60 protein-coding genes, 2 tRNA genes and 1 pseudogene (1 of these 63 only partly in view) are annotated in these 54,312 nt (G+C 64.7%); 6 read left to right on the top strand and 57 right to left on the bottom strand.

Annotated features, from left to right (window positions below; translation table 11 throughout):
• From ACFQNJ_RS10300 to ACFQNJ_RS10220, 17 genes and pseudogenes are all read right to left on the bottom strand, one after another.
• Positions 1-2,241, bottom strand: partial view of a tape measure protein gene (locus ACFQNJ_RS10300; protein ID WP_382256793.1) — the 5' portion only. It extends 1,797 nt beyond the left edge of the window; only the first 2,241 of its 4,038 coding nucleotides appear in the window; its start codon is at positions 2,239-2,241; the stop codon falls past the left edge of the window.
• Between the two features lies 1 nt (position 2,242).
• A complete protein-coding gene (locus ACFQNJ_RS10295) occupies positions 2,243-2,887 on the bottom strand; it encodes a DUF6441 family protein (protein ID WP_382256791.1) in 645 nt (214 codons plus the stop codon).
• Complete coding sequence (locus tag ACFQNJ_RS10290) at positions 2,862-3,071, bottom strand: hypothetical protein (RefSeq protein WP_382257212.1); 210 nt, start codon at positions 3,069-3,071, stop codon at positions 2,862-2,864. Before ACFQNJ_RS10290 ends, ACFQNJ_RS10295 begins: the two co-directional genes overlap by 26 nt.
• Positions 3,068-3,466, bottom strand: a complete 399-nt coding sequence (locus ACFQNJ_RS10285) for a hypothetical protein (protein ID WP_382256788.1) — start codon at positions 3,464-3,466, stop codon at positions 3,068-3,070. The genes ACFQNJ_RS10290 and ACFQNJ_RS10285 overlap by 4 nt, the downstream gene beginning before the upstream one ends.
• An 11-nt stretch (positions 3,467-3,477) precedes the next feature.
• Positions 3,478-4,230: a phage tail tube protein gene (locus ACFQNJ_RS10280; protein ID WP_054286366.1), complete on the bottom strand. Its 753-nt coding sequence runs from the start codon at positions 4,228-4,230 to the stop codon at positions 3,478-3,480.
• The gene (locus ACFQNJ_RS10275; RefSeq protein ID WP_382256786.1) at positions 4,227-4,448 is read right to left on the bottom strand and encodes a DUF7210 family protein; all 222 of its coding nucleotides are present in this window, start codon (positions 4,446-4,448) and stop codon (positions 4,227-4,229) included. The genes ACFQNJ_RS10280 and ACFQNJ_RS10275 overlap by 4 nt, the downstream gene beginning before the upstream one ends.
• A gap of 5 nt (positions 4,449-4,453) precedes the next feature.
• On the bottom strand, positions 4,454-4,900 hold the full coding sequence (locus tag ACFQNJ_RS10270) for a hypothetical protein (protein WP_382256784.1): 447 nt from the start codon (positions 4,898-4,900) through the stop codon (positions 4,454-4,456).
• Between the two features lie 4 nt (positions 4,901-4,904).
• Positions 4,905-5,207, bottom strand: coding sequence for a hypothetical protein (locus ACFQNJ_RS10265; protein ID WP_382256781.1), 303 nt, complete (start codon positions 5,205-5,207; stop codon positions 4,905-4,907).
• Positions 5,207-6,212, bottom strand: a pseudogene (locus ACFQNJ_RS10260) (major capsid protein). Before ACFQNJ_RS10260 ends, ACFQNJ_RS10265 begins: the two are co-directional and overlap by 1 nt.
• Positions 6,213-6,214: 2 nt before the next feature.
• Positions 6,215-6,592 (bottom strand): head decoration protein, encoded by a 378-nt coding sequence (locus tag ACFQNJ_RS10255; RefSeq protein ID WP_004629291.1) that lies wholly within the window; start codon positions 6,590-6,592, stop codon positions 6,215-6,217.
• Position 6,593: 1 nt separating this feature from the next.
• Positions 6,594-7,835, bottom strand: coding sequence for a S49 family peptidase (locus tag ACFQNJ_RS10250; protein WP_382256777.1), 1,242 nt, complete (start codon positions 7,833-7,835; stop codon positions 6,594-6,596).
• Between the two features lie 42 nt (positions 7,836-7,877).
• A complete protein-coding gene (locus tag ACFQNJ_RS10245) occupies positions 7,878-9,383 on the bottom strand; it encodes a phage portal protein (protein WP_382256775.1) in 1,506 nt (501 codons plus the stop codon).
• A 1-nt stretch (position 9,384) separates the two neighbouring features.
• Positions 9,385-9,606 carry a phage head-tail joining protein gene (locus ACFQNJ_RS10240; protein WP_024541994.1) on the bottom strand — a complete coding sequence of 74 codons (222 nt, stop codon included), beginning with the start codon at positions 9,604-9,606 and terminating at the stop codon, positions 9,385-9,387.
• Positions 9,606-9,998: a hypothetical protein gene (locus tag ACFQNJ_RS10235; RefSeq protein ID WP_382256772.1), complete on the bottom strand. Its 393-nt coding sequence runs from the start codon at positions 9,996-9,998 to the stop codon at positions 9,606-9,608. Before ACFQNJ_RS10235 ends, ACFQNJ_RS10240 begins: the two co-directional genes overlap by 1 nt.
• On the bottom strand, positions 9,998-10,489 hold the full coding sequence (locus ACFQNJ_RS10230; RefSeq protein ID WP_382256770.1) for a hypothetical protein: 492 nt from the start codon (positions 10,487-10,489) through the stop codon (positions 9,998-10,000). Before ACFQNJ_RS10230 ends, ACFQNJ_RS10235 begins: the two co-directional genes overlap by 1 nt.
• Before the next feature lie 30 nt (positions 10,490-10,519).
• Positions 10,520-12,478 carry a phage terminase large subunit family protein gene (locus ACFQNJ_RS10225; protein ID WP_382256768.1) on the bottom strand — a complete coding sequence of 653 codons (1,959 nt, stop codon included), beginning with the start codon at positions 12,476-12,478 and terminating at the stop codon, positions 10,520-10,522.
• Positions 12,478-13,044: a hypothetical protein gene (locus ACFQNJ_RS10220; RefSeq protein ID WP_024973193.1), complete on the bottom strand. Its 567-nt coding sequence runs from the start codon at positions 13,042-13,044 to the stop codon at positions 12,478-12,480. Before ACFQNJ_RS10220 ends, ACFQNJ_RS10225 begins: the two co-directional genes overlap by 1 nt.
• 106 nt (positions 13,045-13,150) lie before the next feature.
• Between ACFQNJ_RS10220 and ACFQNJ_RS10215 the strand changes: the two genes are divergently transcribed.
• Positions 13,151-13,357, top strand: coding sequence for a DUF6900 domain-containing protein (locus tag ACFQNJ_RS10215; RefSeq protein WP_382256765.1), 207 nt, complete (start codon positions 13,151-13,153; stop codon positions 13,355-13,357).
• A gap of 95 nt (positions 13,358-13,452) precedes the next feature.
• Complete coding sequence (locus ACFQNJ_RS10210) at positions 13,453-14,016, top strand: DUF3489 domain-containing protein (protein WP_382256763.1); 564 nt, start codon at positions 13,453-13,455, stop codon at positions 14,014-14,016.
• Positions 14,017-14,022: 6 nt separating this feature from the next.
• Here the strand turns inward: ACFQNJ_RS10210 and ACFQNJ_RS10205 are convergent, their stop codons facing one another.
• On the bottom strand, positions 14,023-14,646 hold the full coding sequence (locus ACFQNJ_RS10205; RefSeq protein ID WP_382256761.1) for an HNH endonuclease: 624 nt from the start codon (positions 14,644-14,646) through the stop codon (positions 14,023-14,025).
• A 90-nt stretch (positions 14,647-14,736) separates the two neighbouring features.
• Here ACFQNJ_RS10205 and ACFQNJ_RS10200 point away from each other — a divergent pair, with 90 nt between their 5' ends.
• Positions 14,737-15,102, top strand: a complete 366-nt coding sequence (locus ACFQNJ_RS10200) for a hypothetical protein (protein ID WP_382256758.1) — start codon at positions 14,737-14,739, stop codon at positions 15,100-15,102.
• Here the strand turns inward: ACFQNJ_RS10200 and ACFQNJ_RS10195 are convergent.
• The 22 genes from ACFQNJ_RS10195 to ACFQNJ_RS10090 all read right to left on the bottom strand — a co-directional run bounded on the left by ACFQNJ_RS10195 (position 15,066) and on the right by ACFQNJ_RS10090 (position 31,559).
• On the bottom strand, positions 15,066-16,328 hold the full coding sequence (locus tag ACFQNJ_RS10195; RefSeq protein WP_382256755.1) for a site-specific DNA-methyltransferase: 1,263 nt from the start codon (positions 16,326-16,328) through the stop codon (positions 15,066-15,068). The genes ACFQNJ_RS10200 and ACFQNJ_RS10195 overlap by 37 nt on opposite strands.
• Positions 16,325-17,740: a site-specific DNA-methyltransferase gene (locus ACFQNJ_RS10190; RefSeq protein WP_382256752.1), complete on the bottom strand. Its 1,416-nt coding sequence runs from the start codon at positions 17,738-17,740 to the stop codon at positions 16,325-16,327. Before ACFQNJ_RS10190 ends, ACFQNJ_RS10195 begins: the two co-directional genes overlap by 4 nt.
• 373 nt (positions 17,741-18,113) lie before the next feature.
• Positions 18,114-18,512 carry a DUF6362 family protein gene (locus tag ACFQNJ_RS10185; RefSeq protein ID WP_124982724.1) on the bottom strand — a complete coding sequence of 133 codons (399 nt, stop codon included), beginning with the start codon at positions 18,510-18,512 and terminating at the stop codon, positions 18,114-18,116.
• A complete protein-coding gene (locus ACFQNJ_RS10180; RefSeq protein ID WP_382256749.1) occupies positions 18,505-18,708 on the bottom strand; it encodes a hypothetical protein in 204 nt (67 codons plus the stop codon). Before ACFQNJ_RS10180 ends, ACFQNJ_RS10185 begins: the two co-directional genes overlap by 8 nt.
• A 1-nt stretch (position 18,709) precedes the next feature.
• Entirely contained in the window at positions 18,710-19,186 is a 477-nt protein-coding gene (locus ACFQNJ_RS10175; RefSeq protein ID WP_382256746.1) for a crossover junction endodeoxyribonuclease RuvC, read from the bottom strand.
• Positions 19,187-19,326: 140 nt separating this feature from the next.
• Positions 19,327-21,609, bottom strand: a complete 2,283-nt coding sequence (locus ACFQNJ_RS10170) for a phage/plasmid primase, P4 family (RefSeq protein ID WP_382256744.1) — start codon at positions 21,607-21,609, stop codon at positions 19,327-19,329.
• Positions 21,602-21,829, bottom strand: coding sequence for a helix-turn-helix domain-containing protein (locus ACFQNJ_RS10165; protein ID WP_009518749.1), 228 nt, complete (start codon positions 21,827-21,829; stop codon positions 21,602-21,604). Before ACFQNJ_RS10165 ends, ACFQNJ_RS10170 begins: the two co-directional genes overlap by 8 nt.
• Positions 21,826-22,560 (bottom strand): hypothetical protein, encoded by a 735-nt coding sequence (locus tag ACFQNJ_RS10160; RefSeq protein WP_382256741.1) that lies wholly within the window; start codon positions 22,558-22,560, stop codon positions 21,826-21,828. Before ACFQNJ_RS10160 ends, ACFQNJ_RS10165 begins: the two co-directional genes overlap by 4 nt.
• Positions 22,557-23,039, bottom strand: a complete 483-nt coding sequence (locus ACFQNJ_RS10155) for a DUF6511 domain-containing protein (protein ID WP_042426985.1) — start codon at positions 23,037-23,039, stop codon at positions 22,557-22,559. Before ACFQNJ_RS10155 ends, ACFQNJ_RS10160 begins: the two co-directional genes overlap by 4 nt.
• 9 nt (positions 23,040-23,048) lie before the next feature.
• Positions 23,049-23,690, bottom strand: coding sequence for a hypothetical protein (locus tag ACFQNJ_RS10150; protein ID WP_382256738.1), 642 nt, complete (start codon positions 23,688-23,690; stop codon positions 23,049-23,051).
• Positions 23,691-23,695: 5 nt separating this feature from the next.
• On the bottom strand, positions 23,696-24,550 hold the full coding sequence (locus tag ACFQNJ_RS10145) for an ATP-binding protein (RefSeq protein WP_382256736.1): 855 nt from the start codon (positions 24,548-24,550) through the stop codon (positions 23,696-23,698).
• Positions 24,550-25,308 (bottom strand): BRO-N domain-containing protein, encoded by a 759-nt coding sequence (locus ACFQNJ_RS10140; protein WP_382257209.1) that lies wholly within the window; start codon positions 25,306-25,308, stop codon positions 24,550-24,552. Before ACFQNJ_RS10140 ends, ACFQNJ_RS10145 begins: the two co-directional genes overlap by 1 nt.
• 2 nt (positions 25,309-25,310) lie before the next feature.
• On the bottom strand, positions 25,311-25,592 hold the full coding sequence (locus ACFQNJ_RS10135) for a hypothetical protein (RefSeq protein WP_382256733.1): 282 nt from the start codon (positions 25,590-25,592) through the stop codon (positions 25,311-25,313).
• 2 nt (positions 25,593-25,594) lie between these two features.
• Entirely contained in the window at positions 25,595-26,074 is a 480-nt protein-coding gene (locus ACFQNJ_RS10130; RefSeq protein WP_382256731.1) for a hypothetical protein, read from the bottom strand.
• Positions 26,075-26,085: 11 nt separating this feature from the next.
• Positions 26,086-26,361, bottom strand: a complete 276-nt coding sequence (locus ACFQNJ_RS10125; protein ID WP_382256729.1) for a helix-turn-helix transcriptional regulator — start codon at positions 26,359-26,361, stop codon at positions 26,086-26,088.
• Between the two features lie 174 nt (positions 26,362-26,535).
• Positions 26,536-27,000, bottom strand: coding sequence for a hypothetical protein (locus ACFQNJ_RS10120; protein WP_382256726.1), 465 nt, complete (start codon positions 26,998-27,000; stop codon positions 26,536-26,538).
• The gene (locus ACFQNJ_RS10115) at positions 26,997-28,418 is read right to left on the bottom strand and encodes a recombinase family protein (protein ID WP_382256724.1); all 1,422 of its coding nucleotides are present in this window, start codon (positions 28,416-28,418) and stop codon (positions 26,997-26,999) included. The genes ACFQNJ_RS10120 and ACFQNJ_RS10115 overlap by 4 nt, the downstream gene beginning before the upstream one ends.
• On the bottom strand, positions 28,415-28,885 hold the full coding sequence (locus tag ACFQNJ_RS10110) for a DUF2924 domain-containing protein (protein ID WP_382256722.1): 471 nt from the start codon (positions 28,883-28,885) through the stop codon (positions 28,415-28,417). The genes ACFQNJ_RS10115 and ACFQNJ_RS10110 overlap by 4 nt, the downstream gene beginning before the upstream one ends.
• Positions 28,882-29,097 carry a hypothetical protein gene (locus ACFQNJ_RS10105; RefSeq protein WP_382256720.1) on the bottom strand — a complete coding sequence of 72 codons (216 nt, stop codon included), beginning with the start codon at positions 29,095-29,097 and terminating at the stop codon, positions 28,882-28,884. The genes ACFQNJ_RS10110 and ACFQNJ_RS10105 overlap by 4 nt, the downstream gene beginning before the upstream one ends.
• Before the next feature lie 105 nt (positions 29,098-29,202).
• Complete coding sequence (locus ACFQNJ_RS10100; RefSeq protein WP_382256718.1) at positions 29,203-30,282, bottom strand: hypothetical protein; 1,080 nt, start codon at positions 30,280-30,282, stop codon at positions 29,203-29,205.
• A gap of 2 nt (positions 30,283-30,284) precedes the next feature.
• The gene (locus ACFQNJ_RS10095) at positions 30,285-31,214 is read right to left on the bottom strand and encodes an ImmA/IrrE family metallo-endopeptidase (protein ID WP_382256715.1); all 930 of its coding nucleotides are present in this window, start codon (positions 31,212-31,214) and stop codon (positions 30,285-30,287) included.
• Positions 31,215-31,217: 3 nt separating this feature from the next.
• On the bottom strand, positions 31,218-31,559 hold the full coding sequence (locus ACFQNJ_RS10090) for a helix-turn-helix domain-containing protein (RefSeq protein WP_009518765.1): 342 nt from the start codon (positions 31,557-31,559) through the stop codon (positions 31,218-31,220).
• A 236-nt stretch (positions 31,560-31,795) separates the two neighbouring features.
• Here ACFQNJ_RS10090 and ACFQNJ_RS10085 point away from each other — a divergent pair, with 236 nt between their 5' ends.
• The 3 genes from ACFQNJ_RS10085 to ACFQNJ_RS10075 all read left to right on the top strand — a co-directional run bounded on the left by ACFQNJ_RS10085 (position 31,796) and on the right by ACFQNJ_RS10075 (position 34,305).
• Positions 31,796-33,031 carry a hypothetical protein gene (locus ACFQNJ_RS10085; protein WP_382256712.1) on the top strand — a complete coding sequence of 412 codons (1,236 nt, stop codon included), beginning with the start codon at positions 31,796-31,798 and terminating at the stop codon, positions 33,029-33,031.
• Between the two features lie 4 nt (positions 33,032-33,035).
• Entirely contained in the window at positions 33,036-34,001 is a 966-nt protein-coding gene (locus ACFQNJ_RS10080; RefSeq protein WP_382256709.1) for a hypothetical protein, read from the top strand.
• A gap of 73 nt (positions 34,002-34,074) precedes the next feature.
• Positions 34,075-34,305: a DUF2188 domain-containing protein gene (locus tag ACFQNJ_RS10075; RefSeq protein ID WP_020228533.1), complete on the top strand. Its 231-nt coding sequence runs from the start codon at positions 34,075-34,077 to the stop codon at positions 34,303-34,305.
• A gap of 294 nt (positions 34,306-34,599) precedes the next feature.
• Here ACFQNJ_RS10075 and ACFQNJ_RS10070 read toward each other — a convergent pair.
• From ACFQNJ_RS10070 to ACFQNJ_RS09990, 17 genes are all read right to left on the bottom strand, one after another.
• A tRNA-Phe gene (locus tag ACFQNJ_RS10070) sits at positions 34,600-34,675 on the bottom strand.
• Between the two features lie 33 nt (positions 34,676-34,708).
• Positions 34,709-35,407, bottom strand: coding sequence for a response regulator (locus ACFQNJ_RS10065; protein WP_374641987.1), 699 nt, complete (start codon positions 35,405-35,407; stop codon positions 34,709-34,711).
• A 39-nt stretch (positions 35,408-35,446) separates the two neighbouring features.
• Positions 35,447-37,693 (bottom strand): sensor histidine kinase, encoded by a 2,247-nt coding sequence (locus ACFQNJ_RS10060; RefSeq protein WP_382256704.1) that lies wholly within the window; start codon positions 37,691-37,693, stop codon positions 35,447-35,449.
• Positions 37,694-37,716: 23 nt separating this feature from the next.
• The gene (locus tag ACFQNJ_RS10055) at positions 37,717-38,382 is read right to left on the bottom strand and encodes a DUF4390 domain-containing protein (RefSeq protein WP_382256701.1); all 666 of its coding nucleotides are present in this window, start codon (positions 38,380-38,382) and stop codon (positions 37,717-37,719) included.
• Positions 38,383-38,392: 10 nt separating this feature from the next.
• Positions 38,393-39,790 carry a 16S rRNA (cytosine(967)-C(5))-methyltransferase RsmB gene (gene rsmB / locus ACFQNJ_RS10050; RefSeq protein ID WP_382256698.1) on the bottom strand — a complete coding sequence of 466 codons (1,398 nt, stop codon included), beginning with the start codon at positions 39,788-39,790 and terminating at the stop codon, positions 38,393-38,395.
• Positions 39,790-40,857: a M48 family metalloprotease gene (locus ACFQNJ_RS10045; RefSeq protein WP_382256695.1), complete on the bottom strand. Its 1,068-nt coding sequence runs from the start codon at positions 40,855-40,857 to the stop codon at positions 39,790-39,792. Before ACFQNJ_RS10045 ends, rsmB begins: the two co-directional genes overlap by 1 nt.
• A gap of 31 nt (positions 40,858-40,888) precedes the next feature.
• The gene (locus tag ACFQNJ_RS10040; protein ID WP_374641996.1) at positions 40,889-41,482 is read right to left on the bottom strand and encodes a LemA family protein; all 594 of its coding nucleotides are present in this window, start codon (positions 41,480-41,482) and stop codon (positions 40,889-40,891) included.
• Positions 41,483-41,674: 192 nt separating this feature from the next.
• Complete coding sequence (rpoC, locus tag ACFQNJ_RS10035; protein ID WP_374641998.1) at positions 41,675-45,898, bottom strand: DNA-directed RNA polymerase subunit beta'; 4,224 nt, start codon at positions 45,896-45,898, stop codon at positions 41,675-41,677.
• Between the two features lie 26 nt (positions 45,899-45,924).
• Entirely contained in the window at positions 45,925-50,049 is a 4,125-nt protein-coding gene (gene rpoB, locus ACFQNJ_RS10030; protein WP_382256692.1) for a DNA-directed RNA polymerase subunit beta, read from the bottom strand.
• 305 nt (positions 50,050-50,354) lie between these two features.
• A complete protein-coding gene (gene rplL / locus ACFQNJ_RS10025; protein ID WP_374642002.1) occupies positions 50,355-50,732 on the bottom strand; it encodes a 50S ribosomal protein L7/L12 in 378 nt (125 codons plus the stop codon).
• Between the two features lie 45 nt (positions 50,733-50,777).
• A complete protein-coding gene (gene rplJ / locus ACFQNJ_RS10020) occupies positions 50,778-51,284 on the bottom strand; it encodes a 50S ribosomal protein L10 (RefSeq protein WP_374642004.1) in 507 nt (168 codons plus the stop codon).
• A 247-nt stretch (positions 51,285-51,531) separates the two neighbouring features.
• Positions 51,532-52,227 carry a 50S ribosomal protein L1 gene (gene rplA / locus ACFQNJ_RS10015; protein ID WP_374642005.1) on the bottom strand — a complete coding sequence of 232 codons (696 nt, stop codon included), beginning with the start codon at positions 52,225-52,227 and terminating at the stop codon, positions 51,532-51,534.
• A gap of 1 nt (position 52,228) precedes the next feature.
• Positions 52,229-52,660, bottom strand: coding sequence for a 50S ribosomal protein L11 (gene rplK / locus ACFQNJ_RS10010; protein ID WP_009516208.1), 432 nt, complete (start codon positions 52,658-52,660; stop codon positions 52,229-52,231).
• A gap of 113 nt (positions 52,661-52,773) precedes the next feature.
• Entirely contained in the window at positions 52,774-53,343 is a 570-nt protein-coding gene (nusG, locus tag ACFQNJ_RS10005; protein ID WP_374642008.1) for a transcription termination/antitermination protein NusG, read from the bottom strand.
• Positions 53,343-53,726 (bottom strand): preprotein translocase subunit SecE, encoded by a 384-nt coding sequence (gene secE / locus ACFQNJ_RS10000; RefSeq protein WP_374642010.1) that lies wholly within the window; start codon positions 53,724-53,726, stop codon positions 53,343-53,345. Before secE ends, nusG begins: the two co-directional genes overlap by 1 nt.
• 147 nt (positions 53,727-53,873) lie before the next feature.
• Positions 53,874-53,949 (bottom strand) — tRNA-Trp (locus ACFQNJ_RS09995).
• Positions 53,950-53,977: 28 nt separating this feature from the next.
• Positions 53,978-54,312 (bottom strand): EF-Tu C-terminal domain-related protein (locus ACFQNJ_RS09990; RefSeq protein WP_465262224.1); only part of this gene is annotated, 335 nt, incomplete at its 5' end.

The following is a 54,312-nucleotide window of genomic DNA, read 5'->3' as shown; positions in this document are numbered from 1 at the left end:
CTCGGACTGTTTGCGCGCTTCCTCACCACGCTTGGCCTCGTTGGTCTGGCTGGTGGCCACCTGCGCGGCCATGTCCATCGCCTTCTGCGCGAGCTGGCGAGCAAGCTCCAACTCGCCGTTGGCCAGCGCGCGACGCGCCTGTTCCTGCATCTCGGCGATCTGGCGCTTGCGATCCTCGGTGGCCTCGTACTCCGTCATACCCTGACGGCGGATGTCGCGGATGCGCTCCTCCGTGGACATCGACAACTGGCGCTTGGCTTCCTCGATGCGCTGCACTTCCGCCAGATGCCGGTTGGCTTCAGCATTGAGAGCGTCGATGTGCTGGCGGTACTCCGTGAGCGCCTGCCCCAGGGTCTGGCGCTTGGTGGCGAGGATGTCGTTCTCGACACGCTGCACGTTGGCACGGCGCTCCTCCTCGGTCTGGCCTTGCCGGGCTGCGGCCTGCTTGCGCGCCTGCGTTTCCTGATCGATCAGACCGAGCGTCTCGGTCGTGGCCTGACGGCGCAGGGTCGCCTGCTGTGTCAGCGCCTCGGTAAGCAGCTGAGTGGACTTGGTGATCTTGGCGGTTTCGGACTGCTGGGTACGCTCCAGTTCCGCCTTCTCCTGGTCGTAGCGGTTCTTCACCGCTTGCACCTGCTGCGCGAGGCTCGCCTCGACGATGGTGGTCAGCCCCTTGTAGGCTTCGGCCATCTTGGCGGTGGCGTCGTTGACCACACCTTGGGCCTTGCCGACGGCCTGTTCGACCTCGCCGAGCCGGGACTTGAGCTTTTCCAGCGCGGCGTGCACCGCCTCGATGCCACGCCCGACCGCTTCCTGCGTGCCCTGGCGCACGGCTTCGAGCCGCTTGGCGATTTCCTCGGCAGCGGTCGCAGCGGTGTTCATCGCGCCTTTGGCTGCGTTCGCACCTTCGGTGGCGTCGGCGTACATCTCGGCGAAGATGCGATTCATCTCCGCGAGCCGCTGTTCGTGGCGCTTGGTGGCTTCAGCGATGGTGTCGGACGTGAAGATGGCGGCGAACACCTCCCACTGGAAGCGCAGGTGCTCGATGCCCTTCATCAGCACCTCGACCATGAAAATGCCCGCCTTGCGGACGATCTCGAACTTTTCCGACAGCCACGTCCCGATCTCCCAGCCGATGATGGCCGCGCCCAGCACCCCGAACGCCACGCGAAGCTTGCCCACCGTAGCGATGGCATTGGACAACGATAGGTTGGCCGTTGCCCACGCGGCCGCCGTGGTGCTGGCCGCTGTCACCGCCGCCGCACCTGCCGTCTGCCACGCGATGATCAGCGCCGGAATTAGGCGGTAGACCAGCACCGCGAGGCCGACCTCGGCAATGCGGCCCAGCCACTTCATCACCGTGTCCAGGTTCTCCGACAACCACGTCAGGGCCTCGGCGAGCTTCTTGGTGAAGCCGGTCGATTCATCGAGCTTGCTGACCCACTGCCCGAAGGCGTTCGACAGACGCGTGAAGGCCTGGCTAACGGTCATCGGCAGTTGCGCATACTCGGCGGCCAGCTTGTCCTTCTGGCTCATCAGCGCGTTGACCACCACGTCGGCGGTCAGGCGGCCTTCCTCGGCGAGCTTGCGCAGCCGTCCGATGGGCACGTTCAGGCCATCGGCCAGTGCCTTGGCCAGACGCGGGCTGTTTTCGACGACAGAGTTGAATTCCTCGCCGCGCAGCACGCCCGAGGCCAGGGCCTGCCCGAACTGCAGCAGGGACGACTGCGCCTCGGTGGCAGATGCACCTGAGATACGCAGTGCTTGCGAGATGCTTTCGGTGAGCGAGAGGGCATCCTGCTGCTCTCCGCCCAGCATCCGCACAGCCTGTTGCAGCTTGCCGTAAAGCGTGGCGGTCTCCTGGATCGGCACGCCGATGCGCTGCGAGATGGCGAACAGTTCCTTCTGCGCGACCGTGTACTCGCGGCTGCCAGCGGTGGCGAGCTTGAGCCGCGCAGACATCATGTTCCAGGCGTCGGCGATCTGGACGATCTCCTGCACCTTGCCACTGGCCCAGTTGATGGTGAGGAAAGCCAGCAACTGCGTCTTGGCCTTGGCGACCTGATCGCCAAATGCGCTCATTCCGGCCTTGACCTCGGCCATCCCGGCGGCAGCTTTATCGCCTGCGGTCTTGGCGTTCGAGCCAAACTCGCCAAGACTGCGCTCGGCCGAATTGATGGCGCGTTTGAGCCCCTCGTCAGCGCCTTCGAGCGCAACAAGGATGGAAATGCGGTTTGCCATTTCAGTCCACCAGCCGCAACTGCTTCTCGATCCGTGCGGAGAGGCGCGGAATCCGACCGGCGACGATGCGTTCGACGTTCAGGCGCTTCTTGAGCTGCACCCGGGGCACCAGCACGGCGATGGGTACATCCGCGCCACGTTTGAGCCGCTTGATGCCCTCGGCCTTGCGGTAGCGGCGCTTGAAGCCCGACAGTGGCCGGTCGTATTCCTTGATGTTCTCGGCCATCAGCACGATGTTCCCCTTGGCGTTCTTGATGAAGTAGGCGTTCCCACCGCGCATCAACTCGGCGATCTGCGCCTTGAAGCGTTTGCGACCGACACGACCGTGCAGTGGGATCAGCATCCGGCCTCCAATGACGCCGCCACGCTCGTGGATGCCCGACCACGGGATGCGCGAGCCGACGTAGAGCGCAGGCAGCCGGTTCTTATCCTTGTCGAGCACCTTGGCAGTGAAGCCCTTGACGAAGGACTTCTTGACCACCGTCATATGGCCCGCGACGTGGCTGCGCACGTCCTGCTTGAGTTCGGCGGCCTCACTGGCGATGCCGCGCGCGACTACCTTCTGGACCTTCTCGCGGAACTCGCCGCCCCAGCGGCGCAACTGCGCCTGCGCGGCCTTGCTATCGATGCGAACCGAGATGCGCATGGTTTTGGAGCCTATCGAGGGTCTGGTCGAGGTGACGCGAGTCGCCGCGTGCGCCGATGGCGATCAGCGAGAGCAGCCGGGCATCGCGTGCGGCGTCCTCACGCGCAGTGGCGGCGGCGAAGCCGCGCACCTGCGCCAGGGTGTAGTCGAGGATGTCGGGCAACCGGTGGCCGTGCTCGATCAGGTGCTGGACGGTGTCGAACCAGCCGTGGTCACTGCCACCGCCGCGCTCGTCTGCGCGATCAACCCGTCGAGCCGAGGCATCACCGTCCGGGTAAAAAAATCGGCGTTGACCTCAAGCACTTTGGCCGCCAACAGGATGGCCTGGTCGGCATCGAGTGCGTCGACCCACGCGCGCGGCTTGCCGACGGCGATGGACACTGCCGTCAGCAGGTCGTCGCCGTGCTCGCCGAACAGTGCCAGCCAGTCGATACCATCGCCGCCGATCTGCTGCATCACCGGCGTGATCGCGCGCAGGAAGGCGGGCATCTGGCCGACCTTGAGTGGCTTGATGGCCAACGGCTCACCGTCTATGACCAGCTCCACTGCTTGTGGGATGAGAGTTTCCAGATCGCTCATGGCAGTCCTCATCACAGTTGCACGATGCGGCCGAACTGGCCCAGCACCGCGTCATAGGGCTTGGTGGTGTCGGCCAGGAGCGATCCTTCCAGTTCGAACTTGTTGTACTCGTCCGAGATGAAGGAGATTTCCTTCAAGGGATCGAAGGCCACGCGGTACAGCTCGACCAGCACCTTGGCGTTGCCCTGCGCGGTGTTGATGCCTTCCAGGCGCAGGTAGCGCTCGGGCAGCGCCTGCGTGAAGATGCCGATCTCGGTGGCGACGCCGTAGCTGTAGGCGGCCTTGAACGGTGCGGTGAAGCCGGTGATATCCAGAAACTGGAGGGCACCGAAATCGGTGTCGGCGGTGTAGTGCGTGCCTGCGGTCAGCGTCGCGGGCGTGCCCGCCGAGTCGGTCACCACCAGCGCCGACACCTTGGGATGGGCGAAGAAGTAGCGGTCGCCGACCACCGGAGCAGCGCCGCCGATGGTTTCGGCGGTCACAGTGCCTGTGCTGCCGGTGACGTGGTTGCCGTACAGCGCCAGCGCGAGGTTTTCCTTGGTGAACTCCTCGATGGTGAGGTTCACGGTGGCCGACTTTTGCTTGACCATCCGGTGGTCGAGCGAGCGCTGGCCGGTCTGGCTCTCGTAATGCTCCAGCACGTCGGTCTTGAGCGAGAGCTTGAGCTCGGCGACGTTGCCGGGCGAGCGCACTTCGATGGGCAGGCCGGATTCGTCGCGCTTGCCGAGGAAGACGCGGCCCTGAAAACTGGCGTAGGTGCTCATGATTTTGATTCCTTGCGTTGGGTGGTGATGGGGCGAACGGGTTCGATGGAGGTGCCGTCGCCTTCCGGCTGCGGTACGGGAGCGGACTGGCGGTCGTGGCGGGCGATGCTGTTGGCGATGAGCCAGTCGGCCGTACCGCCATCCACATCGAGCCGGTCGCCTGCCTTGTGGGCTTGGCCCGCGTGGGTGTGCGGCTGAGTCAGAACGATGGAAGTCATGGGTGTCATCCCTTGGTTGAAAGGTCGGTGTCGAGCGTCCGGTAGGTGATGGCGTAGCGCGCGGGGATCGTGGCGGCCACTGCATCGGCGTCCTCGACGTCCCACTCGCATTCCTGCTCGCGCAGCCCTAAGGCAAGGCCGCCCAGATTCCGGTCGGCCAGCAGCGCGGCGTGGGCGGCGGTGATCAGCCGGTCGGCTTCGGTTTCCGGAATGGCGGGTGGTACCGCGCGGGCCAGTGCGACCAGGCGCACCGTGAGCTCGCGCGTGACACGGTCGTTGGCGCGCTCGGTGATCGATTCGGACTCGGGGAACACCACCAGCGCCGGGCATTGCTCCCGGCTGATGGCCACCGTGGGCGAGCGGTGCAAGGTCGCCCCAAGCGACTCCACCGGCGTGCGGACAGCCGCCATCACCGCGAGCAGGATCTGTTCGCGGATCGAGTTGCCGGACACGGCACTACACCCGGGTGAGCTGTGCGCGCATCTCCGAGCCGTCGCCCACGGCCCGGGTGCTACGCACCTGATAGATCACGCCATCGATCTCGACCGCCTCGCGCGGAACCAACCCCAGGAACACCGAGGCCGGATACGACATCTGATAGTCGGTGGCCGAGGCCAGGCCGTCGAACACGGTGTCGTCCGGAGCGGCGAAGCCAACCGGGTGGCGCTGCGCTGTCGTGCCGTCCGAAGGACGCCAGAGGCAGTCCTTCAAGAGCCCGGCATTGGCGGCCGATTCGTAGATCTGATCGACGAGACTCATCACGCCACCGTCAACTTCACCAGCACACCCGGACGATGGCACATCGGCAGCGGGTTGGACTGCGTGTGCAGATCGGTGCCCCGGTCGAACTTGCGCGGCTCCTGCTTGGCGTACAGCGGCTGGCCGACCGTGTTGACGGTTTCGTTGAAATCCGCCGGTGCGAAGTAGGTGCCGAAGGTGTCGATGGTGCCCAGCGGGAAGGCATGAGCCTCGCCAGCGGCGATGAAACGGCGTGCGGTTCCGCTGGCATCGGTGGCCTGACCCCGGTACTCCTCGAAGGTGATACCGCCGTAGGTGAAGCCGCGACGCACGTCGTTGATGAGGATTGCCCCGTTCTGCCAGTTCTCGAAGGCCTTCTCGACCTTGGCGTGGCCGGTGAGCGCGGCGAAGAACTCCGGCGAGCACAGGCAATGGACACCATTCATGAACTCGCCTTTGAGGTTCTCCTCGATGGTTGCCAGCACCGTGGTGCACTTGGCTTTCACATTGGTGCCCGCCGTGCCCAGCTCGAAGGCCACCAGCCTGCTGGGTGATATCGAAGGCATCGAACAGGTCGTAGAGAACCGAGCCGTCCGCGTCGAGGATCACGCCCTTGAGCGCACCCATGCGCAGGTGCTCCAGCGTGATCGCATGCTTGTTGCGCATCGTCTCCAGATGGCGCGCGATCACGCCTGCCACCGTCTCGGTTTCGGTTTCCGAGCCGAAGGCACGGATGCCTTGGACTTCCTCCGGCAGCACCACGTCGTCGTGCGGGATGTGCGGCACCACGAAGGAGCGCAGCTTGCGTTTTCCACGCACGCCAACCGTGCCGGGTGAACCCGGTGGCAGCGTAGGCAGCAAGTTGAGCACGCCGTTCATTTCCTCGACGACGATCTGGCGCTGCCGTACCGGCTTGGACGGCATCAGGTTCAGTTCTTCCAGACGCCCGTAGCGGTTGGGCAGGATGTTGATGGCGGCGGTCAGCGCCGTCATCGAGAAGGCGGGATTGCTGAAGGGGTTGTTCATGGTCAGGCTCCTTGGCGAACGAGCACGCCCAGCGCCTTAAGCTGCGCAATGGCGGTGAGTTTTTCGGCGGTGGTGATGGCGTCGGGCCACGCGAGCGCATGGTGGGCGACGATGGCGTGGCGCGCGACGACGAGACCGTCGTCACGGTCGATCAAGGTGGCGTCGCAGGCCTGTAGCAGCACGCCAGCGGCGACCTGCGTGCCGTCTTCTGCGGACGGATCGAGCTGTTTGAACTTGGCCGTTGCGGTGACGATGCCGACCACCGTGCCCAGCGGCAGGTTCTGGCCCGAAGCGACCGTGACGCGGTCGCGCGAGTAAAGGTTGGGGGCTTCGTACTTGAGCAGGTCGCCCAGGTTCAGAGGTTCGGCGAGAGCGGGCATCTCAGATCTCCTTCTTGGTGGATTGCGCTGCGATCTGCTTGGCGGCGTCGATCAGCGGATTGCTGGCCACAGGGCGCGCGGCATCGGGGGCGATGCGGCTGGTGATTTCGGGACTGGCTTCGGCCTGCGCCGCAAGCAGTTGGCTGCGCACCTTGGCGGGCGAGGACTGGGCTTCGAGGAAGCCCGCAATCAGGTCGGTGCGCCCGGCCAGCGTGCAGGTCTGGGCGATTTCGACGGCGTCGGCCACGCTCAGCGCGGTGGCGGTGGGGGCGGCGGACGGTTGAGGAGGACTGCCAGCAGGATCAGCAAGAGGCCGATCAGGAGCAGCGGGGTCGGTTCGATCATTCATGGAAGACTCCATCTGGTGGTTGCGAAGAAAACCCGCTTGGCTGGCCGGAGCCACCTGAGTCGGGAGTGGGGAAAGCGATTGCGTGAGTTGCGTGAGCGCGTCGTCGAGGCTGCCGACGGCATCGGCAAGACCGGTGGCAACGGCGTCCGGTCCGAAGAACAGGCCCGCTTCGGTGGCGCGCACGGCGTCCGCATCGAGGCCGCGATGTCGAGCGACCGTCTCGACGAACAGCTCGTAGACGCGATCCACCTCGGCCTTGAGAACCGCGTGCGCGGCGTCGGAGAGCGGCTCGTGCGGGTTGAGGTCGTTCTTGCGCTCGCCCGCGAACACGGCGGTGTAACGAACACCGTCTTTGGCGTCCTTGACGGATTGATCGATGTGCATGGCGATGACGCCAATCGAGCCGACACCGCCGGTGCGCGCGACGAACACGCGGGTGGCGGCGGACGCCAGCGCATAGGCCGCCGAGAACGCCATGTCGTTGGCCACGGCCCAGACGGGCTTCACTTGCGACGCCACGCGGATACGGTCGGCCAGATCGAACACGCCGCCCGACTCGCCACCCGGCGAGTCGATGTCGAGCAGGATCGCAGCGACCTCGGGGCTGGTGAGCGCGGCGTCCAGTTGCGCGGCGATACCGGTGTAGCTGGCGAGACCCGATTCGGCCTCGAGGCCCGAGGTTCGGCGCACCAGCGTGCCGTGGATCGGGATGACGGCAACCTTGCCGCTCGGAGGCCCAGGCGCGCGGGCCGCAGGCGTGTAACCCACGGGCGCGGCGAGGTCGGCGAGGCCGATGCGCGCACCGAGCACGGAGAGGATGATGTCGAGTTTCGGCCGATGAATCGCCAGCGGCACGCCGAACAGGCGCGCAGCCAGATGAGGTAGCAAAGTCATGGGAATCCTTCGGGAAATCGGTCAGGCAGCAAATCAGGGAAGCTATGGGCCGCCGGTGGTGTCAGGCGCGTTGGCGCTGCGGTTGGGTTCCGCGCTGCCGCCGTCCTTTGACGTGTAGCGAGGGTCGGAGTCGAAGATCAGTCCAAGGTCGTCGGCGCGCTGGTTGTCGGCGGCGATCTCGCGGTCGACGTCTTCGGCGTCGTAGCCGTTTGCCGAGATGGCTTCCGAGCGGCTCATCAGGCCCGCGCGGATAGCCAGCAACATCGCCTTGAATTCCTTCTCGGGATCGACCCACTGCCAGCCCTGGGGAATCCACTTCACCGAGATGTACTGGCGACGACGGGCTGGCCCGCCTCGAGCGAAGCCCGGGGCATCCAGGGCCCCGGCGAGCACCGCCTGCTTCATCCAGGCCGCCCACACAGGACGGCACATCTGATGCACCAGCACCCCGTGCTGCACCATCTCGCAGCGACGCCGGAACTCCAGCATCCCGGCGCGGATGGACGAGTAGTTCACGCCGGTCAGATCGCCGGTCAACTGCTCGTAGGTGATACCAATGGCGGCGGCAACCGCGCGGAACTGGGTGCGCAGGAATTCGGAGTACGAACCGCCAACATCAGCCGGATCGGAGAACTTGATGTCCTCGCCCGGCTCCAGGATCTGCAGCGTGCCTGGCTCCAGTCCGGCAAGCGCAATCCCGTCGGCGTCCGATGCGCCTTCGCCCATCAGGTTGTCCTCGGGGTTGGCGCGCGTGACGAAACCCGCGAACATCGCGGCGGTCTTCTTGCGCACCAGCTCAGCGTCGTCGTACTGGTCGAGCTCGTTGAGCTTGACCAGGGCCCGCGACAGCCAGGGCTCGCCCCGGATCTGGCCTGGGCGCAGCACGCGGAACAGGTGAATGATCTCCTTGGCATCGATGCGCACCGTGTCCATCCCGCCCTGGCCCGACATCGGGGCCAAACGCCCGTCCTCCGGGTGCGAGCGGTACAGGTGGTAGGCAACGCGCCGCCCAAGGTTGTCGAACTCGATGCCGGAGCGCACGACGTTGCCGGACGGCAGATCGGTGTTCAGGTTGATGGGCAGGTGCTCGGGCTCCAGCAACTGGAGCTGCAGGGGCACCGACAGGCCATCCTCCGGACGGCGTGGCCGCAGTCGGATCAGGCATTCGCCACCTTCGAGCATCGCCCGACACGCCAGGGCCTGCAGGCCATAGAAGTCGGTCTGTCCGGCCGCGTCGGCTTCCTCGACCCAATCGCGCCACAGTGCCTGCACCTCGGCCTTGAACCGTTCGTCGCCAGACAGGCTTTGCGGCTTGATGCCGGTGCCGACCGCATTGGCTACGAAAGCTTCGATACCGGCCTGCGCCCAGGCATTGCGCCGAACGAGGTCCCGGCTCTTACCGCGCAGTTCGGCGTTAGTCGCCAGCATCGCGGCGACCGCACCCGGATTGCCGGGCATCCAAGCCAGCGAGCGACGGCCACGACCTGCGGCTTCGTGTACCGGCGAGGCACCGAACAACCGGCGCACGGTTTGGGAGAACCACGCCATATCAGAACCCCTTGCGCGTGGTGACGCGGATCTGTCGTGGCGCACCGGGCAGCAGCCCGGTCTCAGCCGCCTGCTGAAGCAGGCCCCGCCTGACTTCGCGGATGGCGGCCATCAATTCGTCGACAGAGCGGTACTCGACCGTCTTGTCGGCAAAGGTCACCCGCCGTTCGCCCTTTGCGAGTGCGGATTCCAGGGCCTGGAGCTGGGTTTCTGTGTAGGCCATCAGCGGTACACCACGAGATTGATTTCGGAGGAGTCGTCGAACGACGTTGCTGTCGTCGCGCAGGAGATGTCGACGTACTGGGCCGTTTTCAGGTCGGAGCTGGCGCGAACGACGGCCACACGCTGCTGGCCGCTGTTGCTGCTGCTGCGTGCGAGCGCCGTCCAGCAGTAGTTCGCATCCGGCATCGCCAGCGCAAAATGCACGCGGTAGCGGCCCGCCGCTGTACGCACGACGCTGGCCACGTTGTGCGCGCTGCCGATCACGACCTGACCGCCCACGTAGCCAAAGCTCACCCACACCCGAGCAAGTCCAGGGTGCGTGTCGTCGATCTTGGTCTTGACCTCGAAGCCGATGCGCGCAGCCAGGGCGGCGATGCTGGACGCGAGGCTCATCAGGTCAGCGCCCCGTCGAAGATCACGACGAAGTCCGTGTCGGTATTGCCGACATCGGCGGCCGCAACCGCGCCAATGTTGGTGCGCGCCTGAAGTTGCTCGGCAACGGTCAGGGTTTGCGCCGCGTCGTACCGCACCCGCAGATTGACGGCAGCGAGGAGCGCGTCCAGGCCCGTAGTGCCGTTCTGCAGCAACTGCTGGATCTCCACCAGGGTGTCGTAGGCGGCGTCTGCTCCACCGAGGATGTCGGCCTTGAGCGCGTCGAGCAGCGACACGATCTTGTTCGACGAGTAGGTGGTGGAGGTGGCGATCTGGTTGTCGTCGATGGCGGTTGCGGAGAGCACCGCCGCCTTCAGTTCGTTGATCGCCGAGACCAGACTCGACTTGTCGGTGGTGGACAGGCTGGCTAGGTTTCCCGCCGTCGCCCGGACGTCGTTGAACTCCTGGGCGACCCGGATGACCAGGCTCTCGATACGGGTGGCAAGACTCATGTGTTCTCCTTGGTTTGAAGGCGACGGCCATCAGCGAAGCCAACGGCTTCGGATGACGCGTCGACCGGTATTGCGGGTTCCAGAAGCAGCGAGGCCACCGCTGGGGGTGGCCTCGTTCAATTCGATGTCGTGGATGGGCGGTGGCGCATCAGGTGGGGGCGCTACCCCAAGTTGCCGCTCCAACTCCCGCCAGTGGCGTTCCTCGAAGCGGTCCAGTCCCGCCGCCGATGCAGCCGCGCGGGCGTAGACGTAGCAGTCGAGCGCCTCGTTGCGCTCTCGCATCTTTTGCCATTCGCGCACCGGGAATCCGTTGCGGTCGCGGCGCGTGATCAGTTGCTCGGCGCAGAGCTGCTGGATGAACTCGGCGTCGATCTTCGGCAGATGGACGAACCCGGCAGGAAACACCGGGGTCAAGCCGTCCTCGCCGACGTCCGCGCTCTTGCGCAGGTTGTTGTAGAACTCCAGCTTGGCGATGCCGCCCGCCACCGTGAACACCTTGATGCCCCGGCGCAGCTTCTTGCCGCCCTGCGAGACATCGATGGCCGTGGGCGTGCCGATCAGGGCCGCGCCGCGCGGCACACCCTTGACCGCCATCACGCGCGCATCGTGGCAGGCACGCACGAAGGCGTAGGCTTCCTGCGTGGCAAAGCCGGTGTCCAGCGCGAAGCGCGCCAGTGACATCGTCACGCCCGAGGCGTGTGTCCAGTTTTCGGCCAGCATCCCGGCGAGGGCTTTCCACACCGCATCTCGGGCTGTATCGCCCATCAAGACCCGGTGCTCGATGAGCCAGGACTCCTTGCCGCGCCCGAAGGCCCAGATCGAGGCCTCGATGCGGTCCTTCTGGACGTCGGCCGCGCCCACCAGCAGCAGGCCGCCCAGCGGCACGCTGCCAATGCGGTAATCCTCGCGGCGCTCGACCAGCCGTTGCCAATCGGGCGCTTCGCCTTCCTCAACCCAGGTCTCGCCCAGCTCGGTGTTCTTGAAAGTCTTGATCGCGGCGGCCGATCCCGACTCCTTGTTGACGGCGGCTTCCCACGCGGCAGCGATGTCACGCCAGGAGCGCCAGCCCACCGGGCTGTACAGTGACGACAGGTGAAAGCCTGCCGTTTTGCCCTGTGCCATCGAACGCCATTCGCCACGCTCCAGCATCCACGTCTTGTGATGCTCGGAAATCGCGGTGTCGCACGATTCGCAGATGTAGGCGGCGGTTTCCGGCTGCCCCTTGTCCCAGCGCAGTTGCTCGAAGCGCAACCATTGCGGGTGGTTGCAGTGCGGGCATGGCACGAAGTAGCGGCGCTGGTCGCTGGCCTCGTACTCGCGCTCGATGGCCGAGGCGCCAGAAATCGTCGGCGTCGACACGATGAAGATCTTGCGCCGGGCAAAGGTGCGCGTGCGCGCCTCGGCCAGCGAGATCGCATCGCCTTCACCCTCGACGTCCAGCGGATAGCCGTCAACCTCGTCGAGGAACAGGTAGCGCACCGGCATCGAGCGCAAGCCTACCGCGCTGTTCGCCCCGGTCATTACCAGCACGCCGCCCCGGAACTCCTTGGCCAAAATGGTGTTGCCCGAGTCGCGCGAGCGCGCCGGGGCGATCAGTTCGGCCAAGGCGGACGATTCCTCGATCAGCGGGTCGATCCGCTGCTTGGAGTTGCGCTTGGCCATCTCCACCGTTGGCCAGACCGCCATCATCGGGCCCGGCGCGTGGTGGATGACGTAGCCGATCCAGTTCGACCCCATCTCGGTCGCACCAAGCTGCGCTGCTTTCATGAACACCACACGCTCGACCGGCGAGGTCGGCGACAGGCAGTCCATGATGGCCTTCAGGTACGGCGTGCGACTGGTGCGCCAGCGCCCCGGCTCGGCAGACGCCTTGCTGGAGAGCATCCGGTGGCGATCTGACCATTCCGATACCGTGAGCAGCGGGTCGGGAGTAAGCCCGTCGCGCCACGCCCGTTCGATCTCCTGCGCGCCTTCGTAGTCCATCGTCATCAATCCACGCGCGGGCGCAGCTCGCCCAGCTCAATCAGGTGCTCGCGCACAGCAGATTCGAGCGCCACGTGCATCTGATGCGCGTCGATGCCGAGCGTGGACGCCATCTGCCCGGAGACGCGCGCAGGCCAGTTCAACCATGCATCGCGCTCAATGCGCGCGAGCTTGAAAACGTGTGCCACGGCCTGCGCCCGATCCACCAGTTCCTTCTTGCGGTGCGCCAGCTCCAGGTTGTTGAGCTTGGCCTTGAGCACCTCGTTGACCGTACGCGCTTGCAAGAGCGAGGTGCCACTGGCCGACATCGGCGCTGTGCTGGCGTCGACGGCATCGCGCTGCGTTGCTGCTTCGTCCGTCGCGGCCACGCGCCGCGCTTTCGCAGTGCTGACCTTCTCTGGCGCAGCGGCGCTGCGCGGCTGCAATGTGTTTTGTGCCCACTGGGCATCGGCCGTGTCCGGATCAATCGTGCCGTCAGGCAGCGGCGTGATCCGCCCGGTGTCGATAGCCTTTTTCACGGCCACGTGCGACACGCCACGGTGGCGCGCGTAGGCGCGAATCGAGAGTCCCATCGTCACCTTCAATCATTTGTTCGTCATGTCCGCAGATTGAGCTTGGCTTCCATCGGGAACAGCGCGTTCATCACGTCACGCCAACCACCCCCGAAAGGAACACGCCATGTGCCAGATCGACACCATCCTCACCCTGATCGCCCAGAAGCATCTGGGCATCGACACCCTGCAAACCCGCCACGCCGACAGCCTGGACTTCCACGACACGGCGGTGTGGTGCATCCGGGACGCGTTGGAAGCGGCCTTCAAGGCGGGCGTCGAACTCGGCGCGTCGAGCCCGAAGGCTGCGGAAGCGGAAATCGCCAAGGACTGATCGGAAACCCACGAAACCAAGCGGAAAGCGCTTGGCTTCACTCCCGAACAGCGCGTTCATCACATCGTCATCCACCACCCCCGAAGGAGCAGACCATGACCAGCACCCAACTCACCCCGGCCCAGCACGCCATCCTCGCCAAGGCCATCAACACCAGCGACGGCAAGATCGAATGGTTCCCCGACAACATCAAAGGCGGCGCACGCAAGAAGGTGCTCGACGGGTTGTTCAACCGTGCCCTGATCACCACCGACGGCACCGACTGGTTCGTCGCCGCCGAGGCCTACGACGCCTTGGGGCTAACTCGCCCCGGAGTGAACAAGACGAGCATCGGTCAATTCGAAGCCAATCTCGACCAGATCATTGCCAACGCAGAAGGCGCGCCAGCTGCCATGAGCGATCCCGAACTGGAAGCCGCCGTAATCGCCGCCGAAGCAACGTGGGTCAAGCCGCGCACCCGCGACAACAGCAAGCAAGCCGAAGTGATCCGGATGCTGCAACGCCCCGAGGGCGCAACCATCGGCCAGATCTGTGCCGCCACCGGCTGGCAGGCGCACACGGTACGCGGTACCTTCGCCGGGGCTTTCAAGAAGAAGCTGGGCCTGACCATCGTCTCGGACAAGCCACAGGGCGGCGAGCGCGTGTACCGCATCGCCTGAAGGCTCTTAGCGTAACAAGCGCGTCAGCCCATCCCAACTATCTACGATGGGCTGCCGTTCGCGTGGGTCGGTAAAGCCGACCTCCTCAAGCGTCCAGTGCCCGCGTCCAAACTGACACATGCCGCAAGCCGCAACCAAATTGCCTTCTTCGTTGGTGCCACCTCGACTGTGCGGAAGAATGTGGTCAAGTGTTGCGGTCAACGCACTCAGCGCGTAGTGCTTGTCGCGATTGACCCGACCCCATCGCGCCACCGAGGGGAACATCTCCACAAGCAACTTTCTTGCTTTCGGGGAAATGACTTTGATGTTGCAGAAGCGACAGCGCCAACCATCGCGCTGGTAGATCCCGTACTCAACCGACGAACTGGGCATACGCTGTTTAATTCGCTCAGCCAGGACATCGGTGGGCATACGAGACTGCCAGTGGATCGCTGGATCGACTTTTCCGGTGATGCGTTGCGCAAACTCACCGAGGATCGGCATATCTGCTTTAGCAATTAACCGCTTCGCATCTTCCTCACGACCTTCGAGTACAGCGTCTGCAGCCAGCGACAACCAGTCTGCCGCCAAGTCCAGTTCAGGAATCGGCGGCAAGAAACATTGGCGAGATCTGTCAGATGGTTTGAGCATCGAAAGATTTTCTCTCAGTGAGCTTGGCTTCTCAATCGAACAGCGCGTTACTACGGGTGTCGCAACGATCAACCCGAAGGAGCAGCCACCATGACCACCAGCCAGATCCCCGCCACCCAGAACGATGCCTGGGGCTTTTGGGGCACGATGAACGAACACGCCAGCGCGGCTTGGCCCCTGGCGATGACCGCCATCTCGGGCGCCACCAGCCAGCCGCTCGAATCGGTTCGGGCCTTCCTCGACAGCCGCCACGGACGCCACTTTGGCGACGACGTCCAGAACGGGCTCTATCAGGGCCAGCCCCTGGCAGACGCGATCAACGCCGCCACCCAACGCTGGATGGGCTGGACGATTGGCCGCCAGACCAGCAAGCAATACGGCATCCCGCGCGGCCTGCCTTACCTGACGGGCTTTGTGATTCACTGCGAGATCGTTGAGGAGTCGCTGGCCGCCTGATCGAGCACCTCGCCATCCGCCTCGCGGGTGGCCTGCTTGCCGGTGAACTCTTCCCACCGACGCACGATCACGTCCACGTACTTCGGATCGAGTTCGATCAGCCGCGCAACGCGCCCTGACTTTTCGGCGGCGATCAGTGTCGTCCCCGAGCCCCCGAACGGGTCGAGCACCACGTTGCCGGGTCGGCTCGAATTGCGGATCGCGCGTTCGACCAACTCCACCGGCTTCATCGTCGGGTGCAAGTCGTTCTTCTGCGGCTTCTTGATGTTCCAGACATCCCCCTGGTCGCGGTCACCACACCAGTGGCGTGTCGCCCCCTCGGGCCATCCGTAGAGGATCGGCTCGTACTGGCGCTGGTAGTCGGCACGACCCAACGTGAAGGTGTTCTTGGCCCAGATGATGAAAGTCGACCATTTGCCACCGGCGGCGCGGAAGGCAGCCTGCAGCACATCCAGCTCGCTGGAGGACATGGCCACGTAGATGGCACCGCTGCAGCGCTCCAGAATCGGCGTCAAGGCCGCCAGCAGGAAATCGTAGAAGCCATCCCCCAGGTTGTCGTTCAGGATCGCGCGATCCTTACCGCGCATCTTGTCGCGGGCAGAGTTGGCGTAGTTCACGTTGTACGGCGGGTCGGTGAAGACCATGTCCGCCACCGCGCCTTGCATCAGGTGGTCGTAGCTCTCGGCCACGGTCGAGTCGCCGCACAGCAGCCGGTGCTGGCCCATGATCCAGACATCGCCCGGACGCGAGATGGGTGTCTCGCTGACTTCGGGCACCGCATCCTTATCGGTCTCGCCCTCGTTGTCCGGCTCGTCGCCCGCGATCAGTTCGGCCAGTGCGTCGGCGTCAAAGCCGGTGATGTCCAGATCGAAGCCTTCGAGCTGCAAGGCTTCCAGTTCGATCCTCAGCATCGCGTCGTCCCAACCCGCGTTTTCGGCGATGCGGTTGTCCGCAATGACCAGGGCCCGGCGCTGCGTCTGGCTCAGATGGTCGAGCACCACGACCGGTACCCGTTCCAGACCCAGCTTCTGGGCGGCGGCGAGACGACCGTGGCCAGCGACGATGATGCCGTCGCTACCCGCCAGGATCGGATTGGTGAATCCAAACTCCGCAATGCTGGCGGCGATCTGCGCCACCTGTTCCTCGGAATGGGTGCGCGCGTTGTGGGCGTAGGGCAGCAACTTGGCGGTCGGCCACTGTTCGATCTTGTCGGCCAGCCAGTTCATGCCATCACCTCGGCATCAGAGGTGGCGACGCGTTCGGCGGCGACCTGTTCGAACGATTGGCCTGTTGCCAGTAGCGTGACCGGCACACCGGGGTGGTTCTGCTGGAAGCGCTTGATGGCCACGTCCACGTACTCCGGCGCGATCTCCACGCTGCGGCAGATCCGACAGGTGCGCTCGGCCGCCAGCATCGTCGTGCCGCTGCCGCCGAACGGCTCGAACACGATGTCGCCCGCGTCCGTGTAGGCCTCGATCACGAACTCCGGCAGCGCCACCGGGAACACGGCCGGGTGGTCAATGTCCTGGCCGATCTTGCCCTTGTGGCGCATCACGCGGATCACCGAGTCGGGGATACGGGTGTCTTGCGTCGGCAGCCCCTTGTGCGTCCAGCCGCCCACCTCGCCATCCTTGCCGCGCATCGCGGTGGACGACCCGTCGGCGCGCAGGTGGGATTCCTGGCCTGCGTGCTTGCAGGGGACGATCTTGTTCGGCTTACGGCTCTCCCGGTTGAAGTGAAAGACGAACTCGAAGCTCGGCGCGAAGCGGCCTGCCCAGTCGCCGGGCATCCCCGGCCCCTGATCCCAGACGTACCACGCAAAGCGCCGCCAGCCCTGCTGGCGCATCCAACCCAGCCAAGCGTCCCAGTACGGGATCACTTCGTTATCGCGGTGGATGAGGCCCAGGTTGACCAGCACCTGACCGTCGCCTGCCATCGGCAGGTGCGCGAACACGCCGCGCATCAGGCCGTCCCAGTCGGCGATGCCGCCAGAGGTGTAGTCGCGCTGGTTGCCGTAGGGCGGCGATGTAAAGCACAGCCGCGCGGCATCGCCTTGCATCAGCGCAGCGACCACGTCCCGGTCGGTGGCGTCACCACAGATCAGGCGGTGCGGGCCAATCGCCCAGACATCGCCGGGGCGGGATACCGCCATGACGGGTACTTCCGGCACGTCGTCGGCCGCGTCAGACTCGTCGGCTTCAGACTCTGATTCATCATCCGCGACGGCCACCGCGCCGGTGAGCAGTGCCTCGATCTCGGCTTCCTCGAAGCCGGTCAGAGCGAGGTCGTATCCCGCGTCGGACAACTCGGCCAGCTCCAAGGCCAGCATCTCTTCGTCCCAGCCTGCATCCAGTGCCAGTCGGTTGTCGGCAATCACCAGTGCCCGCTTTTGCGCGACGGTCAGGTGGGCCAGTTCGATCACCGGCACCTGATCCAGGCCGAGCTTGCGCGCAGCGGCCAAACGCCCGTGCCCGGCGATGATGCCGTTGTCGCCGTCGACCAGGATCGGATTCGTCCAGCCGTACTCGACGATGCTGGCCGCGATCTTGGCGATCTGGCTTTCGGCGTGCGTGCGCGGATTGCGGGCGTAGGGAATCAGCGCCTCGACCTTGCGGTACTCGACGTTGAGCGTGTTCAAAGTGGGAATCCCAAAAGCAAAACCCGCCGAGCGTTGCAGCCGGGCGGGTTGGTTGAATGAAGATTCTGGTGGGGTGGTAACTGCGCCTGGGGGTGGTAACCGGAGCCGGTAACCTGGCCGACTGGTAACCTTGTCCGCGCCCTGACGCTAAAAAAGCGTCGCGCTCGCGCCCCCCGCATGGGTTATTCCGCAGGAAGGGCCCATTTCGCCTCGGGAGCGTGGCTTCGAAGCGACTGTGGCTTCTTCGTCACTGATCCCGAGCATGGACTGAATACTACGCTCGGGAGCCGGTTTTTGTTGCACGCTCAAAAACCGCTGATGCCCGCCGATGCACTCGCATTGCAGACCACGCGCGCCAAATCACGCCAAATCACTACGCGACGACAACGCCATTGAGCTGGTCGGCGACCGTCTGCAAGGCGCGCTGCCAGCGCCGCCATGCCGTCGTGCGGTCGCAGGCGAAGCGGATGGTGATGTCGCGCCAGCCATACCGCTTGGCGCGCATCCACACCAGATGCCGTTGCTCGACCTCCAGCCACTGCACCCACTTCATCGTCTCCAGCATCCGGTCGATGGCGTCCGGGGTCGGAGGAAACGGTCGGTAGACGTGCTCGTCGGCGGCAAAGGCTTCCCACTCCTTGCGCACGATGATCGGCCACGTATTGAAGTAGCCCTGCACCCGCACAGGCGGCAGGCGTCGTCCAGTGCTTGCCGCCTCCTCGAAGCGCGCGGCCACGTCGTCAATCGTCCACGGGGTTCGACGGTCAGCCATGCCGTGTCCCTCCGTAGAGCCGTTCGCCGATCCGGCGGATGAACTCGCGCTCGATGAAGTCGAGGCGTTCGTCGGCAGCGTTGACGACGAGGATGTGCTGGTCGCGCCAGCCGCGCTGCTTCATCGCTTCGAGGTCGGTGGTCTCGGGCTGGACGCGCGCCAGCGGGCAGCGATAGGTGGGCGTGGGAATCTTCATCTCACACCTCCCGTTCCAGATCGTGCTGCGTGATGGCCCAGTGCAGCAGCGCCAGCGCGTCGGCCTCGTTGTCGTCGGACGGCGAATGGCCGCGTGCGGTGACAGAGGCGATCACCTCGTCCTTGCCCGCGTTGCCTTTGCCCGTCGCGTGCTTCTTGATCGTGCCGACCGGCACGCCCTGATACGGGATCTGGTGGTGCTCGCACCACGCGGTGAGCGTGGCGAGGAAGCCGCCGTAGACGTGCGCCGCGTCGGTCGAGACGTGGCGACGAACTTCCTCGAAGTGCAGCGCATCGATGCCGCTGGTCACGGCCTTCAGTTCCGTGAGCCACCGCTTGAAGCGCAGGAAGCGCATGCCGCCGCCTTCGAAGCGTTGCGAGCGGAAGCTCTCAGAGCCGCTGGTGATGTGGCCGTCGCTGCCACGCAGCGCCCAGCCGGTGGTAGTGCCCAAGTCGAGGGCGAGGATGGTGGTGGTCATGGTTGCGTTCCTCGTTCGGTGAGGACTGACGCATCCGACACGCGGTATCGAAACCCCTATGAGGCGTGCGCACGCGCCCGCGCGGGGGAAGTTACGACGTAGTGCGTCAAATGCGTCAGTCGGATGCATCGGCATGGCGGTCAGTTGTCGGCGTATGGGGTGTAAGCGGGCTTGGGCGGGTTCTTGAGGCCGATGCCACGGAAGCCGCGAACGCCCGCCGTGTTGCGCCACTTCTCGACGCCACGGGTGATGAGCAGGTCGGAAAACCGACGCTGCGAGCCGATGAACTCGCCTGCGGAGTCGGCCCACTGCTTCCAGTCGTTGAACAGTTCGGCGGTCAACGATTTCGCGTTGGCGTCGCGCACGCAGCGTTCGTCGAGCCAACGGCCCAGCGCGTCCTCGGCCTCGAAATACTCCTCGGTCGCTTCGAGCACCTGCTGCGGCGGATCGAGCCGACCCAGACGCTGCCAGTCGAGACAGCCCTGGACCGCCCACGCCAAGATGCCGTCCCGCTCGGCCAAGAGCTTCTGCTGGAGATGCTTGTCGCGGCGTTCGGGCGGCACGGTGATCGTGAACGGGATCAGGTGCAGACGCCGCTTCATCGCTTCGTCGATGTTGCGGATGGCGGGCTTGTGGTTGCCCGCGACGAACAGCTTGAACTGCGGGAAGAACTCGAAGAAGTCCTGCCGCATGAAGCGCGCGGAGATCTTGTCGCCGCCCGTGAGGTTCTTGATCTTCGACTCGGCCCAGCGCCGCCCTTGCTCGGTTTCGATGGCGGCGACGAACCGTGCGCCGCGCAGACCCGCCATGTCGGTCGGATGCCGGTCGGTGCGCGTCTCCATGAACGTGTCCATCGGCGCGTTGGCCGCATAGTCGCCCAAGATCGTCGCCAGCGTGTTGACGAACACCGACTTGCCGTTCGCGCCCGTGCCGTAGAGGAAAAACAGCGCGTGCTCTTGCGTCGAGCCGGTGAGCGCGTAGCCGGTCATGCGTTGCAGGTAGGCTTGTAGCTCGGCATCGCCGCCCGTGACCTCGGCGAGGAACTGCCTCCAGATCGGGCAGTCGCCGCCCGGTGTGGCCGTGGTGATCTTGGTCATCCGGTCGGCGCGGTCGTGCGGACGCTGCCTGCCGGTCTTGAGATCGACCACGCCGCCGGGCGTGTTGAGCAGCCACGGATCGGCGTCCCATTCGGCGGTCGTGGCCGCGTGCCTGCGATCCGCGCGCGCCAGCCGCTCGACGCCGCCGACCGTGCCGGAGGTGGCGAGCTTGGCGGCGATCTTCGGGTTGTCGGCGTGGACGGCGGCGTGACGGCAGACGCTGCGGATTAGGTCGGTGGCTGCCAGCGTGTCCTCGGTGCGCCAGCGGTGGCCGTCCCACACCAGCCAGCGTCCCCACGCGGCGACGTAGCGCCAGTCGCGGTGGTAGCGCCGGGTGAAGGCCAGTGCCAGCGCATCTTCGGTGCCCCACACCGATTCGTCGCTGCTGACGACTGGCTCGGCATCGTCGGCGACGTCGTGCATCTGAAGACGCGGGCCGTGCGTGAGGAAGGCCGCGACATCGAAGCCCTCGGCCACGGCGTCCGCCGCGTCCCAGCCATCCCCCGCTTCTTCAGGCGGGTACATGATGTGGCAGGTCTTCGCGCCCGCCGACAGGATGGCCTGCGCCGCCTGCGTCGCGTACTCCCAGCCCGGCTTGTCGCGGTCGGGCCAGACCAGCACGGCCTTGCCCGCCAGCGGCGACCAGTCGGTTTTCTCGACCGGCGCGTTCGCGCCGTGCATCGCGGTCGTGGCGACGATGCCAGCATCGATCAGTGCCTGAGCGCATTTCTCGCCTTCGACCAGCACCACCTGCGCGGCGCTGGCCATGCCCAGCTGGTTGTAGAGCGGACGCGGATCGGGCGGAGCCATCTTGCGACGGCGCGCATCCCACGGACGGAACTCCTTCTTGCGGCCGGGTGGGTCGTAGCGGTAGACGACCGCGATCAGCTTGCCGGAGGCGTCGAGGTAGTCCCACTTCGCGGTGGCCGGGCCGAGGTCGTCGACGGGCGCTTCCTTTTTCGTTTTGCGCGCCAGCGCCATCGGAGCACGTCCGAGGAGTTCGGTCGCCGCGTCGAGCGTGCGCGGGAAGCCGGCGTGGGCATCGATGCCGTGGTGGGCGGCGATCAGCGCGAAGATGTCACCGCCGTCGCCCGTGGCGCGATCCGTCCACAGGCCCGCCTTGTCGCCATCGAGCACGATCTCCAGACTGTCGCCCGGACTGCCAAGCACGTCGCCGGAGAGGAACTTGCCGCCGCGCTTTCGGCCTGCCGGAAACAGCGCGGCCAGCACCGATTCCAGCCGCGCCAGCAGTTCGGCGCGGATCGCTTCGCGTTCGGCGCCGAGGTCACGAGGAACAGCGGTGTGCGTGTCGTTGAAATCAAGCATCCACAGCCTCCTCGTCGGAGGGCTGCTGCGCGACGATCCACGCTTCCAGTTCGTTGGGCTTGAAGCGAACGAGCTTGCCGACGCGGTAGTGCGGAATGCGGCGCTGCTGGCGCTCCTTGGCTTGGGAGAGCCAGTAGGTCGGCAGGTTGAACATCAGCGCCGCTTGGCGCGCGTCGATGAATTGCTCGCCCAGCACCTGGTTCAAAGGGGTGTGGTTCATGTCGGCCTCCAGCAGCGGTCTTGCCACGCGCACATGCGGCACTCGAAATGGGTGGCGTCGTTGAAGTTGCGCGGCAGCAGCTCACCGGCTTCGGCCGCGGAGATGACCTTGACCGCGCGGTCGGTCATGCGCTGCGCCAGCGACGAATCGAAGTCAACCAGCTCGACGTAGATGTCCATCGTGTCGGCATTGATCGCGGTGAACAGCGCCGGGTGCTCGTGCAGTTGCAGGTGCGCCTGATACAGCGCGACCTGCGCCGCATACACCGGCTTGGCGACCACGAGGCCTTTGGCTTCCAGCTCGCGCCACGCCTTCGCGCCGAGGCATTTGTTCTCCCACAGCGCGGGATAGCGGAAGCCCTCCGGCCCGTCGACGAGTACGCCATCGACGTGACCGCGCAGCCGACCGTGCGCGTCGGAGAAACCGAACTGGCCGCCGTCGGGTCTCTGCGTGCGTAGGTCGAAACCCGCGCCGCGCAGCCACGCCACCATGCAGTCCTCCATGACGTGGCCGCGCTCGAAGATGCGCAGCATCCGACCACCCGTGTCGCGCCCGTGATCCACGGGAGCCTTGGCATATTCGAACTGCAAGGCGCGCTCGCACTCGATGCCCAGACGCGATGCGCCGAGGTAGTCACGCGCGGGTTGTTGCTCGCGCATGCGCTGCATCCCGATGTCGATCAGTGCCGTGATCTGGCCGGAGACGCTGGCCGAGGAATTGAAGTCCATCATGGCTTCTTCCCCTTTGGCTCGTCCCAGAACGCCTTGTCCTCCAGATCGGAGAAGCCGAACGGATCGGGCGTCGGCTCCATGCCGCGCACAGGCGGGTACTTGGTCACCTCGTGGTGCTCGACCATCGCCTCCGTGTAGCAGGTGACGATGGCGTCGATGACGCGCAGCGCCTCGGCTTCGGCGTAGTCGCCCAGCGGTTTGCCGAAACCAATCTCGCCCGCTGCCTCGCCGAAGGCCTTCAGGCATTTGCGCATCGCGCCCAGCTCGACATCAGACGGATCGATCATGGCGACCTCCGTCTTGGGCGTGCGCCCTTCCTGCACGCGCGTCCAGTTGCCATAGAGCGCGTGAAAGGCGTCCTGACAGCGGCGTGAGCAGAACACCCAGTCCATCACGTAGCGGCGCGGATCGGCGGTCTGGAACCGGCCATCCGTGTGGCCGTAGCCGCGCGCCTGTCGTTTGCAGACCCAGCATTTCATTCGCCTCCCTCACTGCGCCCACGCGGGCTTGCCGGTCACCGGAGCGCGCTGTGGCGCGGCGGATGTGGCAGTGGCGTAGGACGAAGGCGCGGCCTGTGCCGGAGCGCCGGAGTTACCACCGCCGGTCTTGGTCTTGGGCGGCACGCCCATGAACTTGGCGTAGTCGGGATGGTCGGGTTCGACCGCGAGCTTCACGACGTTGCGATCACCACCCTTGGCATCCTTCTCGACGTCCACGCGGGCGAGGAACTCGATGCCATCCAGTTCATGGAAGCCCTGAATGCGGCGTGCGGCAGAGGCTTGCGGGCTGTTGTCTTGCGGGTGGACGTTGCGGGCACTGTTGAGCGCAGCGCGGATAAACGTGCGCCCCATCTGGCCCCAGGTTGCCCCCTTTGGTGAGTACAGGCCGATGTTCGACCACATCTTGCGTTTGGCGTGGTTGCCTGCAGTCACCACGAATTCGGCGGCGAGATAGACCGACCCGGTGTCAAAGGACTGGGTGGCGTAGCCGCCCGTCCAGTTCTGCGACGGGTCGTCGTGACCACCGGGCTTGATGGTCATGCGCACCGGGACGATGGTGCCCTTGGGGATGAGGTCGAAGCCTTGCTGCTGTTCGGCGTCGTTGAAGTCGTTCCAGTTCTGCGTGGTCATGGCGATTACTCTTGAGATTCGTGGGATTGGGGAATGGCGGCGCTGGCGGGCACGGGCGTGCCTGCGCACTTGGCGATCAGTGCGTTCAAGTCCGGCGGTTCGAGCAGGTCGAGGCGACCGCTGCGGTCTTTGGCCGGGAAGCCGTAGGGATTGAGGGTGTGGGTGACGAAGGCGCGGAAGCTGCTGTCGCTGCCATCCGGGTTCTGGGCCTTGATCTCGGCCAGCGTCACGACCTCATCGACGATGCCAGGCAGTTCGAGGCTGGTCTTGCTGCCTTCGATCTGCGGCACGAACACCTTGCGGTTGTAGTCGTCGAGCCGTTCGTCGAGGATGGCGACGAACACCACGTTCTTGCCGCGCGCGTGTTGCAGGTGCGTCAAGGCGCTGACCATCTCCTGGCCGAGCAGACCGTAAGCGCCACGCATGTCGGGCTTGCCGGTGCGGTCGCTGACCGCGCCCGGCTGCGTCTTGCACCACGCGAAGCACTGGCGCGAGAGCTGTGTGATCGAGTCGAGGAAGAAGGTGTGGTAGCGGTCGAGCTGCGCCGGGTCGCCGAACTTTTCGATGACGTGGTCGTAGTGCGCTTGCGAGAACGCGGACTCCGGCGGCAGCGACTTGTCGGGCCCGGCAAGGAACACGAAGAAGTCGCGCGATTCCGGCCACGACGCCGGGCGGATGGTGTCGCCCGGCCAGTCGGCCACGGCCAGGTCGCCCGCCTCAATGTCGAGGAACAGCGTGGTCTTCGGGTCGAGGTCTTTGAGCCGGGTGGTCTTGCCGATGCCGGACTTGCCGAGCATCAGGAGCTTCACGCCCTTGCGCTCGGCCATCCGCTGCTGCGCGGAGATGATGGGGAGGCTCATCACGCCACCTCCTTCAGCTCGTCGGCGACGGCCGGATTCCAGAGAATCTGGTAGCCGCTGTGGCCGTTGCGCGAGTACGGCATGGCCTCGGCCCACGCTTCACCGGCTTCGGTCAGTTCCCATTCGTCGCGGTCGTTGCGGAACTGGAAACCGCCCGCCGCCAGCAAATGGTTCGTCGCCTTCGCCGAGCGGTTCAGAAGCTTGCCGAGCTGGGTGGCGTTGAGCGAACAGATCGGCTCGTTGGCGGCGGGCAGCGTGCGGCGCAGCGTCTCGACGGCGAGGCCCGTGTTCTCGTGGATGCAGGTCAGCGTCGCCGCCATCGCAATGCCGGACTTGACGCCCGGCACCTTCGCCACCGCCTCGCCCATCAGCAGGATGGCGCTCACGCGGTCGTGGGTCGGCGCGGGCAAGGCCGCCAGCGTGCCGGGGACGGCATACGCGCCGGTCTTGCGGATCGCGGGCAGCACCTCGCCGGTCACCCAACGCTTGAAGCGTTTCGCGGCGTCCTTCGTGCTGCCGAGAATCAGGGCGTAGAGGCCCGATTCGTTGACGTGGTTCTGGCGCTGGCGACCACCTGCCGTAAGGGTCTCCAATTTCTGGAGATCCTCTGCATCGACATGGGACTTGACCGCCTGAGACGGGTTGCCCATCTCCAGCGCGTCGCAGACGTCGCTGGCGTTGAACCACGGCAGGCCCGCATCATCGATCTGTACGCGCACGGCGCGCGCCTCGAACTGGAAGGGAATGATCGCGCTCATCATCAGCCCTCCCAAGCGACGTCGGCGATGCGGTCGGCACCGCGCGCTGCACGCTTGCGTGCTTCGGCGTGGAGGTCTTCCAGCGCGTTGCGGCGACGGCTCAGAGCCAAGGCTTCTGCGTTAGCGGTCTGGATGGCAAAGGCCAGTTCGTCCACGGTGGCCGCTTCGAGCGCGACGGCGATCAAGTTGCCGTCGGCGTTGCGGTAGTGGATTTCCGTGGGCAGGGAATCGCCGTAGATGGACGGCAGCTGCTTGCGCAGCAAAGCGATGAGGCTGGTGCTCATGATCAGTGCTCCGAATCGAGAGAAAGGGTGAAAGACGGCTTGCCCGGCTCGACCGTGCGAGCGGCGGCGAACTTCTGCTGGAGCGACGGCGGCCAGTTGGTGAAGCGCGATTCGGAAACCGCCAGCTTCACGTCGATGAAGTGCTCGACCTTGTCGCCGGAGGCCACGATGTGGGCGGCGATGTCGCCCAGCTTCTTCTGATCCCAACTGACCTTCTTGGGCAGCTCGAACTTGATGCGCAGCGGGCCGTCGTCGATGTGCGCGGTGCCGAAGTCGCGGCCCGAATCGCGCAAGGTGGCGCGGGCCTGTTCGCCGTAGGCGGCGTCGAGCGCGGCATCGAACTTGGTGCGCGCCTTCTTCAGCCAGCTGAGGGCTTCGTCGAGGTTCTTGTCGATCTCGGCCTTCTGCGCGGCAGGCAGTGCTGCCAACTGGCTGACGGACATCGCGGCGATGTCGGCGGGAAAGAGGGTGATGTCGTTCATGGCATCGCTCCTCAAACCGCGGCGCGTTCGGACGTCGAGTCGTGCAGCGCGTCGCGCTCGAACTCGATGACCGCGTCCACGGGATAACCGACGCGCTTGGACAGCTTCAGGTAGCGCGGGCCACGACCTTCGCTGCGCCAGCGTTGCAGCGTCTTGGGGCTGACGCCCCACCGCTGGGCCAGTTCGTTTTCGTTCAGCACCCGGCGGTCGCCGGGTGAAAGGCTGTTGACCGCCTGAGAATTCGTCGTTGAGGGCGACCGGGGGAAACTGCTTGCTGATGTCTGCATGGAACGCTCCTGTTGCGTTGTTGAGGAACAGGTGTCATTCCAAATTTCGGGTGGCGAACCTTGAAGGGACGCAATGGCGAACCACGCGGAAACTTCGGGTTCGCCAATCCGCCCGCGCCAACGAAAACGGCGAGCACATGGCTCGCCGTCGTCAGCGGAAATCGGGGATGGGCTTCAGGCGTCGGTGAAGCCCAGCAGCCGACGCTGCTCGCCCCAGTCGCGGGGCAGCAGGTCTTGGCGGCCGCGCAGCGTGTGCAGGTTCAGATACCGGGGTTGGCGGCCCTCGAAGATCGCCTCGACGATGTCCGGAGCCAGCATGGTCATGCGCAGCACCTCGGCCGCCCAGCCTGTCTCCACTTTCAGCGCACGCGCCAGATCTGCGGTCGTCGGATAGACGCCTTCGTCGATCAGCCGCTTCCAGTAGAAGGCCTTGCCCAGCGTCTTGATCATCGGCGCGTCGAAGCCGCCCGTCGCACCAGTGGCGTCGGACGCGGGCGGGATCAGCAGTTTGCGGTTCTGGCGGTGCTTGATCGTCAACGGCACCAGCGTGACCCGCTGACCGCCGCTGACGTAGCTGCGGGCATCGGTACCGACCTCGATGTGGACGGCGCGCTTGCGCGGGTTCGCCGTGGTGTTCATGCCAGCGCCTCTTCGGTCTGCGCGCGGGCTTCCTCGACAAGCGGGTGCGCGCCGATGTCGGCACCGAAGCCGATCCAGCCGTCCTCGCGCCAGACGATGTCCAGCCCATGCCCGTGCAACTGTACCCGTTCGATCAGCAGCCGCGTGATGCGTTGCTGTTCGGCGGGGAACAACTGCGCCCACACGTCGCCAATGCGCTGCATGGCCACGACCACCTGCGCTTCGTCGAGCTTGCTACCTGCCGGATGCTGCTGGCAGGATCGCCACACCGCGATCAGCATCTGCGGCGCGGAGAGCGCCGCGTGGATTTGTGCCAGCACCGCGTTCTCGATTTCGGCGGCGGGCAGATGGCCGACGTCCGGCCGATCCGGAGTATGGGGCGATAGGCTCGCGCCCGCGTTGCGTCGCTTGTGCAGGTAGGGAACGTAGTAGCGGTACTGCCGCCCGTTCTTCTTCTTGACGAAGGAGTGCAGCATGCGCTGGCCATCGGGCGCGAACAGCAGGCCAGCCAGCAGCGCCGGATGCTTGGCGGCGTGTTCGCGCGGAGCCTGCTTGCGCCGTTCGATGAAGGCGTGCGCCGCATCCCACAGCGCCGGGGTGGCGATGGCTTCGTGTTGGCCCTCGTACCACTGACCGTTGTTGGAGATTTCACCGAGGTAGATGCGGTTGCGCAGCATCGTGAACAGGTACTGCTGGTCGATGGTGCGCCCCGGTCGCTGCCGTCCGGTTTGCGTCACCCACGCCTTGGTGGTGTGGCCTTCGATGTCCAGTTCGCGCACCAGTCGCGCCGCCGAGCCATGCTCGCCGTAGCGCCGGAAGATGTCGCGCACCAGCGCCGCCTCGCGTTCGTTGACGATGAGCTTGCGCTCGACGACGTCGTAGCCCAAGGGCGGAACGCCGCCCATCCACATGCCCTTGGCCTTGCTCGCCGCGATCTTGTCGCGGATGCGCTCGCCCGTGACTTCGCGCTCGAACTGCGCGAAGGACAGCAGGATGTTCAGCGTCAGCCGCCCCATCGAGGTCGTGGTGTTGAACTGCTGCGTGACCGAGACGAAGGACACGCCGTTGCGGTCGAACACCTCGACCAGCTTGGCGAAGTCCGGCAGGCTGCGCGTCAGGCGGTCGATCTTGTAGACGACCACGGTGTCGATCTTCCCGGCCTCGATGTCGGCCATCAGGCGGCGCAGCGCCGGGCGCTCCATGTTGCCGCCGGAGTAGCCACCGTCGTCGTAGCCGTCGCCGACGGTGATCCAGCCCTCGTGCCGCTGGCTGGCAATGAAGGCCAAGCCTGCATCCCGCTGTGCCTCGAGGCTGTTGTATTCCTGATCAAGCCCTTCGTCAGTGGACTTGCGTGTGTAGACCGCGCAACGCTTCTTCGGCGTGACCGTCGGCAGGGAATGAGCGCGCGGGGAACTCATGCCGCCACCTTCTTGGCAGCGGGTGTCTTCAGGCCGAAGAACACCGGGCCCGACCAGTGGCTGCCGGTGATGCGGCCCGCAATCGCGGACAGGCTCTTGAAGCGTTGCCCCTGATACTCGAAGTCGCCCGTGCCGCGCACCAGCACGCGATGCTCTACGTCGTCGTAGGTGCGCGTGAGGATGGTGCCGGGCAGCAGCCGTTGGGCGTCGCTTCGCAGCGACTTGGGAAGGATGCCGGTTTCGCCGACCTCTTCGAGCTTCTTGCGCAGAGAGGGTTTCAGGCCGCCGAAGGCGCGTTCCTGAATCCTGTAGGCCAGTCTGCTCTCCAGCCAGCCGCGATGGTGGTGGCCGGGCCGTTCATCGAAATGCTCGTCCCACAGTGCCCAGAGATCGCCCATCGACAGATGGGGGATTCCGGCGACCTGGGCGGCGACCGTGGTGGCGGGTGGTGGTGCGTGTGCCGTCATGGGCGAACTCCGTAGTGGTGATCGGGGTTCGCATTCACGCGCTGTTGGCCGGGGAAGCCAAGGCGAACGCGCTCGCTGTTTTCGAGGGTGTGGCTGGCCGGACGCACGCGCAGGCGCAGCAGTGCTGCGGCCAGCAGGTCGGCGATTTCCTGCTGCGGGTGCCGGGGCCGGTCAGACGGCGGGGAAATGGAAAAGGGTTCGAGTTCGGACATGGCAGGCGTTTCGATGGAAAACGCTGCTCATGCTATGAACCGAAGGCACTTCGCGTAACGTGATTTAGCGGGCGTGCGCGGGAATTTCGACTCATCCGCCTATGCTCATGGCTTCAGTACGAAACCTGCGTTGGATGGGGAACAATCTGGAAGGGCGAGGTCGTTCGACACCGGCTTGGAAAAGATAGCGCGCCAAGCGTCCTTCAGGAGTTCCTTGATGGTGGTGCTTCGAGATTTCGGCGTGACTCGTGACCGGACAGTTTTCCAAGTGGCCTCGGACATTTGAATTCCTGCATTGAAACTTCCCTGTCCCTGCTTGCCGACGAACAACGGCCACATATAGTGCAGCAGAAATCCCGGCACCCACGGATAGTCTCGGAATCCAGCATGCAGGTAGTGATTGCTCCAGCGGTAGATCTTCCAGACATCGTGGATGTCGACAGCGAAGGAGATGTCCTTTTCGCTCGGAGAGATCGCCTCGAAGATGGTGCTCATGTCGATGGGCACTACGTTCTCCGGTTTTGATTCGCTGACGAATCCCCAAATCATGAATGCTTCTCGGAGCCTCAATTCAATAGCCGTTCGCAGGACGGCGATTGATACCCAAGGCGCGCGATCTGCGAATGCCAAGCCGGAATACGCCCCGTAGATCGCTTGGCGGGAAGCCTGGATGACCTCGAAGGACGTATCGAAGGTGCGCCTCCATGCGCCGTAGTACCCCGGCACACCCGCGACACCTGTGCCCGCTTGTTCGAGCAGGATGCGTGCGTACCGCAGCATTTCATGAAGGGCACGATGCAAAGTGTGGATAGTCACATCGGGTGGTGGATTTTGCTGCTTTCCCCAATCTTGAATCGCAGTGCATAGGAGCCTCGCCTGTGCATCCAGCATGGTCAACTGTGCTTGGTAGTAATCCGGATCAGCAACTTTCGTCGCTCGATCTGCCAGCGTAAGCATGAGCCCGTGCCTGACTGCATTGGATTCGGTCATGGGCTTCAGAATCTGTTTCGTTGGCGCAGATTTCGCCTGTGGATGCTTTTGCCGTGGCGTCAGAACAGCACCGGATAGTTCCTCCCAAAGCCACGGAAGCGCCGTCGCCAGCGTCCAGCCCGCAAGGGATTGCATGTTCGCCGCTGTGGGCTCCTGCAATCGATCCAGTTCTGCCGAATACTGATTGGTATCCATCTTCAACGCACCGGCAACTGGCCATTCGAGACGAACTGATCGAAGCTGTCGAAGCTATCCTCGTCCTGCCACGACCGATCCCACGCACGCGGTTCGGCACTTTCGAGCAGGAGCAGCGTGAGGACGCGATCCCGCGTGGTGTAGCTGTGCTTGAACTCGCGCAGTTTCATGTGCTGTGCTTCTTCCGTGCACCAGATCGCAGCGGACATCTCCGTGCCGTCCCATTCCTGCGTGATGCTGGCATCGGCGGCCAGAGTGCCCAACGGCGGTTCCGCCGGATCGCCGTTGCGCCGGATGCGCGCCCGCGTTCTCCTCGCGCTGCCGCTACGCCACTCGTACTTCACGAAGCCGTTGTCCCAATAGACGAGGATCGCGCGCTCCGTCGTGAACTTGATGTAGCGGATGCACAGTGCCTCCAGCGAGACCTGAAAACGCTTGGCGATGTCTCCGAGGACGCGGAAGTCGATGCGCTGGCTGGAAATCCACGCGCGCAGCAGATCGCCGGGCATCAGCAGATTGCTGGCGAATTCATCCGCCTCCCGTTCGATGTCGCGGAGCGTGTCGATGCCGGTGTGGACGCTCTGCTTGTCGCAGTTGAAGCTCTGCTGCCGACTGCGATGCAGGATGAAGTGGCCCAGCTCGTGGGCGATGGTGAAGCGTTGACGTTCGGGACGCGATTTGCCGTTGTAGGCGATGCCCCACACCTCGTGGTCATTGGGGTCGCGCGCCAGCATGCCTTCGAAGGCATCGTCGTTGAACTGCACCGGCGGCCTGATCTCACGAACGCCGGTGCCGTAGGGAGTGGTCGGCAGCATCTGCCGGACGACTTCGAGATCGATGGCGTCGGGCATGCCCGTGCTGTACCACGCACGCAACCATTTCTGGACGGTGTTGGCGGCGATGGAACCAGTGAGGGCCTGCGCTGCGCTCAATCGTCAGTCCCCGTCTTTTTCCTTGCGGGAGAACATCATCTTGAGGACGTCCTGATAGTTCTTTTTCTCTTCCTCCGTCATCCCGGCGTACTCGCGGAAGAACGCCACGTCCTCGGGGCTGGCGTCGGGTGCCTGCTCCATGGGTGTGCCCATCACATCTTCCATCGTCACGCCCAGCACTTTGGCGATGGCCTGAATCCGCTCTGCGGACGGACGCTGCCCGTCCTTCATTTCCAGTTCCCAGATGTAGGCCTTGGTGCAGCCGACTGCGTCGGCGACCTGTTGCAGGGTCAGTTTCTTCGCCTCGCGCAAGCGCCGCAGGCGTGCTCCGAATGCCGAAGCCATCAATTTTCTCCCGTCAGGGGTAAATGTCGATCAAGCCAGCAAGTATAGCCACAAGATACCACGGAGTGTCACAAGTGCCCCATTGATTGACAAGCGGAAATGCGAGGGGCAGAATCACGATTGTATCTCGTAGCTTTACTTCTATGGGGTGCGCGTTCAGAAGCCCTGTCGCTGGCCCGTGCAGCCCGATCCCCCGGTCGCAGACCTCCGACGCCGATCCAGAAAGGACGAACAAGATGAAGAAAACCTTTGTCGACGTGATGCTCGAGCTGCCGGTGGATGCCACGCTGCGCGACTTCCTGACTGCACATGGCCTGCCCGTGCCGGACGGGTTCGCATGGGACGACACGCCGGAGACCACCCAGTTCTTGGTGGAAGCGGTCAAAGTCTGGCCAGATGCTGATGCCCGTGACCGCATGGCGGCCAACCTCATGACGGGTGTTCAGTTGGGGGATTTGGCAGGCAAGCAAGCCATGTTCGAGGCTGCCGTTGCTGATGCAGCAGCCTTGTCCGGGCTGGCCTTGTGCTCCAGCGACATCCACCGTTCGTTCTGGCTCTACGCCCATCACCCGACGCTGTTCGAACGCGCATGCGATCTCGATCACTGGGAGCACAACGGTTCGCAAGCCCAGCAGTATGACCTGGGCCTGAAGCGTCAGCCCATCGGTACCGATGCTGCGCTGGCCAATCTGCGCAACGTGATCTCGGCCTTCTACAAGCGTGAGCTGCAATGCGGTGACGGTAGCGTGGCGTATTTGGTCACACGGGCTCCGGGCATCCATTTGCTGATCGTCCATGTCAAGGATTCGGCCATGCTGCGGCTGGAATTCGAGGGTGTGACGCTGAAGCGCCGCATCGGCAACCCCAACATTCCGATGGCGCTGGAATACTCCGATGTCACTGGCGTGGTGCGCACGCTGGTACGTGGCGGCGCGAAGTACCAGCAGATGCTGATCGATGCCTTCGCCGAGCATGTGCTGGGCGTCAAAGCCCACGCCCAGCGGATCAAACCACCGACGCTGGATTTGTCGATGCTGCGCACTGGCTTCGACGTGCCGGATGCCTTCGAGGATGGCTTTTCGATGGTGCAGTTGAAGGCGCTGACCTTCCTCAGCCCGGATGGCGCGCTGAAGCTCGAATGCACCGCGATGCAGTCCAGCCAGCAACGCTCCGTGCATGAGCTGCTGAAGGAGAAGTTGAACGGCCCGCTGGAAGGCAACTGGACGGTGACGGCAGCGCAGGTCAATCTCTACTACCCGCCAGAGCCGGGCCGTACGCGCGCAAAGGTGGTCACCATCGAAGTGACCAGCAAGGGGAGGCTGAACCTGCACAAGTTCGACGCCAAGATGCAGGCGCAGTTGGAAGGCTATCTGGTCGCAGTGGGCATCTTGCAGAAGGGCCAGACCTTGAGCGCCCACGAAATGCCGCCGGAAACGGACGCGGTCGGCTCGACGCCGGTGATCGAGGACTGACTCGATGGCGGCGCACGACGCTTGGGCCTTGATCTGCCGCCTGTTCGCGGGCGGCACGCCCGTGCTGCGCGTCACGTTGTCGCCGCGCGAGGCGGCGGCACTGCCCGTCCTCGGCAAGGCAGTCAAGCCGACGGGGATGGATCAGTCCTTCGTGCTGTGTCCGCACTGCCAGCAGCATCGGGCGCAGGTGTGGGGCGATGGTCGTGGCGGACGGATGTGCCGTTGTTCGGACTGCGGGCCGGTTGCCGTCGAGGCGAACGACGGCGCGATGCTGGCCTTGGACGATGACTGGATGCGCCAGAAGATGCGCCTCGCGCTCGACATCGAAAGCCGAGACGGTATCGACGAACTGAGCGACGGCGTATGGCGATTGGGCGATGCACGGCGGTCGCCCGTCCTGCTGGCCCGCGATCTGACGCGCGTGCTCCACGAACCCGCGCTGCTGGATCGCGTGCGCGTGGCGGGCAGCGACATCCGGGTGATCACGCCGAGGCCGAGCACGACGCGCGGTTCGCCCTTCGGCGCGGGCGTCGAGTGGCTGGTGCTGGAGGAACGCTTCACGTTCTACGGCGGCGGGATCACGCTCCTCGGCACGACGTCGCCGTCCGTGACACCCGTGGCCGCCGATCCGGCCGCGCCGGTGAACGGGCCGTTCTCGGCTGACTTCAAGTGGGTCACGCTGCCGGATGGTGACGGCACGGCAATTCGATGCACCGACGGGCAGGCCAAGGTTTTCGGGGCGCTGTGGTCGTTCAAGGGCGAGGCCGTGACGGCAGACCGGATCATGCAGCGCGCAGGGTTGGACAGCGCCAAGCCGAGCGACCTGTTCAAGATCAAGACGAAGGACAAGGGTAAGCCGGAGCCTGCGGCGCAGCATGCGGCCTACGGTGCGCTCGTGGTCACGCAGCAACGCGCGGGGCTGTATGCGATGCCGTGTGCGGCAGCGGGACAGGAGGTCGCCATGACGTGATCACACCACCCGATGCGCCGAGGCTCGCGCGGACTTCAAGAGCCTGACCTTTGCAATTTTTGGAGTGTATGAAATGAGCGGAAAGAACCAATGGGTCGTACCCATCAACGGCGGTGATCAGTGGGGTGTGCGGGGAGAAGGCAACGACCGCCTCACCTCCATCCATGACACGCAGCAACAGGCGATCGACCGTGCGCGGGACATCGCCATCAACCAGCAGAGCGAGATGCTCATCCAAGGGCGGAACGGCCAGATCCGTGAGCGCAACAGCTACGGTGACGACCCGTTCCCGCCCAAGGGCTGACGTGGAGGCTGGCCTCGCGGGTTTGCCGTTGTGCTTTGCTCGTGCAAACCCGCGAGTCAACCATTCCCATCGGCACACGCGCAGGTGGTTGACGAACAACGCCGCCTGCGTGTGCCACGGCGAAGAAGTTGGCGCAGGTTTCGAGAGAAGATAGGGCGGAACAGGGGCGAACCGGGCGGATCAGGTCGCCCGTGCCCGGAGTGGCTGGCACACGCAGAATGGCCCGGAACCCCGCGTGGCGGGCAGATTCCACAAATAAAAACGCCCAACCGAGAACGGTTGGGCGCTGAATAGTGGTGGCCTGGGGCGGAATCGAACCACCGACACGCGGATTTTCAATCCGCTGCTCTACCAACTGAGCTACCGGGCCAGAGACTGCAAGTATAGCATGATTCTGACGACTTCAGCCACCGTTGCGTTTGCTGCGGGCCAGATCCACACCCAGTTGCTTGAGCTTGCGGTACAGGTGGGTCCGTTCCAGCCCTGTCTTCTCTGCCACGCGGGTCATGGAACCCGCTTCCTTGGCCAGGTGGTACTCGAAGTACGCTTTCTCGAATTCGTCGCGCGCCTGGCGCAAGGGGCCTTCCAGGTTGAAGGACTGCATCGACTGCGGCCCCAGGTCCAGCACCGGCTCCTGAAGCTTGCCGCCCGTCATCGCCACTTCGACCGTCAGGTCGGGCCCCGCGGCCGGCAGACTGGTGCCCGGCCTGACAGCCACCGACTGAAGCGATCGCGGCATGGGTTTGTTCAATCCCTGGTCCACCGCCTTGAGCAGCTTCTGCAGCGTGATGGGCTTTTCCAGAAAGGCGGTTGCGCCGATGCGGGTGGCTTCCACCGCGGTGTCGATGGTGGCGTGGCCGCTCATCATGATCACCGGCATGCTCAGCAGACCCGCACTGGCCCATTCCTTGAGCAGGGTCACGCCATCGGTGTCGGGCATCCAGATGTCCAGCAGCACCAGGTCGGGGCGCATCAGCTGACGCACGTGGCGGGCCTGTGCGGCATTCTCGGCCAGCTCCACCGAGTGACCTTCATCGTTGAGGATCTCGGAGAGCAAATCCCGGATGCCAAGCTCGTCGTCTACCACCAGTATGTTGGCCATACGCTGTCTGTTTCCCTCTGGAGTGATGCTGTAGTGTTGTCAATTCGCAACTGCGAATGATAACGACACTTGGGCGCCCACCACGCGCCCCTCGCTGATCCGGTTGCTGATGTCGACGCGCCCGCCGTGCTCGTCCATGATCTTCTTGACCACCGCCAGCCCCAGCCCGGTGCCTTTGGCCTTGCTGGTCACGTAGGGCTCGAATGCCCGCTTGAGCACGTTCTCGGCAAAGCCATGGCCCCGGTCGATGACCGTCAGGCGGACCCAGCGCCCCGATTCAGATCGGCGCGTGCGCACCAGCACCTCGGCATCGGCTTGCCCGGTCATGGCGTCCTGGGCGTTCTGCACCAGGTTGTGCAGCACCTGCCGGACCTGCTGGGCGTCGGCCAGTATGGGCGGACAGTCGTCCCCCAGCTCGACGCGCACCGGCACCTCGGCATGCTCGTAGAGACCCAGGATGTCTCGCAGCAGACCGTTGAGATCCAGGGGTGCCAGCTGCGCGGCAGGCAGCCGCGCGTAGTCACGGAACTCGTTGACCAGGCGCTTCATGGCATCGACCTGATCGACGATCGTGCGAACCGACTTGTCCAGCACCGCCTGCTCGGGCGGCGGCACCTTGCCCTGCAGCTTCATGGCCAGCCGCTCGGCCGAGAGCTGGATGGGGGTCAAGGGATTCTTGATCTCATGGGCCAGCCGGCGCGCCACCTCGCCCCAGGCCTTTGCACGCTGCGCCGACACCACTTCCGACACATCGTCGAAGACCAGCAGCCGGTCACCGTTGGGCAGCAGGGCGCCGCGGGCAATCAGCGTGATGCCCTGCTCGAAAGGCGTGTCGCCGCCGGCCTGCAGTTCGAAAGACTGCTGCCAATGGCCGCCATCGTGCGGCATTTCCTCTCCCAGGAAGCGTTCGAACTGCTGCATCACACCCGCGGTGAACGGTTCTACCCCAGGCAGATCCCCCAGCAGCAAGCCCACCTGCCGATCCATCGGCAGGTGCAGGATGCGCGCCGCGCCCGGGTTCACGCTGCGGATGAGACCGTCAGGCCCGAACACCACCACACCGGCCGTCAGGTTGTCCAGGATGGTCTGCAGGTTGTCACGGGCGGCATCCACCTGCTCCATGCTGTGCTGGACCGCAGTCCGGGCTTCGGACAGGTCCTGCGTCATGCGCGCAAAGGTACGCGTCAGACCCGCCAACTCGTCACGCGAGGCCATGGACTCCTTGGGCGAGAGATCGCCGGCCGCCACCTCCCGCATGCCTTCGGCCAGCACCAGCAGCGGACGGATGAGCTGGTTGCCCAGCAGCACCGCCAGCAGAATGGCGCCGAACACCGCCAGGAACAGCGACAGCGTCAGGGTGCCGATGTACATGCGGCGCAACCCCTCCCGTGCCAGCGCCCGCTCCTGGTACTCGCGGTTGGCCGCCTGCACCGCCAACGCATCGCTGACCAGCACGGGGGGCAACGGAACGGATACCTGCAGATACCGCAACTCCCCACCGAACCCGAAGCCCGAGGGTCCGACCAGCGCCAGCACCCGGATGCGCGACTGGCCCGCGGCCACCGCCGCTTCCATGGCGTTCTCGCTGCCCTCCTCCAGTCCCTCGATCTGTGCCACCACCCGCTCGCTGCGGGCCGCCCGTACCAACCCCGCCGAAGGTCTCTCCGGTCGCAAGGAGAAACGGGAGTCCCCCGCGCTGCCCAAGGCCTCACCGGACGCGCTCCACAGCACCAGATCGGTCGCACCCAGCCGCTGGCGGATACGCTCCAGCGCGATGCCGCCCGGCGCCTCGGCCTGACGGGCGAGCTCGTCGGCCGCCAGCCGGGTTTTGGCGCTGACATCCGCCGTCAGCGTATCCAGCACGGTGCGGCCCAGGTTCAGCCCCGCCGACAGCGCGGTCTCGACACGCACATCGAACCAGCTCTCGATCGAGCGCGACACGAACTGGTAGGAGACCGTATAGATCAGCAAACCCGGCACAAAGCCCACCACCGCAAAGATCACCGCCAGCTTGGCCAGCAGGCGGCTGCCGAACTTGCCCCGCCGCCAGCGACCGGCCAGCCGGACCAGCAACCAGACGATGACCGCCAGCAGCAGACCCGCCACCGCGAGGTTCACCACCGCCAGCCAGGTGAAGTTTTCCTCGTAGCGTGCCCGGTTGCCCGTGGCCAGCGTCAGCATGAACATCAGGACCAGCGCCACGCCCGTCATGAAAACGAGCCCGGCCACCAGCGCCCACCGGCGAGAGGTGGCCTGCTTGTGGGGAGACCGGCTGCGCGCGTCCATGGTGTGGAGGATCTGGCGCCCCGTCAGCGCAGGGCCGAGCCATTGGGCTCAGGGAATGCGGACGATTCGGAGGGAAGGTCGGTTGCAGTGGCGGCCACCGCTTTCATGGAGAGGCTGTGGCGCCACTCGATGGCCCAGTCGGCCTGGTTGACCAGTCCGATCTGGAACGGCCTGGGCAGCAGCGAGAGGTCCAGGCGAAAACTCAACTCGATGCGGTGGGCATCGTCGTCCTCGGGGTCTCCCGCCGGTGCCAGTCGCCAGCGCACCACGCGCATGATGGCTCTGAGGCTGTCGTCCAGGGACTCGAAATTCTGGTGCACCGCGTACTGCAGGTTCGCCCCGCTGCTGGCGGGCTCCGACGCCAGGCTCAGGCGCCAGCGTCGCGTCAGCGGCTGGTAGGCCAGCCGCATCGTCCGAACCACCGTCGACACCCGCTTGTCGGTCCAGTACCAGCGCTCCCGGTAGACATCGGCACGCCAGACGAAGTACAGGGGCACGCCGCGCAACAGGGCATCCTCGACCGAAGACGGGGGTTCGTCCATCACCAGCCGGGTGGTCAGGTAAATGCCGTCGGCGGTCCGCTGTAGCGACAGTTGCTCGGCCTCCAGTTCGCGCGCCTGCAGGGGAAACAGTCCCGCCAGCCACATCAGCAACACGGCCGGCAGCCATCCCAGGCATCGCCTGAGCAAGGAACCGCCCTCAGCCGATCTGCTTGTCAAACCGGGCGTAGAAGAAACCGTCATATCCACCCGGCACATTGTCGGCCATGTCGGCAGTCCCTCCGGTCAATCCAGGCAACAAATGCCCGGCCGAGGGCTGCCGGCAAGCGTCACTGTGGCGCGACAGAAACGCCGCCGCCTGCGCCTCACCCTCCTGCCGGAACACCGAGCAGGTGGCATACAGAAGGCGTCCCCCTGGCGCCAGCAAGGGCCAGAGGGCATCCAGCAGCTGTCGCTGAATCCCGGCCAGCTGCCCGATGTCGGCGTCACGACGAAGCCAGCGCACGTCGGGGTGGCGGCGGACGATGCCCGACGCTGAGCATGGGGCATCGAGCAGGATGGCGTCAAACGGGCGCCCGTCCCACCAGGCGGCGGTGTCGGAGGCATCCACCGCGCAGAGGTCGGCCGACAGACCCAGGCGTCGGAGGTTCTCGCCGATGCGCTCGCAGCGGACCGGATCCATGTCCAGGGCCAGAAGATCCAGATCGGCCATTTCCAGCAGGTGCGCCGTCTTGCCGCCTGGCGCGGCGCAGGCATCGAGGACCCGCCAGCGTCCGCCATCGGGGCGCCTGGGCGACATGCCAGCCAGCAGCAGGGGAGCGGCCAGTTGCGCTGCCGCATCCTGCACCGAGCAGGCGCCCTGCTCGAAGCCCGGCAGCCGGTGCACCGGCTGCGGCTGTTGCAGCACCAGACCGTCCTCGCCCACTGGCGTGGCCTCCATGCCCACGTCCCGCAACCGCTCCAGATAGGCACCCCGGCTCTGCCGCCGGCGATTCACCCTCAGGGTCATCGGTCCGGGTCGGTCATTGGCCTGCAGGATGGCCTGCCAGTGCGCCGGGTGATCGTGGCGCAGGCGCTGCACCCACCACACCGGGTGGTTCCACCGGACCTGTGGGTCTTCATCCAGACCGGCGGCCAGATCCTGTGCGTCGCGCCGCAGACGACGCAGGCAGGCATTGATGAACCCTGCCTGCCGCCGCGTGTCAGGGGACTTCTTGGCGGCTTCCACCGCCTGGTTCACCACGGTGTGGGCGCTGTAGCGCGGCGCATCAACGCCTCCCCCGTCGCCCGTCTCATCGGGCATCAAGGCCACCGCCGATGTCAGCAGGGCATCGGTGAGCGCATCGGGCTTGCGGGGCGCCAGGCGGCGGACCAACGCCTGTGCCCGTCCCCATCGTCGCAGCACGTGAAAGCTCAGGGCCTGGACGCCCGGGCGCAAGTCGGCCGGCACCGCGCCCAGGAGATCGGTGAGCGATTTCCCCTGGACAACGCCCTTCACGCAGCGTGCCACCTGAACGAGCTGCGCCGCCAGGTCGGGGCCCGTCAGGCCACCGCGGGGATGGCCGGCGGGTGTGCGGGTGTGTTCTGTGGGGTCCATCAACTCATCGTCCAGCCGGGTCCGCCGGCATCATCGGTTGCCGCCGTGCGGAACGCGCTCGGTGCACCCTGGTCCCGTTCCTTGGGCAGCGGCATGGCCGGCATGGCTCGTCCGTAGATGCGTCGCACGCGTTGCTCCAGGGTCGGGTGAGAGTCAAACCAGCCCGCCACCTTGCCGCTTTCACTGCCCACCAGCAGCATGTGCTGCACCATGGAGCCGATGCGGCGCCGCTCTGCACCTTCGCGCTGCTGCGTCATGATCTTGCGCAGCACGCCGCCGATGGCGTCTCGGCTGCGGGTCCACTGGACCGCCCGGGCATCGGCCAGATACTCGCGTTGTCGGGACACCGCGGCCTGCAGGGCATGCCCCGCTACCCATCCGAGCCACCCCGCCACCATCAGGCACAAGCCGAGCAAGGCCAGCACCATGCGCCGGTCGTGTTCGTCCGGCTCGAACAACTCATGACCCAGGCGGTACAACATCTCCAGACCAAACACCATGCCCACCAAGCGCATGTTGAGCCGGGTATCGCCTTCGCGGATGTGGCTCAGCTCATGGGCCACCAGACCTTGCAGTTCCTCCCGGGTGAGGTGTTCCAGGGCTCCCCGCGTCACCGCGACCACCGCATCCGCCTCGTCCCACCCGGTTGCCAGGGCATTGATAGAGGCGTCCCTGGCCAGCACCATGGTCGCGGGCGGCTTCATGCCCGAGGCAATCGCCATTTCATGGACGATGTTGCCAAAGCGCTGCTCGTCGATGTTGCCCGAAGGCTGCAATTCGCGCGCGCCGATCTGCCGCGCCAGTGCGACGCCGCCGCCCTGGGACAAGCGGGAGGCTTCCACCCACCACCCCCCGAGGACAAACAGCAGGGTCATCCCGGTATTCACTTCGAAGAAGTAGCGGGGTAGCGAAAATCCCCCAGGCTTCCAGAACGCCCAGGTCAGCCCCCAGCCCACCAGCAAGGCCAGGTTGACGGTGACTACCAGCAGCAGCACCGTCAGCGCGAACAGCCAGAGCAAGCGGCGCGTCTGGCCACGTGCATCACGCTGTGATTCAAAGATCAGCACCGATGGTTGCCCAGAACAACAGCCCGTCGGCTCAGAACGTGACCTTGACCGGCTGGCGCTCAGCCTCGCTGCTGGTGGACTGCAGCATGCTCAAGGGCTGAAAGCCGAACAGGCGCGCCACGATCAACGTCGGAAACTGCGCCGCGGCATCATTGAATTCGAGCACATGGTCGTTGTAGGCCTGTCGTGCGAACCCGATCCGGTTCTCGGTGCTGGAGAGCTCTTCGCTGAGCTCGCGCATGGTCTGATCGGCCTTGAGATCAGGATAGGCCTCCGCCACCGCGAACAGGCGCCCCAGGGCGCCACCGAGCACCTGCTCCGCGCCGACCAGCGCGCCGATCGCTCCGGCGTTGAGTGGCGCACCGGCGGCGGTCTGCTCGGCACTGCGGGCCTGGTTGCGGGCGGCAATGACCGCCTCCAGCGTCTGCGCTTCGTGGGCAAGGTACTTGCGCGCCACCTCGACCAGATTGGGGATCAGGTCATAGCGTCGCTTGAGCTGCACATCGATCTGCCCGAACGCATTGGCAATCGCATTCTTCAGGCGCACCAGCCGGTTGTAGGCCCCTACCGCCCAGAAAAGCACCAGCACCGCCAGCACCAGCAACACCCATGTGGTTGTCGACATTCCCGAACCTCCAGTCAAATTCTCGTTGTCTGCCTGCAGGACAGGCTCCGCCGCCCCTGTGATGCGGCGCAATCAATATACCGCAGGGGGTCGACGGCCCTGCAACCGATATCTGGCAAAAAAAAGCCCCCGGCCGGATGGCCAGGGGCTTGCCGCTCTCAGGCGGTGGCCGTCAGGCGGCGGTGACGATCATCAATCGGCCGAACCCTCGGCGCCCGAAGCCTCGGCGGCTTCGGCCTGGTCGGCAGCCAGCGACAGCGCGTCGGCCTCGGCGATGGCGCGACGCTCTTCGTCGTCCATCTTCTCCTTGACGCGGCGCGCATCGTGGTAGGCCATGCCCGTACCGGCCGGGATCAGACGACCGACGATGACGTTCTCCTTGAGGCCACGCAGTTCGTCCTTCTTGCCCATGATCGCCGCTTCGGTCAGCACGCGGGTCGTCTCCTGGAAGGAAGCGGCCGAGATGAACGAGTCGGTCGACAGCGACGCCTTGGTGATGCCCAGCAGCACGTTGCTGTACGTGGCGGGCACCTTGCCCTCCTTGCGCAGCTCGTCGTTGGTGTTGAGGATCTCCGAACGTTCAACCTGCTCGCCGGCGATGTAGGACGACTCGCCCGGGTTCTCGACCACGACACGGCGCAGCATCTGGCGAACGATCACCTCGATGTGCTTGTCGTTGATCTTCACACCCTGCAGTCGGTAGACGTCCTGCACCTCATCGACGATGTAGCGCGAGAGCTCCTCCATGCCCAGCAGACGCAGGATGTCCTGCGGATCGGCCGGACCGTCGACGATGCTCTCGCCCTTGTTGACCACCTGGCCTTCGTGCACCAGGATGTTCTTCTCCTTGGGAATGAGTTCGTCCCAGACCTTGCCTTCCGGATCGGTGATCTGCAGACGCACCTTGCCTTTGGTCTCCTTGCCGAAGGACACGGTACCGGTCATCTCGGCCAGCATGCCCTTGTCCTTGGGCGAACGGGCTTCGAACAGCTCGGCCACGCGGGGCAGACCGCCGGTGATGTCGCGGGTCTTCTGGCCTTCGACCGGAATGCGCGCCAGCACCTCGCCGGGGCCCACGTCCTGACCGTCACGCACCTGGATCAGGGCGCCGACCTGGAAGCCGATCGTCACCGAGTGGTCGGTGCCGGGGATCTTGACCTCATTGCCCTGGGCGTCGACCAGCTTGACCTGCGGACGAACCACCTTGGCGGCGCCGCGGCGCTTGGGGTCAATCACCACCAGGGTGGACAAGCCGGTGACATCGTCCACCTGCTTGGCCACGGTCAGGCCTTCTTCCACGTTCTCGAACTTCACCTGGCCGGCGAATTCCGTGATGATGGGTCGGGTCAGCGGATCCCAGTTGGCCAGGATCGTGCCCGCCTTGATCTGCTGGTCGGCCTTGACCGTCAGGGTCGCGCCGTAAGGCACCTTGTGGCGCTCGCGCTCACGGCCGTGCTCGTCCTGGATGATGATTTCGCCCGAACGCGCGATCACCACCAGCTCGCCCTTGGAGTTGGTCACATAGCGCATCGTGGCGTTGAAGCCGATGATGCCGTTGGACTTGGCTTCCACGCTGGAGGCCACCGCGGCACGCGAGGCGGCACCACCGATGTGGAACGTGCGCATCGTCAGCTGCGTGCCGGGTTCACCGATCGACTGTGCGGCAATCACGCCCACCGCTTCGCCGATGTTGACCAGGCCACCACGGCCGAGGTCGCGGCCATAGCACTTGGCGCAGATACCGTAGCGGGTCTCGCAGGTCAGGGCGGTGCGCACCTTGACCTCGTCCACGCCAGCCGCCTCCAGCTCGTCGAGCATGTCTTCGTCCAGCAGCACGCCGGCACCGATGATCACGTTGCGGGTCTCGGGGTGGATGACCTCCTCGGCGGTGGTGCGGCCCAGGATACGGTCGCGCAGCGACTCGATCACCTCACCGCCCTCGACGATCGCGCGCATCAGGGCACCGTTGGAGGTGCCGCAATCGTCCTGCGTCACCACCAGGTCCTGGGTCACGTCCACCAGACGGCGGGTCAGGTAACCGGAGTTGGCCGTCTTCAGCGCCGTGTCGGCCAGACCCTTTCGGGCGCCGTGCGTGGAGATGAAGTACTGCAACACGTTCAGACCTTCACGGAAGTTCGCCGTGATGGGGGTCTCGATGATGGAGCCGTCCGGCTTGGCCATCAGGCCGCGCATGCCGGCCAGCTGGCGGATCTGGGCTGCGGAACCGCGGGCACCCGAGTCGGCCATCATGTAGATGGAGTTGAACGACTCCTGGTCCACTTCCTTGCCGGAGGCGTCGATGGTCTTCTGCTTGGCCAGCTGGGCCATCATGACCTTGGAGATCTCGTCACCGGCCTTGCCCCAGATGTCCACCACCTTGTTGTAGCGCTCGCCGGCGGTCACCAGACCCGAGGCGTACTGCTGGGAGATTTCCTTGACCTCGGCTTCGGCGCGGGCGATCACCTCGGCCTTCTGCGGCGGCACCAGCATGTCGTCCACCGCGATGGAGATACCGGCACGGGTCGCCAGGCGGAAACCGTTCTGCAGCAGCTTGTCGGCGAAGACCACGGTCTCCTTCAGGCCGCATTTGCGGAACGACATGTTGATCAGCTTGGAGATTTCCTTCTTCTTCAGCGCCTTGTTCAGCACTTCGAAGGGCAGGCCCTTGGGCAGGATCTCCGACAGCAGGGCGCGACCCACGGTCGTGTCCACCAGCTTGGTGTTGGGCACGAACTCGCCGGAGGCCTTGTCCTTGAGCCATTCGGTCAGGCGCACGCTGATGCGGGCCGTGATCTCGACCGCACCGTTGTCCAGCGCGCGCTGGACTTCGGCCACGTCGGAGAACACCATGCCTTCGCCCTTGCCGTTGATCTTCTCGCGGGTCGTGTAGTACAGGCCCAGCACCACGTCCTGCGAGGGCACGATGGACGGCTCGCCGGACGCGGGGAAGAGCACGTTGTTGGAGGCCAGCATCAGGGTGCGGGCTTCCAGCTGGGCTTCCACCGACAGCGGCACGTGAACAGCCATCTGGTCACCGTCGAAGTCGGCGTTGAAGGCCGCGCAGACGAGCGGGTGCAGCTGGATGGCCTTGCCTTCGATCAGGATCGGCTCAAAGGCCTGGATACCCAGACGGTGCAGCGTGGGCGCCCGGTTGAGCAGAACCGGGTGCTCCTTGATGACCTCTTCCAGGATGTCCCAGACCACCGGGGTACCGGCTTCGACTTCCTTCTTCGCCGCCTTGATGGTGGTGGCGATGCCCATGGCTTCCAGGCGCGAGAAGATGAAGGGCTTGAACAGCTCCAGGGCCATCAGCTTGGGCAGGCCGCACTGGTGCAGCTTGAGGGTCGGGCCCACGGTGATCACGGAACGACCGGAGTAGTCGACGCGCTTGCCCAGCAGGTTCTGGCGGAAGCGACCCGACTTGCCCTTGATCATGTCGGCCAGAGACTTGAGCGCGCGCTTGTTGGCGCCCGTCATGGCCTTGCCGCGACGGCCGTTGTCCAGCAGGCTGTCCACAGCCTCCTGCAGCATGCGCTTCTCGTTGCGCGCGATGATTTCGGGCGCCTTGAGTTCGAGCAGGCGACGCAGACGGCTGTTGCGGTTGATGACGCGGCGGTACAGGTCGTTCAGGTCGGAGGTCGCAAAGCGGCCACCGTCCAGCGGCACCAGCGGACGCAGGTCAGGTGGAAGCACAGGCAGCACGTCCAGCACCATCCACTCGGGTTTGATGCCGGATTTCTTGAAGGCTTCCAGCACCTTCAGGCGCTTGGCGTTCTTCTTGATCTTCAGCTCGGAGCCGGTCAGGTCATTGCGCAGCTTCTCGATCTCGGTGTCGAGCTCGATCGACTGCAGCAGTTCCTTGATGCCCTCGGCGCCCATCTTGGCGATGAACTCGTCGCCGTATTCGCGGCGCTTGGCGTCATAGTCTTCCTCGGACATGATGCTGAACTTCTTCAGCGGCGTCATGCCGGGGTCGACCACGACATAGGCTTCGAAGTACAGCACGCGCTCGATGTCGCGCAGCGTCATGTCCAGCACCAGGCCCAGACGCGACGGCAGGGACTTCAGGAACCAGATGTGCGCGCAGGGGGCGGCCAGGTCGATGTGACCCATGCGCTCGCGGCGCACCTTGGTCTGCGTGACTTCCACGCCGCACTTCTCGCAGATCACACCGCGGTGCTTGAGGCGCTTGTACTTGCCGCACAGGCACTCGTAGTCCTTGATGGGACCGAAGATCTTGGCGCAGAACAGACCGTCGCGCTCGGGCTTGAACGTGCGGTAGTTGATGGTCTCGGGCTTCTTGACTTCACCGAAGGACCAGGAACGGATCTTTTCCGGCGACGCCAGACCGATGCGGATCGCATCGAAGTGCTCGTCGGGCGTGAACTGCTTGAACAGGTCGAGCAAGGATTTCATGTGTCAGTTTCCTTTTCTTCAGTGAATCACGAACGCTCGAGCTCGATATCGATACCGAGCGAACGGATTTCCTTGACCAGCACGTTGAACGACTCGGGCATGCCGGCGTCGATCGCGTGCTCGCCCTTGACGATGGACTCGTACACCTTGGTACGGCCCTGCACGTCGTCGGACTTGACGGTGAGCATTTCCTGCAGGATGTAGGAAGCACCATAGGCTTCCAGCGCCCACACTTCCATCTCACCGAAGCGCTGACCACCGAACTGGGCCTTGCCGCCCAGCGGCTGCTGCGTGACCAGCGAGTACGGACCGGTCGAGCGGGCGTGCATCTTGTCGTCCACCAGGTGGTGCAGCTTGAGGTAGTGCATGTAGCCGACGGTGGTGACGCGCTCGAATGCTTCACCGGTGCGGCCATCGTACAGCTGTGCCTGGGTGCGGGTGGCCGTCAGGCCCTTCGCCTTGGCGATGTCGTCCGGATAGGCCAGCTTGAGCATGTCCATGATTTCCTGCTCGGACGCACCGTCAAACACGGGCGAGGCGAACGGGACACCACTGGTCAGCTCCTGCGCCATGGCGCGGATCTCGTCGTCGGACAGGTCGGCCAGGTTTTCCTTGCGACCGGTCTTGTTGTAGATCTGCTCCAGGAAGGCACGCACTTCGGACATGGCGGCTTCGCGCTGCAGCATGTCGCCGATGCGCTGACCCAGGCCCTTGCCGGCCCAGCCCAGGTGGACTTCGAGCACCTGACCGATGTTCATGCGCGAAGGCACGCCCAGCGGGTTCAGCACGATGTCGACCGGGGTGCCGTCGGCCAGGTGGGGCATGTCTTCCACCGGGGTGATCTTGGAGACCACACCCTTGTTGCCGTGACGGCCGGCCATCTTGTCGCCAGGCTGCAGGCGGCGCTTGACGGCCAGGTAGACCTTGACCATCTTGAGCACGCCGGCGGGCAGCTCGTCACCCTGGGTGAGCTTCTTGCGCTTCTCTTCGAAGGCCAGGTCGAAGCTGTGGCGGGTCTGCTCCATGGAGTTCTTGATCGACTCCAGCTGGGCGGCCACGTCATCGTCTGCCGGACGGATGTCGAACCAGTGGTACTTCTCGACTTCGTCCAGGTAAGCCTTGTCGATCTTCGTGCCCTTGGCCAGCTTCTTCGGGCCGCCGTTGGCCACCTTGCCGATCAGCAGCTTCTCGATACGGTCGAAGGCGTCGGCCTCGACGATGCGCAGCTGGTCGTTCAGGTCCAGACGGAAGCGCTTGAGTTCGTCATCGATGATCTGCTGGGCGCGCTTGTCGCGCTGGATGCCTTCGCGGGTGAAGACCTGCACGTCGATCACGGTGCCCTGCGAGCCCTGGTCCACACGCAGCGAAGTGTCCTTCACATCGGACGCCTTCTCGCCGAAGATGGCGCGCAGCAGCTTCTCTTCCGGCGTCAGCGTGGTCTCGCCCTTCGGGGTCACCTTGCCCACCAGCACGTCGCCCGGCAGCACCTCGGCACCGACGTAGATGATGCCCGAGTCGTCCAGGCGGTTGAGCTGCTGCTCGGCCAGGTTCGGGATGTCGCGGGTGATTTCTTCGGCGCCCAGCTTGGTGTCGCGCGCCATCACCACCAGTTCCTCGATATGGATGCTGGTGTAGCGGTCGTCGGCCACCACGCGCTCGCTGATCAGGATCGAGTCCTCGAAGTTGTAGCCGTTCCAGGGCATGAACGCGATCAGCATGTTCTGGCCGATCGAGATCTCGCCCAGGTCGGTCGATGCACCATCGGCGATCACGTCACCCTTGGCCAGCTTGTCGCCCTTCTTGACGATGGGGCGCTGGTGGATGTTGGTGTTCTGGTTGGAACGCTGATACTTGATCAGGTTGTAGATATCCACACCGACTTCACCGGCCACGGCCTCGGCGTCGTTCACGCGGATCACGATGCGGGTGGCGTCCACATAGTCAACCACACCGCCGCGCTTGGCGGTCACCACGGTACCCGAGTCGATGGCGGCCACACGCTCGATACCCGTGCCCACCAGCGGCTTCTCGGGACGCAGGGTCGGCACGGCCTGACGGGACATGTTGGCGCCCATCAGTGCGCGGTTGGCGTCGTCGTGCTCCAGGAAGGGCACCAGCGAGGCGGCCACCGAGACGATCTGCGCCGGGGACACGTCCATGTACTGGATGGTCTCGGGCGGGGTCAGGATCGATTCGCCCTTTTCACGGGCCGACACCAGTTCACCGGTCAGCTTGCCGTCCTTGTCCAGGGCCGCGTTGGCCTGGGCGATGACGTACTTGCCTTCCTCAATGGCCGACAGGTAGTCGATCTGGTTGGTCACCTTGCCGTCCACCACGCGGCGGTACGGGGTTTCGATGAAACCGTACTCGTTCAGGCGGGCGTACAGGGCCAGCGAGTTGATCAGGCCGATGTTCGGGCCTTCCGGCGTTTCAATCGGGCAGACGCGACCGTAGTGGGTCACGTGCACGTCGCGCACCTCGAAACCAGCGCGCTCACGGGTCAGACCGCCCGGGCCCAGGGCCGAGACGCGGCGCTTGTGCGTGATCTCGGCCAGCGGGTTGGTCTGGTCCATGAACTGCGACAGCTGCGACGCGCCGAAGAACTCCTTGAGGGCCGCGGAAATCGGCTTGGAGTTGATCAGATCGTGCGGCATCAGCGGCTCTTGCTCGGCTTGACCCAGACGCTCCTTCACGGCCTTCTCGATGCGGGCCAGACCGGTGCGGTACTGGTTTTCGGCCAGTTCGCCGACGCAGCGCACACGGCGGTTGCCCAGGTGGTCGATGTCATCGACTTCACCACGACCATTGCGCAGGTCCACCAGGATCTTGACCACGGCCAGGATATCGTCGTTGGACAGCACCATCGGACCGGTGGCTTCGTCACGGCCCACACGGGCGTTGAACTTCATGCGGCCCACGCGCGAGAGGTCGTACGTGTCCGGGTTGTAGAACAGCCGGTGGAACAGGGCTTGCACCGCGTCCTCGGTCGGCGGCTCGCCAGGGCGCATCATGCGGTAGATGGCCACGCGGGCAGCAAATTCGTCGGCGGTTTCGTCGATGCGCAGGGTCTGGCTGATGTATGCGCCCTGATCCAGCTCGTTCGTGTAGATGCACTGCAGGTCCTGCACGCCGGCCGAGCGCAGCTTCTTGAGCAGGGTTTCGGTCAGTTCATCGTTGGCCTTGGCGATGATTTCGCCAGTGTCCGGATCGACCACGGTGCGGGCAACCACACGGCCGATGAGGAAGTCTTCCGGCACGGTGATGTGGGTCGTGCCCGACTGTTCCAGCTCACGGGTATGGCGTGCGGTGATGCGCTTGTCCTTGGCCACGATCACCTTGCCGCTCTTGTCGGTGATGTCGAAGCGGGCGACTTCGCCGCGCAGGCGCTCGGACACGAACGCCATCTGGGCGCCGCTGTCCATCAGGCGGAAGTGGTCGTTGACGAAGAAATTCGCCAGGATGGTTTCCGGCGTCAGGCCGATGGCCTTGAGCAGGATGGTGACCGGCATCTTGCGGCGACGGTCGACGCGGAAGTACAGGATGTCCTTCGGATCGAACTCGAAGTCCAGCCAGGAACCGCGGTAGGGAATGATGCGTGCCGAAAACAGCAGCTTGCCGGAGCTGTGCGTCTTGCCCTTGTCGTGCTCGAAGAACACACCAGGCGAACGGTGCAACTGCGAGACGATGACGCGCTCGGTACCGTTGATGATGAAGGAGCCCTTGTCGGTCATCAGGGGCACTTCGCCCATGTAGACCTCCTGCTCCTTGACTTCCTTGACCACCTTGGACTGCGGCGTCGAGGACTCGCGGTCATAGATGATCAGCTGAACGCGGGCGCGCACGGCCGAGGCGAAGGTCAGACCGCGGGTCTGGCACTCGCGCACGTCGAAGGCCGGCTTGGCCAGGTTGTACTCGACGAACTTCATCTCGACGAAGCCGTTGTGCGAGACGATCGGGAAGGCCGAGTTGAAGGCCGCCTGCAGACCTTCGTTGGTGCGTTTGCTCGGAGGGAGATCTGCCTGCAGGAACGCGGTGTAGGCGTCCTTCTGCATCTGCAGAAGGTAGGGAATCGTCAGCACATTTTCGCGGCTGCCAAAGCTCTTGCGGATGCGCTTGCGTTCGGTATAGGAATAGGTCGATGCGGATGCCATGAGATCTCCGGAATGAGGTCTGCGGCGACTGACGTGCGCACCGGGTGGGCCTACCCGGTGGCTGCCTTGGCAGCAGGCCACTACCTGCCGTTGGCTGACGACCCGTGCGTTGCACACGGGCCCGGACCAAGTGGTCTTCTGCAGTCGGGGTCAGAAGACACTGGAAAAAAGACTGACGTCAGTCGTTTTTCCGGTGGCTGCTTGCCTGATCCTGCCGCCGTCCGGAGACCGCCGCAGAACCGTGCTCAGAAAGCACCAAAGGCTGGAGGCCCTTGCGAGCGCTCCAGCCCCTGAAAATGACCGAATTACTTGAGTTCGGCCTTGGCGCCGGCTTCCACCAGCTTCTTGACGGCAGCTTCGGCGTCGGCCTTGGCAATGCCTTCCTTGACGTTCTTCGGGGCGCCGTCGACCAGGTCCTTGGCTTCCTTCAGACCCAGACCGGTGATTTCGCGCACGGCCTTGATGACGGACACCTTGTTGGCGCCAGCGTCGGTCAGGACGACGTTGAATTCGGTCTTCTCTTCGGCAGCGGCTGCACCGGCAGCGGCACCACCGGCGGCCGGGGCGGCCATGGCGGCGGCGGACACGCCGAACTTCTCTTCGATGGCCTTGACCAGGTCATTGAGTTCCATGACGGTCATGCTGTCCAGAGCCGTCAGAAATGCGTCTTTATCGAATGCCATTTTGATTTCCTAACAATTGGTAAATACAGGGGGACAACCGCGCCATCAGGCGGCGGCTGCTTCGCCTTCGCCCTTCTTCGTCGCCAGGGCACCCAGCACCACGGCGGTGCGGGAAATCGGCGACTTGAGCAAGCCACAGAGCTGGGCCAACAGCACTTCCTTGGTAGGAATGCTGGCCAGCTGCTTCACACCCTCGACGTCCAGGACCTTGCCACCGTAGACACCACCGCGAATGACCAGCTTGTCGTTGGTTTTCGCGAAATCGGCCACCACCTTGGCGGCGGCCACAGCGTCTTCGGAGAAGCCATAAACGAGCGGACCGGTCATCTGGTCGGCAGCCACTTCGAACTGGCTTCCGGTCACGGCGCGGCGGGCCAGGGTGTTCTTCAGAACACTCAGGCTGACACCAGCGCTGCGGGCCTTGACGCGCAGTTGGTCCATGGATGCGACCGTGATGCCGCGGTATTCCGCCATCACGAGCGTTTGAGCTTTAGCGGCGAGGCTGGTCACTTCGTTGATGACCGCTTCTTTCTCACTGCGATTCAGACTCAAGGTCTACTCCTTAAATGTGTCCTGGCCGAAGCCGGGGACACGCCTCATTGCAGCGACCAACTGTTTCGGAACGGATTCCATCTGCAGCGGGATCGCCATCTGCGCTGGCTTGTCACCATTAAGTCGCGGCATGCATGCACACCTTGACACCAGCGGTCTTGGATGGCCCCGCCTGCTGGTCTTGCGACCGGAGGGCGGGCCCACCACACCCGGACAATCCCGAAGGATTGCCCGAATTTTCTTGCGATTACGCCGAGATGGTCTGGGTGTCCACGCGGACGCCCACACCCATGGTCGACGACACCGCCACCTTGCGCAGGTACACACCCTTGCTGGTGGCCGGCTTGGCCTTGTTCAGCGCATCGATCAGGGCTGCCAGGTTGCCCTGCAGCTTGTCGGCGTCGAACGAGCGGCGACCGATCGTGCCGTGCACGATGCCAGCCTTGTCGACACGGAACTGCACCTGACCAGCCTTGGCGTTCTTGACGGCCGTGGCCACATCGGGGGTCACCGTACCCACCTTGGGGTTGGGCATCAGGCCGCGCGGACCCAGGATCTGACCCAGGGTACCGACGATGCGCATGGCGTCCGGCGACGCGATCACCACGTCGAAGTCCATCTTGCCAGCCTTGACGTCGGCCGCCAGGTCGTCCATGCCGACCACATCGGCACCGGCGGCCTTGGCTTCTTCAGCCTTGGCACCTTGGGCGAACACCGCCACGCGCTTGGTCTTGCCGGTGCCGTTGGGCATCACGACAGCACCGCGCACCACCTGGTCGGACTTCTTGGCGTCCACGCCCAGCTGGATGGCCACATCGATCGACTCGTCGAACTTGGCGTTGGCGCATTCCTTGACGATCGCCAGGGCGTCGGTCAGCGGGTACAGCTTGTTGCTGTCCACTTTGCCTTCAAAGGCTTTTTGCTTCTTGGTCAGTTTGGCCATGTCACACGCCCTCCACGATCACGCCCATCGAACGGGCAGAACCGGCGATGGTCTTGACGGCTGCGTCGATGTCGGCAGCGGTCATGTCCTTCATCTTGGTCTTGGCGATTTCTTCCAGCTGAGCGCGGGTGATCTTGCCGACCTTGTTCTTGTTGGGCACCGAAGAACCCTTGTCCAGCTTGATGGCCTTCTTGATGAGGGTCGTCGCCGGGGGGGTCTTGATGATGAACGTGAAGCTCTTGTCCGCGAAGGCGGTGATCACCACCGGCAGCGGCAGACCGGGCTCGACGCCCTGGGTCTGGGCGTTGAACGCCTTGCAGAACTCCATGATGTTCAGGCCGCGCTGACCCAGCGCCGGACCGATCGGGGGAGAGGGATTGGCCTTACCAGCTGGCACTTGCAGCTTGATGAAGCCGACGATTTTCTTCGCCATTTTTCAGCTCCTGCGAGTGCAAACGGCTGCGCGTATGGCAGCCTCCTCGCGGTTGAAACCCGGAAAACACAAGAACAGCAGGCGCCGGGTCAATCCGCCTGCTGTCAACAGCTTCAGGTCTTCTCGACCTGACTGAACTCAAGCTCCACCGGTGTGGCACGACCGAAGATCGTCACCGACACGCGCAGCTTGTTTTTCTCGTAATTGACTTCCTCGACGGTGCCGTTGAAGTCGGTAAACGGGCCTTCCTTGACGCGCACGTACTCGCCCACCACGAACTCCACCTTGTGGCGGGGCTTGTCGGTGCCTTCCTGCATCTGGTTGACGATCTTCTGAACGTCTTCCTCGGAAATGGGAGCGGGACGGTTACGGGCACCCCCGACAAAACCGGTCACTTTGTTGGTGTGCTTCACCAGGTGCCAGGTGTCGTCGTCCATGACCATTTCGACCAGGACGTAACCGGGGAAGAACTTGCGCTCGGTGGTGCGCTTCTGGCCGTTCTTGACCTCGACCACCTCTTCGGTAGGCACCAGAATCCGGCCAAACTTGTCCTGCATGCCAGCGCGATTGATGCGCTCGACGATGTTGCGCTCGGCGGCCTTCTCCATGCCGGAATAGGCATGCACCACATACCAGCGCATGCCTTCCGTCGGTGCACCCATCGGGCTCTTCTGTTCACTCATTAGTTTCTCCAGCCCAGCACCAGGTCGTAGAACACCCATTCCAGGGTTTTGTCGGTCAGCCACAGGAACAGCGCCATCACCACCACAAAGGCGAACACATAGGCCGTCATCTGGATGGACTCGCGCCGGGTGGGCCAGACGACCTTCTTGACTTCACGCCACGAATCGCGACCGAAAGCCACCAACTGACGACCGGACTCGGAGACGATGAAGACAGCGACGGCAGCACCCAGACCCACCAGCAAGGCACCCCACTGCACCAGGGCCCCTTTGCCCGAAAGCAGATAGAACGCCACGAAGGCGCCGAGCAGCAACACCACGGCAGCGGCCAGCTTGGCCTTGTCAGCCCCGGTATTGACGGTTTGAACTTCGGAAGTGGCCATGGAGATCCAGATGGTGACGATCAGGCGTTGATGAGCCCAGCACGGACAAGCGAGTCTTCAGACAGTCAAGCCCACCTGAGGTCTTTCGACTTCGGCGGGCTTGTCAACCACGAGCCGGACGGTTTCAGCAACCGCGTTCTCGTCTCGTGGCAGGGGCAGAGGGAATCGAACCCCCAACCTTCGGTTTTGGAGACCGACGCTCTGCCAATTGAGCTATACCCCTACTCGGCTCTCTGCCTGCAAGCAGGCAATTACTCGATGATCTTGGCCACGACGCCGGCGCCGACGGTACGACCGCCTTCACGGATGGCGAAGCGCAGACCTTCTTCCATGGCGATGGGGGCGATCAGCTTGACGGTGATCGACACGTTGTCGCCGGGCATGACCATTTCCTTGTCGGCCGGCAGCTCGATGGAGCCGGTGACGTCGGTCGTGCGGAAGTAGAACTGCGGACGGTAGTTGTTGAAGAACGGGGTGTGACGGCCACCTTCGTCCTTGGACAGCACGTACACCTCACCGGTGAAGTGCGTGTGCGGCTTGATGGAGCCGGGCTTGCACAGCACCTGGCCGCGCTGCACTTCCTCGC

The sequence above is a fragment of the Hydrogenophaga bisanensis genome (assembly GCF_042665135.1).
Lineage (GTDB): Bacteria > Pseudomonadota > Gammaproteobacteria > Burkholderiales > Burkholderiaceae_C > Hydrogenophaga > Hydrogenophaga bisanensis.
The sequence above is the reverse complement of the archived record's forward strand: the minus strand, read 5'-3'. Positions and strand labels throughout refer to the sequence as shown.

What these genes read in the sequence shown, in the direction of transcription:
- ACFQNJ_RS10295 (WP_382256791.1), bottom strand. Translation starts at nt 2,887, where the DNA reads ATGCGCATCTCGGTTCGCATCGATAGCAAGGCCGCGCAGGCGCAGTTG.
- ACFQNJ_RS10285 (WP_382256788.1), bottom strand. Translation starts at nt 3,466, where the DNA reads ATGAGCGATCTGGAAACTCTCATCCCACAAGCAGTGGAGCTGGTCATA.
- ACFQNJ_RS10280 (WP_054286366.1), bottom strand. Translation starts at nt 4,230, where the DNA reads ATGAGCACCTACGCCAGTTTTCAGGGCCGCGTCTTCCTCGGCAAGCGC.
- ACFQNJ_RS10275 (WP_382256786.1), bottom strand. Translation starts at nt 4,448, where the DNA reads ATGACTTCCATCGTTCTGACTCAGCCGCACACCCACGCGGGCCAAGCC.
- ACFQNJ_RS10265 (WP_382256781.1), bottom strand. Translation starts at nt 5,207, where the DNA reads ATGAGTCTCGTCGATCAGATCTACGAATCGGCCGCCAATGCCGGGCTC.
- ACFQNJ_RS10255 (WP_004629291.1), bottom strand. Translation starts at nt 6,592, where the DNA reads ATGCCCGCTCTCGCCGAACCTCTGAACCTGGGCGACCTGCTCAAGTAC.
- ACFQNJ_RS10250 (WP_382256777.1), bottom strand. Translation starts at nt 7,835, where the DNA reads ATGACTTTGCTACCTCATCTGGCTGCGCGCCTGTTCGGCGTGCCGCTG.
- ACFQNJ_RS10245 (WP_382256775.1), bottom strand. Translation starts at nt 9,383, where the DNA reads ATGGCGTGGTTCTCCCAAACCGTGCGCCGGTTGTTCGGTGCCTCGCCG.
- ACFQNJ_RS10240 (WP_024541994.1), bottom strand. Translation starts at nt 9,606, where the DNA reads ATGGCCTACACAGAAACCCAGCTCCAGGCCCTGGAATCCGCACTCGCA.
- ACFQNJ_RS10235 (WP_382256772.1), bottom strand. Translation starts at nt 9,998, where the DNA reads ATGAGCCTCGCGTCCAGCATCGCCGCCCTGGCTGCGCGCATCGGCTTC.
- ACFQNJ_RS10230 (WP_382256770.1), bottom strand. Translation starts at nt 10,489, where the DNA reads ATGAGTCTTGCCACCCGTATCGAGAGCCTGGTCATCCGGGTCGCCCAG.
- ACFQNJ_RS10225 (WP_382256768.1), bottom strand. Translation starts at nt 12,478, where the DNA reads ATGACGATGGACTACGAAGGCGCGCAGGAGATCGAACGGGCGTGGCGC.
- ACFQNJ_RS10220 (WP_024973193.1), bottom strand. Translation starts at nt 13,044, where the DNA reads ATGGGACTCTCGATTCGCGCCTACGCGCGCCACCGTGGCGTGTCGCAC.
- ACFQNJ_RS10215 (WP_382256765.1), top strand. Translation starts at nt 13,151, where the DNA reads ATGTGCCAGATCGACACCATCCTCACCCTGATCGCCCAGAAGCATCTG.
- ACFQNJ_RS10210 (WP_382256763.1), top strand. Translation starts at nt 13,453, where the DNA reads ATGACCAGCACCCAACTCACCCCGGCCCAGCACGCCATCCTCGCCAAG.
- ACFQNJ_RS10205 (WP_382256761.1), bottom strand. Translation starts at nt 14,646, where the DNA reads ATGCTCAAACCATCTGACAGATCTCGCCAATGTTTCTTGCCGCCGATT.
- ACFQNJ_RS10200 (WP_382256758.1), top strand. Translation starts at nt 14,737, where the DNA reads ATGACCACCAGCCAGATCCCCGCCACCCAGAACGATGCCTGGGGCTTT.
- ACFQNJ_RS10195 (WP_382256755.1), bottom strand. Translation starts at nt 16,328, where the DNA reads ATGAACTGGCTGGCCGACAAGATCGAACAGTGGCCGACCGCCAAGTTG.
- ACFQNJ_RS10185 (WP_124982724.1), bottom strand. Translation starts at nt 18,512, where the DNA reads ATGGCTGACCGTCGAACCCCGTGGACGATTGACGACGTGGCCGCGCGC.
- ACFQNJ_RS10180 (WP_382256749.1), bottom strand. Translation starts at nt 18,708, where the DNA reads ATGAAGATTCCCACGCCCACCTATCGCTGCCCGCTGGCGCGCGTCCAG.
- ACFQNJ_RS10175 (WP_382256746.1), bottom strand. Translation starts at nt 19,186, where the DNA reads ATGACCACCACCATCCTCGCCCTCGACTTGGGCACTACCACCGGCTGG.
- ACFQNJ_RS10170 (WP_382256744.1), bottom strand. Translation starts at nt 21,609, where the DNA reads ATGCTTGATTTCAACGACACGCACACCGCTGTTCCTCGTGACCTCGGC.
- ACFQNJ_RS10165 (WP_009518749.1), bottom strand. Translation starts at nt 21,829, where the DNA reads ATGAACCACACCCCTTTGAACCAGGTGCTGGGCGAGCAATTCATCGAC.
- ACFQNJ_RS10160 (WP_382256741.1), bottom strand. Translation starts at nt 22,560, where the DNA reads ATGATGGACTTCAATTCCTCGGCCAGCGTCTCCGGCCAGATCACGGCA.
- ACFQNJ_RS10155 (WP_042426985.1), bottom strand. Translation starts at nt 23,039, where the DNA reads ATGAAATGCTGGGTCTGCAAACGACAGGCGCGCGGCTACGGCCACACG.
- ACFQNJ_RS10150 (WP_382256738.1), bottom strand. Translation starts at nt 23,690, where the DNA reads ATGACCACGCAGAACTGGAACGACTTCAACGACGCCGAACAGCAGCAA.
- ACFQNJ_RS10145 (WP_382256736.1), bottom strand. Translation starts at nt 24,550, where the DNA reads ATGAGCCTCCCCATCATCTCCGCGCAGCAGCGGATGGCCGAGCGCAAG.
- ACFQNJ_RS10140 (WP_382257209.1), bottom strand. Translation starts at nt 25,308, where the DNA reads ATGAGCGCGATCATTCCCTTCCAGTTCGAGGCGCGCGCCGTGCGCGTA.
- ACFQNJ_RS10135 (WP_382256733.1), bottom strand. Translation starts at nt 25,592, where the DNA reads ATGAGCACCAGCCTCATCGCTTTGCTGCGCAAGCAGCTGCCGTCCATC.
- ACFQNJ_RS10130 (WP_382256731.1), bottom strand. Translation starts at nt 26,074, where the DNA reads ATGAACGACATCACCCTCTTTCCCGCCGACATCGCCGCGATGTCCGTC.
- ACFQNJ_RS10125 (WP_382256729.1), bottom strand. Translation starts at nt 26,361, where the DNA reads ATGCAGACATCAGCAAGCAGTTTCCCCCGGTCGCCCTCAACGACGAAT.
- ACFQNJ_RS10120 (WP_382256726.1), bottom strand. Translation starts at nt 27,000, where the DNA reads ATGAACACCACGGCGAACCCGCGCAAGCGCGCCGTCCACATCGAGGTC.
- ACFQNJ_RS10115 (WP_382256724.1), bottom strand. Translation starts at nt 28,418, where the DNA reads ATGAGTTCCCCGCGCGCTCATTCCCTGCCGACGGTCACGCCGAAGAAG.
- ACFQNJ_RS10110 (WP_382256722.1), bottom strand. Translation starts at nt 28,885, where the DNA reads ATGACGGCACACGCACCACCACCCGCCACCACGGTCGCCGCCCAGGTC.
- ACFQNJ_RS10105 (WP_382256720.1), bottom strand. Translation starts at nt 29,097, where the DNA reads ATGTCCGAACTCGAACCCTTTTCCATTTCCCCGCCGTCTGACCGGCCC.
- ACFQNJ_RS10100 (WP_382256718.1), bottom strand. Translation starts at nt 30,282, where the DNA reads ATGGATACCAATCAGTATTCGGCAGAACTGGATCGATTGCAGGAGCCC.
- ACFQNJ_RS10090 (WP_009518765.1), bottom strand. Translation starts at nt 31,559, where the DNA reads ATGGCTTCGGCATTCGGAGCACGCCTGCGGCGCTTGCGCGAGGCGAAG.
- ACFQNJ_RS10085 (WP_382256712.1), top strand. Translation starts at nt 31,796, where the DNA reads ATGAAGAAAACCTTTGTCGACGTGATGCTCGAGCTGCCGGTGGATGCC.
- ACFQNJ_RS10080 (WP_382256709.1), top strand. Translation starts at nt 33,036, where the DNA reads ATGGCGGCGCACGACGCTTGGGCCTTGATCTGCCGCCTGTTCGCGGGC.
- ACFQNJ_RS10075 (WP_020228533.1), top strand. Translation starts at nt 34,075, where the DNA reads ATGAGCGGAAAGAACCAATGGGTCGTACCCATCAACGGCGGTGATCAG.
- ACFQNJ_RS10065 (WP_374641987.1), bottom strand. Translation starts at nt 35,407, where the DNA reads ATGGCCAACATACTGGTGGTAGACGACGAGCTTGGCATCCGGGATTTG.
- ACFQNJ_RS10060 (WP_382256704.1), bottom strand. Translation starts at nt 37,693, where the DNA reads ATGGACGCGCGCAGCCGGTCTCCCCACAAGCAGGCCACCTCTCGCCGG.
- rsmB (WP_382256698.1), bottom strand. Translation starts at nt 39,790, where the DNA reads ATGGACCCCACAGAACACACCCGCACACCCGCCGGCCATCCCCGCGGT.
- ACFQNJ_RS10040 (WP_374641996.1), bottom strand. Translation starts at nt 41,482, where the DNA reads ATGTCGACAACCACATGGGTGTTGCTGGTGCTGGCGGTGCTGGTGCTT.
- rpoC (WP_374641998.1), bottom strand. Translation starts at nt 45,898, where the DNA reads ATGAAATCCTTGCTCGACCTGTTCAAGCAGTTCACGCCCGACGAGCAC.
- rpoB (WP_382256692.1), bottom strand. Translation starts at nt 50,049, where the DNA reads ATGGCATCCGCATCGACCTATTCCTATACCGAACGCAAGCGCATCCGC.
- rplL (WP_374642002.1), bottom strand. Translation starts at nt 50,732, where the DNA reads ATGGCATTCGATAAAGACGCATTTCTGACGGCTCTGGACAGCATGACC.
- rplA (WP_374642005.1), bottom strand. Translation starts at nt 52,227, where the DNA reads ATGGCCAAACTGACCAAGAAGCAAAAAGCCTTTGAAGGCAAAGTGGAC.
- rplK (WP_009516208.1), bottom strand. Translation starts at nt 52,660, where the DNA reads ATGGCGAAGAAAATCGTCGGCTTCATCAAGCTGCAAGTGCCAGCTGGT.
- nusG (WP_374642008.1), bottom strand. Translation starts at nt 53,343, where the DNA reads ATGAGTGAACAGAAGAGCCCGATGGGTGCACCGACGGAAGGCATGCGC.
- secE (WP_374642010.1), bottom strand. Translation starts at nt 53,726, where the DNA reads ATGGCCACTTCCGAAGTTCAAACCGTCAATACCGGGGCTGACAAGGCC.